The sequence below is a fragment of the Herbaspirillum sp. GCM10030257 genome (assembly GCF_042666555.1).
Classification (GTDB): domain Bacteria; phylum Pseudomonadota; class Gammaproteobacteria; order Burkholderiales; family Burkholderiaceae_D; genus Noviherbaspirillum.
In genome coordinates this window covers 1-55161 of record NZ_JBHTDH010000028.1, presented here as the reverse complement: position 1 = coordinate 55161, position 55161 = coordinate 1, and the positions used below count along the sequence as shown (strand labels likewise).

Genomic DNA, 55161 nt, shown 5'->3' with positions numbered 1-55161 from the left:
GCACGTGGGTGGCGAAGTACAGCATCGGGGTGGCGACCACGCCGAGGTCAATCACATTGATGCCGGCGCGTTGCAGGCCCGAGGCCAGTGCGGCCGACAGTTCAGGGCCGGACAGGCGGCCGTCGCGACCGATGACTACGGTCTGTTCACCTTTGACACGGGCGGCCGTACCGAATGACTGACCGATTTGCCGGGCTACGCCTATGTCGAGAGTTTTGCCTACAATTCCGCGGATATCGTAAGCCTTGAAAATGCCTGGAGAGAGATTGACCACTTTTCGCTAAGCCAAAAGAGAAGTTAAGGGGATCGGGATGCCGTAAGACAGGTACCAGGAACTGGTGATGATGAGCTATGACTTATGACTGGCGGAGAACATGGTTGTCACCATGGTCTCCGCTTGCACAGGTCCAGCCTGTGCGGATGGATTACGACGCTTCGATCAGCGGCGTATTGCCTGCAGGTCGCTGGTTGTAGCCGTTGCGGCCGTAAGAGTAACCATATCCGTAGCGACCTGGACGGACCTTGAGGTCGTTGAACAATACGCCTTTCGCTTCCAGACCAGCCTGTGCCAGGCGCTTCATTGACTCGTTGATCTCGCCCGGTGTCGTGACACCGGCACGGGTCATGATGTAGATCGCACCGGCATGCGCACCGATGATCATGGTATCGGCGACAGCCAGGATAGGCGGAGCGTCAATCAGCACGAGGTCATAACGCGACGACAATTCCTGCAGGAAGGCGCCGAAGTTCGGGCGCAACAGCAGTTCGGACGGATGCTGCGGCAAGGTGCCTGTCGTGATGAAGTCCATGTTGTCGATGACGCTGTGATGGATCACCTGGTCGAGGCGGCGTGCGCCGGCAATCGCATCGGACAGGCCATCGTGACGGCCGAAGCCGAAGTACAGATGCAACAGGCCATTGCGAAGGTCGGCGTCAATCAGCAGAACCTTCTTGCCAGTGGCTGCCATGATGGCGGCCAGGTTGGCAGAGACGAAGGATTTGCCCATGCCAGGCGTTGCGCCACTGATCAGAACAATATTGTTCTTGAACTTGGGCAGCGCGAACTGCAGGGCGGTGCGGAAGTTGCGCAAGCTCTCCACCGCTACGTCGGTCGAAGAAACATTTGCCAGCAGTGGAACCTTCTGATGCTTGGCACTGACTTGCTGGTACAGCTCCTTCTGCTTCTTGCTGTGCGGGATGGTGGCAAAGACAGGCACACCAGCGATTGCTTCCAGCTTCTCCGGCGAATCGATACCACCAGCCAGGGTCTTACGCAGGAAGGCCGCGATGACACCCAGGAACAGGCCTGCCATCACACCGAGTGCAATGAGGACCGGACGGTTTGGCTTGACTGGCTTTTCGGGCAACATTGGTGTGTCGACGAGGCGCACATTGCTGACCTTGCCTACGGTGACCAGGCGCAGTTGTTGTGCTGTGTTCAGCAGCTGGGTGTAGAGATCGGTATTAACCTTAACTTCACGTGACAGGCGCAACAGGTTTTGTTCAATCTGCGGCAGCTGCTTGATATGATCGTTCATGGCGTTGATCTGGCCATTGATTTCCTTCAGCTGCATGTCGATGCCCTGCACTGCCGGATGGTCTTCGGTATAACGTCCCAGCAGTTCGATCTTCTTCTGCTGCAGTTCCATCTTCTTGAGCTTTGCAGCGGACGACTGTTGCAGGCTCAGCTTGGATTCTTCACCCAGATCAATCGTGCCGTTGGCGTTACGGAAAGCGTTGTACTTCGCTTCGGCCTGCTCCAGTGTCTGCTTGATTTCAGGCAGTTGCTTGTTCAGGTAAGCCAGGGATTTTTCCGCTTCCTCGGTTTTGCGTGCGGCATTTTGCCTGATGTATTCCTTGCCGATCTCGCCCAGCACACCGTTGATCAGGCGCGGGTCGGAGCCTTGCAGGCTGACGCCAATGATGCCGGACTGTTTGCCGCCGAGCTCTTCCACTTTCATGGAATTCTGGATACCTTCAATTGTGGCCAGTCGGGAATAACGCGACAACTGGAACTGCGCGCCCGGCTTGCCATCGAGTTGATCGATACGGATCTCGATGGTGCCCTTCGGCATTTCAAAAATCGAAGTTTCGCCGACCTTGGCGCGGAGATCAATACCCTGATCCTTTTGCGTCAGGCGATAAGCGCCATTGCCTTCGGCAGTGACGGTAAACTCCCGGTTGAGCAAGTTCTCCGGAACATTGAAGATATCGACATTGATTTTCTCCGCGCCCCATACATAGCCGCCGTAGCCAAGCACGCCCGGATTGGATAACTGCTTGTTCTTGCCGGCGAGCCAGGAGCCAATGCCCGGGAAGTATTTCGGCGATGCGCTGATGTACAGGCGCAGGTTGTCGATGGCGCGGGATACTACCAGTCGCGACTGCAGCAACTCGATCTCAGCCATTGCCGACGTCTTGACATCGAACATGGCCGACAAGTCGCCGACAATGTTCCGGGATTCTTTCGGGCCCTCTTCTTCCACATGGATGAGCATGTTGGATTGATACATGGGCGTGGACATGAAGGCATAGGCGGCAGCCAGCAATGTCGCGACCAGGGCGATCGTGGTGATCAGCCAGCGGCTTTCCCACAGGATGTCCAGATAGCTCGCCAGCTCGGCTTGCGGTTCTTCAATCCGGACGGGACCGGTTAGCTGCGGAGGTATGTTATGAGTCATCATAAGGTTATCTGCTTATAGTGAGTGCGTTCATGTTCGGTGTCGGAAAACTGCTCTGGAGGACATGCTGATCTGGCTCGGCGTGGCGAAACATCGACACAGCGCGGGATGCCTGTTGGTAGTCCATCAGGGCATCCTCTGCTGGAGATTGCCGCGCGCCTGGGCAGTCAACACGGCGTCATCATCTGGCTGGCTGCGCCGCGCCCACTGCGGAGGACAATGCGCCTGGCAGCAGAAGACTGATGGAGCGGTGCCAGTTCGCCAAGGGCGTTGCCGCGACATAGACAACGTCTTTTGGAGCGAGCTCGAATCCTTCCGCCATCGCCAGCGCACCGGGCGCACGACCGTCGAGCTGGTAGACGACCTGATCCGCACCGTTCTTGCGCACCACATAAATCTGGCTGCCATCGCCGCTGAGCGGGTTGACACCACCGGATTCGCCAAGGGCCTCATTGAGTGTCAGGCGTCCGTTATACATCGGAAGCGCGCGTGGGCTGACCACCTCGCCAGAAACAAACACCTTGCTCTCGTCGCGCGAACGCACGCGCACTACATCGCCGTTGGTCAGCATGATGCTGCCGGGATTCACACCACGCTGCACCAGTTGAGGAAGGTTGACGTGATAGTTGACGCCGTTACGGTTGACGACAACCTGGCTCTGGTCACCGGTGGGTAGCACACCTCCCGCACGGTTAAGCGCCTCGACCAAGGTCATCGGGATATCATTGATTGCTTGCAGGCCGGGGTTCTTCACCTCTCCATCAACATAGACACGCTTGCTGCGGAATGACTGTACCCGCAGTGTGACCCTCGGTTGCTTGAGAAACTTGGAAAGCTTGGTCGCCAGCATATTGCGCGCCTGGTCCTGCGTCATTCCGGCCACCTTCAAGGGACCGGCATACGGGAACTGGATCATTCCTTCGTGGTCGACAATAAAGCCGGCCGGCGGTGCTGTAGCGGCGGAAGTCGATGCATCGGCACCTATGCCCACCGGGCCGCCGGCAGCGACTGTCGCAGAGTTGGAAAGTTCAGGATGGTCCCAGACTACGATGGACAACACGTCTCCGCTGTCGATGGTGTAAGGAGCTGGCTTATCGAGCAGTTTGCTGATGTCCTGGGAGACCTGCTTCTCGCGCAATTCACGTTCGGCCTTTACCAGCTGAGGAGTAATCGGTTTGAGAACCGCGTCAACGGCTTCATTTCCTGCCGCGCCGGCCTGGTTCGATGCGCTGTAGCCGGATGTTTGTTGTTTCGTATTGAAGTGCAAACCGGGAGCGACGGATGCGCAACCTGCCGCGAACCATGGCATTACTAGAACCACACTCCATCTTTTTAAGGATGCCTTGGATTTGAACTGCATATGATTACTCCACGTGATTAGTACAAAACTGCCATGGCGAAAGATGGCATTTGCAATGTTTAGGGAAGCCTGGGTCGGATACGTCTTCGCACTGGCTCTACCGGTTTCAACAACGTCGACGCACATGGGCTTGTGCAGGGATGTTCTTCGCTACGGTGACAGAGCAAAACGGCTGCGCAAAACGTTTCGTTCCCCCATCTTTTTCGTTGCCTTAGACCATCGGCGACTTATCTGATATACAACTCTACGTTTCCTCCTACTCGCTGTTTTGACGAGCATCAACGCAAAATAAGATATGAAACCGTGCTGTCTTAAAGCGTTGCGCGCCTTGTAAACACCGCTTCCGGCCCGCGAACTCAGTCTTTTGAGAGAATGAATTGCGTTGTTGTCAAGATAGGAGAGAGTCAGGTCGGAAACCTTGCGCAAAAGCACGCGCGCACCCGACCACCTTTAATATGGATTAAAGAGTTGTGCTTCACGGTTACAAAAAGACACGTTTACGGGCTTTAACCGAGAGAATGGATTCCGACCGGAATGATCAGGCTGGGTACAGCAAATATAGGACGCAGCACACTGAGCGCCCTCTTTGAATACCGGAAATTGGAATAAGAAGAGGTACTGATAGAGGTGTATTGATCATTCCTGCTGGCTGAGCAACCGCGAATGCAGCTCAGCCAGCAGGAGTGTCCGGTGCAACGAGCACCGAAAAAGCGAGTAGTCTTTTAACCAACGGTAATCGTGTGTGAATTCAAGCTCAGGACTCCAGAACGCACCCGATGCACCCAAATGTTGAATTCGTACATCTTTTCAGCTGCCACGCAGTGTTTGCAACGGTGGATGCTTCAATACGTTGCGCAGGCCGGCCCAGCCGCCGACAAATGCACAAACCGATCCGGTCAGCAGACCAACCAGCCAGACAATCGGACTGAACGACCAGTCGAAATTGAATACGTAACTCGCCAGTACCCAGCCGATTATGGCGGCGCCAGTAGCCGCCAGCACACCGCCCAAGCCACCGACCAGTGCAAACTCGATCCATTGCGCCTGCGACAACTGCGAGCGCGTTGCACCGAGTGCACGCAGCAGGCCCGACTCGCGTATGCGTTCATCCTGAGACCCGACCAGTGCCGCATACAGCACGAGCACCCCGGACGCCAGCGTGAACAAGAACAGGAATTCCACCGCGGTAATGACCTGATCCACAACGGCCTGCACTTGCCGGACAATACTGCCAATGTCGACAATGGTCAGGTTAGGATAGTCACGGGTCAATTCATTCGCCAAAGCGGACCTTTCCTCAGGTAAATGAAATGCGGTAATCCAGGTTTGCGGCATGTCCTTTACGAGTGACGGGTTCAGGATCACAAAGAAGTTAACCCGCATGGAGCCCCACTCCAGTTTGCGCAAGCTGGTGACTTTCGCTTCCACTTGCTGGCCGCCGATATCAAACCGCAGGCGATCGCCCAGCTTGACGTTAAGCGTCTTGGCCAACCCCTCTTCGACCGACGCTTCCGGTTGGCTATCATCTAGCCAGCGACCGGCGACGATCTTGTTCTGTGCGGGAATGGTCCGCATGGTGGACAGGTTGAATTCACGATCGACAAGCCGGCGTGCCCGGTCATCCACATAGGTATCGCCGGTAATGACGGTGTCATTGATCTTGATGAGGCGTCCGCGAATCATCGGATACAGTGCGGGCGTGCCCTCTCCCGTTCCTGTCAGCCGTTGTTCTATGGCAGCTTTCTGATCGGGCTGGATATTCAGGACGAAACGGTTTGGTGCATCCGGCGGCGTGGAGTCTTTCCAGGCATTGACCAGATCGCCGCGTATAACAGTCAGCAACAGTAAGGCCATCAGGCCAAGCGATAACGCGACAATCTGCACGACGGTGGCACCGGTACGTCGCTGTAACGCGGTCACTGCAAATCTCCAGCCGGGATGATTGATACCGCCGCGCAGGTACCGCAGCGACCGCACCGCAGCCCACCCTATAACCGCGAAAAGGGCGAAACCGCCGAGAAAACCAGCGGCCGTCAGCAGCCCTAACTTTGGGTTTCCCGACTGCCACAACAATAGCGAGACGAACACAAACAATCCCAAGCCATAGGTGGCCAAGGTAGCCGGCTTTGGTGGGTCTTGCTCACGACGGATGACACGATTATGCGGAACATTGCGCAATTGCAGGATCGGGGGGATTGCAAAACCGACCAGTAACAGTAAACCAGTCGCGATTCCCTGCAACGCTGGCAGCCAGCTTGCCGCAGGCAACTCGTTGGCCACCAGTTTGCCAAGCCATTCCAGAAGCACAAAATGCGAGGCAAAACCCAGCGCCGCACCCAGAGCGCTGCCAGCCAGTCCGACCAGGAAAAATTCGATCAGGTACATCGACGTCACCTGGTTCTGCGTCAGGCCGAGAAATCGCAGCATCGCGCAGGCGTCCAGGTGTCGCAGCATGAAGCGGCGCGCCGCCATCGCTACTGCAATGGCGGCCAGCATGGCGGACAGCAAGCCGACCAGTGACAGAAATTGCTCGGCGCGGGCCAGTGTCGCCTGCATTTCAGGCCGCCCGGATTCCAGCGACTCGATGCGCACACCCTTGGCGTTATCGCGTTCTATGACCTGCTGCAGCCATTTTTGATAGCTTTTTACAGTAATCGGCGGCCCGGCCAGCAGCATCCGATAAGTCACGCGGGAGCCGGTCTGGATCAGGTTGGTCGCGGCCAGGTCCTGCATCGACAGCATGACGCGCGGCGCAAAATTGATGAACCCCGCACCACGGTCCGGTTCGATGGAAATGATTTTGTCGACACGAAAGGAAATGTCTCCCAGCCTTAACTGTTCTCCTACCCGTATACCCAAGGCCGGCAACACGGTTTTGTCCACCCAGACCGTGCCCGAAACAGGAATATCGCGCGTTTCGATGTCGCTACCTTCGGCGGTGCCGGCGAGTTTCACATTTCCACGCAAAGGATAGCCTTCGGAGACCGCCTTGATCGAAGCAAGCTGAGACTGGGTCTTGTCGCCCTCTCCCGCCAGCGCCATGCTGGGAAAGGTGACGGTATCGGCGACCGTCAGGCCGCGGCGTTGTGCCTCCGCGCGCCAGGCCGCGTTAATCGGCTGGTCGGCATTCACGACCAGGTCGCCGCCCAGCAACTGGTGGGCATCCCGCGTCAGGCCTGCCCGCATGCGATCGATGAAAAAACCGACCGATGAAAGCGACGCCACGGCCACCACGAGCGCAATGAGCAGAAAACGCAGCTCTCCCGCCCGCCAGTCCCGGCGGGTCATCTGTACTGCCTGCATGAACATCAGGTACTCAGCTTTCTGAAAAGCCATTGCAAGCCGCGCCAGAGTTTGGGCAGCAGCCACAAGGCTACGAGGAAGAAAATGGCGAGGAATCCGAACAGGACCCACGGATAAAAGAAGGCGGCCCACAGGCCACCCATGACGGCGACTTCCTCGGAAAAGGATGCCGCCCAGTTACTGAAAGGCTCTGGGGAGGTATTGATCAGGGCACGGCTACCAGCCTTGGTCATGTGTGCGCCAGCTGCAAATGTTCCCCCCAGCAAGGCAGCAATGGTTGACCATTCCGTCCCCATTTCTCCAAGTGCCGCCGCGCCGAGCACTGCACCAGCCGGCACACGTATGAAGGTCTGGATGGCATCCCATGCCGAGTCAATACCGGGTACTTTATCGGCAAGGAATTCAACGATCAGCAGGATACCGGTGACACCGATTACCCATGGCGACTCCAGCACTTCGAGTGCGGGCGGCAAGTCAATCCAGCCGGACCGGCCGAACAGTCCGGCGATGAACAGGGTCATGTAAAGACGGATGCCGCTCGCCCAGGACAGTCCTCCTGCCAGCGCGGCGGCCGACAACGGATCGGTCACGATGCCCTCCCCGCCGGTGCGCAAGGACAAAGCACGGCCTGCCCGAACCCAGGCATGGGTGCTTCTACCGGCATTACGCTATCGCCTGTCATAAAATTCGTGCTGTCCTTTCGTCCGACGGCTGCAGGCTCACCGATGCCCGCAACCACTGAATTTTCACTGTGCCGGACTTGCCTGATCGATCATATCCCGTTGCAGTCGCCTCCAGCATTCATTTCCCAAAGAAGGCATCTACCTCTCCAAGGTACTTCCGCCTGGATTCGGCATCAATAAACGAAGCTTCGAAACTGTTGCGCGCCAATTGGTAGGCATGCTCCTTATTTAACGGCAAGGCGTCGAACATCTGGAGGAAGTTTTCGTTAACATAACCGCCGAAGTAAGCCGGGTCGTCGGAGTTGACGGTTACGACCAGCCCCGCGTCCAGGAGCCTGACCAAGTTATGGTCGACAGCTTTGTCGAACACACGCAGCTTGATGTTCGACAGCGGACACACGGTCAGCGGCACCCTGTCACGTGCCAGCCGTTTAGTCAGTTCCGGATCCTCCAGGCAACGCACGCCATGGTCAATGCGCTCTACCTGCAAGAGATCCAGCGCGGTTTCGATGTACTCGGGTGGACCTTCTTCACCGGCATGTGCCACCAGATGCAAGCCTAACTCTTTACACTCGGCAAAAACCCGCGCAAACTTTTCGGGCGGATGTCCTTTTTCGGAGGAGTCGAGTCCGACGCCAATAAACTTGTCTCTGTGAGGCAAGGACATTTCCAGCGTGGAAAACGCATCTTCCTCACTCAGGTGGCGAAGAAAACACATGATCAGCGAAGCGCTAAGATCCCATTTCTTTCGGGCATCCTGTGTGGCGCGGTAGATCCCATTGACAACCGTTTCGAAGCTGACGCCTCGTTCAGTATGAGTCTGCGGGTCAAAGAAGAGCTCGGCATGACGGACATTATCGTCGTGGGCACGCTGCAGGTAGGCCCAGGTCATGTCATAGAAATCCTGCTCGGTAAGGAGCACGCTTGCTCCGGCGTAGTAAATATCCAGGAAGGATTGCAAATCCTTGAAAGCGTAAGCGCGGCGCAATTCCTCCACTGAAGCGTAGTTCAGCTTGACGCCATTGCGTTCAGCAAGCGCAAAAATCAGCTCCGGCTCCAGCGAGCCTTCAATGTGCATGTGCAGTTCCGCCTTCGGCATGCGCTGGAGGACATTTCGCAGTTCAGCGTCCATCAGTTTTCCTTGTTTGAATTCAATTGCCGATAATTTTACGGCTAACAAGGTTCACGTGCGCGCCGCTCTTGCCCGCTTTCCAAACTTTTTAAATCGGGGCGCACAAATACTATGGTTATCCGGGACCGCGACGCCGCACTTCGCATTTCATTTTACCCTTCAGATTGTTGCGCCCCGACCTGCACTGACATGGGTTTTTTCATATATCTCCTGGCACGGTGTGCAGCGTTCAGCGGTGGGCTGCACCTTCAGTCTTTCAAAGGGGATGTCCGTTTCACAGTCGACGCAGTTGCCATACCTGTCCTCGGCCATTCGGGTGCGTGCCGCTTCGATCGCCCGCAGTTCGCCAAGGTCACGATTGGCGGCTGCGTTGTCAAGATCGACGGCAAGGTTGGCGAATGAGGAGTCGCCCGGGTCTGGCACCTCGGTCGCGACGTCAAGATAGTCGTCCCGGCTATTTACTTCTGTGTGCAATTCGTCTCGCAGTTCGCTGTATCGCTTGTCGAGCATATGTTTGATTTCGCTCAATTGCTGTTGGGTCAGGTTTGCCATTTCTTTCTTTCAAAAGGAGAAGCCGGACACGTTGCGACGCGGGGCATAATGATCGTGCAGGCGGATGTCGCTGCCCCGCCCGCGCAAGCTCCACCATGCGGCGAAGGCTAGTCCGGCGGCCAATAGCGTCATCATGGTTTTCGGATGGGTAACCGCCTGGGTGTACACGCTGGATTCAAAAACATGACCTTCATACCCCTGCCTCTCCTGCAGGTCGGTACCGGGACTGTAGAGACTGTGCTGGTTCTTGTCGCGCGGAGGCCGGTTGGTTTTCTGCTGTGAAAACCCGAAGCGTTTCATCAGACTGTCCATGACACGCGGGGCGTGATAAGCACTTGCCGACACAAATCGCGCAGCACCGCCGACAAAGATGTCGCGCTTAAAATTCTCAGCTGCGTACAGGATGGCATTGGCAGCGACTTCGGGGGCGTAGATAGGAGGCGGTAATTTCGGTTCCACCTCCATGTAGTTCTTTGCATGCTCGACGAACATCGTATCGATGGCTGCAGGCTTGATCAGGGTAACGGCAACCGGAGCACCCTCTTCTTCAAGTTCGAGACGAAGCGAGTCGGTAAACCCCTTGACCGCATGCTTGGAAGCGGAATACATCCCCTGTAAGGGCACCGCACGGTCAGATACTTCACTGCCGAGATTGATGATCGCCCCACCGTTTTTTTTAAGATGCTCAACCGCAACCAGCGAGCCGTGCACGGTACCCCAGAAGTTTGTCTGGAAGAGCTTTCTCTGATCTTCCAGCGATACGTCTTCGGTACGGCCAAAGATGGATACCCCGGCATTATTGACCCAGGTATCGAATCCGCCGAAGCGATCAATGGCAGCCTGGGCGATGCGGCGCACATCTTCTTCAATCCCGACGTCGGCAACGACATGAATGACTTCGTTGCCCTTCTTCGATAATTCGAAATTCAGTTGCCTGAGCGCGTCTTCGTTGCGGGCCGCCAGCACCAGCTTCGCACCCCGCTGCGCCGCACGTCTTGCCGTTGTCAGGCCGATGCCACTCGTTGCGCCGGTAATGACCACGACCTGTTCCGATACTTTTTTCAGTCGATATTTCATCTGGACGCTCCTTTCCGGAAAAGGCTTCAGCGAAATCCATGCCTGCGGCAAATCTGCTTGCCAAAGCGACAATCGAGTCATGTGGGCATCAACTTGCTGCAATTTTTACCCTATGCATGCGCGTTTTTGCATTTTCCCGGACAAGACCGAGATTAGAATCATGGGGCAAGCTCGACTTGTTTCTTCCTGCGCGCACGTACCGGGAACTGATCGCTGCCAGCGATGCCGATATACTGCGGCACCAAAGTCATCATCAGCGAAGGTGTATCAGCAAAATGCGCTCCATTACCATTACGCTCAACGACGAGGAGCAAGCGCTCCTTACCGAAGAATACAAAAAAATGTCCATCGACTGGCTTCGTTGCCGTCCGGGCACGCTGCCGCCAGCGTTCGAACAATGGTTGACCGACCGAACGATGGCCAGCGTCCGGGAAAGCGCCTTGCGCGGTACCGAAACCGAGGAAATCAGGGCCATTGATGCCATCGAGAAGCTGATCACTGGCCTGCGTCCAAACGGCTTTGGGCTGGTGCATTTCGGCAAGGCAGGTATCGAGCCTGCCGACTCGGCCGAAGAACTGGCGGACAAGATGGCATCCGAACTTGGCCTGTCGCGCACGCGCGCGCACCGGATTCGAGAATTGCTCGTGAATTATGCAAAGCATCCGAAGGAAATTGCTGACGCAGGCCATGTCGTCGTCACGCGGCGAACCTACGGTGCATTGCATGAAGCCTACCGTGAACTGGTGTTGCGTACGGAAAAGGCACGTAAGCGGTTGGGGGAAGACAAGGCATTGGGAAGAGTCGAAGGCGGAGTCGCTATCCTGGTGAGTCTCAATGTCATGACGCGTGAAGCCGCACAAGCAAAAACCGACGCATTCAAGTTGCAGCAAGACAGCATTGGCTGACGAAGCCGGTGCCGTTTACGTTCCGCGAATCAAGCCACAGCGACAATCACTGATGATCAGCATCCATACACGAGGTGTCCGATGAGCTATCCGAAGAATCAGTTTGGCGTCCCGCAATTTCCGGATCATGACGCGCGCAGGCTATTCGTCCTGCTATCGGCAATCGACCTTCTCGAGCGCCCTACCGTCTCGGCGATCGCCGACCTGACCAGCCAGGACCGCGACCGTATTGACGACGACATCATGCGTCTAAGGGAAGAATTCGGTGTCGTGCTGCACAAGGTCGGCGAGATCTATCACATCGAATCCTGGGGCGACGTGCTGCAAAAAAACGGGGTCACTCGATTTCTTAAGGCGCAGTGAAGGGATGGCCGCTGCCATACGCTTACGATCGCTCTTTGTCATTCATTAGGGCAGCCAGCATCTCAAATGAGCGAACCCCTGGAGCGTGCCGGACTCTAAACGTACAAGTCATGAAAGGAGCCGGAAATGTCAGAGAAAACTCCCCCTTCTTCGGATACGGCTGATCAGCCATCCGGGAAAGCCAATGTCACCGAGGCAAGCAAGGTCCCGCCTAGCCCTTATGTAGGCAGGCCGCTCGACGGTAGCCAGTACATCGATGTTGTGGAGGAACAGGAATATGCCGACCGGCCCCCTACACGCGAGGAACAGCAACCGCGTTATTCTTACCTCAAGCAAGGCCAGTCGAAAGACAAGGCTTGATCGCGGCAACCACGGGGGTTCCAGCGCTGTTGCATGAACTTCAGGCAAAGCGACGCGACTTCCGTGTTGACTTATTCGTTCGTCTAGGCGCCCGGCACTACAAGCGCGGAGGTATGTATTTGCCCGCCAGGCACCTGATGCGGAATAGGATCCTGTAGCGGCGTCGGATCTGGTTGCGGCACTTCCAGCGGAGGCTCCTGGCCGGGCTGCGGGTTGGTTTGAGAACGGCAGATCGGCGCCACGAAAGTCTCTTCCAGGAAGTCGATCAGGCTATCAATGGCAGAAGCCAGTCCAGGCGGATTCCAGGTAATGTCCATATCACTCCTTGTGGCGATGCAGTCGAAAACCCATCGTACTACCGCAAGGAGTCGCGGCCTTGATGATTGTCAGCGTGAAGACAGCACGATACCTGACACAATCAAGCCAAACGCAATAATGTGATAAACATGCGGCATCTCACCGAGAAAGGCCGACGACATCACTGCGGCAAACAAGGGCGTGAGGTTGCTGAAGAACCCGGCGATATTCGGCCCCACGCGCTGAACGCCTATGCCCCAGCAACGAAATGCCAGCACTGCGGGCCCGATAGCGACATACAGCAATGCGATCAATAGTTGCCAGCTCCATGTGATTTCACGTCCGCTAACGGCCCATTCTCCACCCGCAAATGCGCCCGACCAGGCGACGCCATAAACAACCTGAGCCATCAGGAAAGACGCCCAGTTACTCCGCAAGACAGTCGACACATGGGATCGCGTGAGCAACCAGCTATAGAGCGACCACGCAATCGTGGCAAGGATCATGAACATATCGCCGGCGACCAAGCGCAGCGAAAGCAACTGGTTCAGTTCACCCCGGCTCAGCACAAACAGCACCCCTGCAATGGAACAAGCCGCTCCTAAGATTTGTTTACGGTTCACCGGCGCATTGAAGAACAGGTAGCCGATCAGCAGCATCCACACGGGCATGCTCGCGGCAACCAGCGTGACGTTGATCGGCGTCGATGTCTGCAAGGCGAGATATTGCAAGGCGTTATACATACCAACACCCAGCAGACCCAGGACGGCCAGGCTGCGACGATGCGCCCACAACCCGCTACCCGGTCGGAAGACAGTAGCGGCAAGCGGCAACAGGATGACGAATGCGATGGTCCAGCGCAGGAAGTTGAGCATCAACGGCGGAACCATGTCATGGACGAGGCGTCCGACGATGGCGTTACCCGCCCACAGCAGTGGTGGCACGACCAGCAATAACGCCGTGGCGGGTGTCAATTGGCGATTCATGGATGAGTTAGGAAAATCAATGCGGCGAACGGTTATGCGTCGTTATATTTCCCGGCTGGCCGCCAAAGAAACGTGCTGAAGCATACGTGATTTTCGCGACTCGCGTGTCCCGGTGTGCCGCACCACCTGGCAGCTATCAGGGCAGGCCTCAATTCACATCAGCCAGCAAGACGCTTGCAAAGCGGAGCATGTCCTACGTAGCCGCAGAGCGCTTTGATTATATTTAGGGAGCACGCTGTCAAAACGAGCGTAGAGGAACCGGATAACTCTCTGGATTTATCGTGACCAGGACTCTGGCATGTTCTGACGAGATGTCTCTTTCCGCAGTCCTTGCCCGCGCTTGAAAGCGTTGTGGTTTTTTTATAAGCCCGCACGCCCATGAACTGATAAGGCCGGCGTGACGACTGCTGGCACATGGCAGCCAATGGCTGCTGCGAAAGCGCCATCATGGTCAATGTAAAGCGTTGGTCCCCTGAATTGAGGCGCCTGGACCAGCGATTGGCTTGGCAGTCTCATCAGACTGCGACTGCGAGGCGGGACGAAGGAGCGCTCGAATGCTTTCCCGGATCAAGTCACGCAAGATCAATAGCGCCGCGCCCAGGTAGACAGCAAGGAGTATGGCGATTGCGCAGATGGAGTTAGAGATGACTGATAGGTTCTCTTCCATTTCATGCATGGCTTTCCCCTTGGATGCCTCTGTTTGTACCAATGTAATGACTTATTTCAGAAGGAACTTGAGATGCAGCAAGGAAGCAATGTGTCCCTTGGACTCCCTGTCAAGCCTTGGGCTTGCAGGTAAAGAAGAACGCATGACGCCAGGAAGACGAATCAGTTTACCGTCCAAACAACCGGTGGGAAAAACCTGATTTTGGACACGCCGGTGCGAAGAACAAAATAAAAAAGCTTCCTATCGGAAGCTTTTTATCACCACAACGTAGGTGGTAATCGTCACGTTGAAAATCAACTAACTTACTGACTTCAAAGTGAAAATGTACGTGGCGGAGGCTGTGAGATTCGAACTCACGGACGGGTCACCCCGTCGGCAGTTTTCAAGACTGCTGGTTTAAACCACTCACCCAAACCTCCTTGCCCTTGACGCTGCTCGACACTCGATGGCTAGAGCCGATCATATGTCCGCGACGTTTCGGGAATGCGAATTATACCTAACTCGCCGTCAATTGCCGATTCCTCAGCACGATTTAGTTGAGAAAGATTTGCTGCAAATCATTTAAAAACCGGCGTCCCAGCTCTGTAGGCCGGATGATACGGTGATCGCGATATAACAGGCCCTTTGCCTCGGCAAGGTTAAGCTGCTTCTCGATCGCGTTCAAGGTGAGACCGGTACGTTCGGTAAACAGGTTGACCTCGAAGCCCTCATTCAGGCGCAAAGCATTAAGCATGAATTCAAAGCCCAGGTCATCCCGGCCCAGTTCGAATTCTTCCTGAATCGGCCTACCGGCATTGACCTGCTCAAGATACGCCTTGGGTTGCTTGTAACGCATCTGCCGGACGATGCGATGAGGAAATGAAATCTTGGAATGTGCTCCAGCGCCAATTCCAAGGTAATCGCCGAATTGCCAATAGTTCAAGTTATGTCGAGCCTGACGGCCAGGCTGCGCATACGCCGACACTTCGTAGTGCTGATACCCGGCAGCAGCGGTCTGCGCAAACAGCATGTCCTGCATTTCCGCGCTGCTATCGTCATCTGGCACGACCGGAGGATGCTTTGCAAAATAGGTATTCGGCTCGAGGGTCAAGTGGTAAAGCGACAGATGCGGAGGGGCGAAGGCAATTGCAGTCGAGACATCTTCTTTTGCTTCGGCCAGCGTTTGCGAAGGCAGTGCAAACATCAGGTCGAGATTGAAGTTATCAAAATTAGCATGCGCGATGTCGACTGCCTTTCGTGCTTCGCCGGCATCATGGATACGTCCAAGCGCTTCCAGATGCCGCGCATTGAAGCTCTGTATCCCGATCGATAAGCGGTTGATACCGCTGGCGCGATAGGAGCGGAATTTGTCCGCTTCAAAGGTGCCAGGATTGGCCTCCATCGTGACTTCGATCGCCCCGTCGAGCGGTAGCAAGGTGCGGATATCAGACATCAGACGGTCCAGCCCGGCCGCCGACATCAGGCTCGGGGTGCCGCCGCCGATGAAGATCGTGTAGATCTTGCGGCCCCAGATCAGCGGCAGCGCCATTTCAAGGTCCCTGCGCATTGCAGCAAGATATTCCTCTTCCGGAAAACCGCCGCGCACCTCATGCGAGTTGAAATCGCAGTACGGGCACTTGCGTACACACCATGGAAAATGCACATACAAGGACAAGGGCGGGAGCGTAGGCAGCTGCAGAGCGCCTGGTCGCAGGAATGCATTGGCGACGTCCACCGGAGAGGACGGTGCGGCACCTGCAGTGCTTGCTACGCTGCCGGCGTGGGAGCCGACAGGCTTAATCGGAATCATCTTAATTTCTCTATCAGAACTCGTAATGCCTGCCCTCGATGGGACAAACGGTTTTTTTCATCTGCGTTTAACTCCGCAGCAGTCTTGCCCAACGCCGGCAACCAGAAATGCGGGTCATACCCGAAACCACCCTCACCGCGGGCCGTTGCGATAACTTCCCCATCCCAGCGGCCTTCGGCAATGACTGGTTGCGGATCGTCAGCATGACGAACGAAGACGAGTACGCAGTAATAGTAGGCCGATTTGTCCTCCCCTGCTGCGAGATCGGCAATCAGTTTCTGATTATTGCGCGTGTCGGATTTCGGTTCGCCTGCATAACGTGCGGAATACACGCCCGGCGCGCCGCCGAGGGCATTCGCACAGACGCCGGAGTCATCAGCCAATGCAGGCAAGCCAGTCAGACGCGCGGCATGCCGTGCCTTTGCGAGAGCATTCTCGACGAAAGTCGGATGGGGCTCTTCCGCTTCCGGCACATTGAATTCGCCTTGAGGTCGTACATCGAACCCGAGCGGCGCGAGCATCTGGCCGAATTCCTTCAGCTTACCGGCATTATTGGAAGCCAGAACAATGGTTTTTGTCATAAATGAAACAACCATGGCGCGCCGGATGGACTGGCCATGGTTGGAGAAGAAAAACGTGTAGTGTAAATGACTGACGAGGTCTCTTGCTGATTCCGACCGCCGGGCAGCAGGAGCGTCCTCGTTGCTCTGCCCGGGCCGTCGCTTAAGCAGCCAGTGCAGCCTTCTGCAAAGTGATCAGTTCGCCAATGCCCTTGTCCGCAAGGTCGAGCAAACGGTTCATGGTTGCCCGATCGAAGGCCGCGCCTTCGGCCGTGCCTTGCACCTCGACGAAATGGCCGGCGTCGGTCATCACCACATTCATATCTGTGTCGCAGTCTGAATCTTCAAGGTAATCGAGATCCAGCACCGGCATGCCGCGATAGACGCCGACAGATACCGCAGCCACGAAATGCTTGATCGGGATGGTGATGATCAGCCCATTTTGTACAAGCTTGCTGAACGCATCATGCGCGGCAACCATTGCCCCTGTAATCGCCGCAGTACGTGTACCGCCGTCGGCCTGGATAACGTCGCAATCTAGGTGCAGGGTGCGCTCACCAAACGCCTGCAAATCAAAGGCCGCACGTAAGGAGCGGCCGATCAGACGCTGGATTTCCTGGGTGCGACCTGATTGCTTGCCTTTCGCCGCTTCACGATCCATACGTGAATGCGTGGAGCGTGGCAGCATGCCGTACTCGGCGGTCATCCATCCCTGCCCTTTCCCCTTGAGGAAGCCAGGCACCTTTTCTTCGATACTTGCGGTGCAGATCACCTTGGTATCGCCGAACTCGATCAGCACCGAGCCTTCAGCGTGCCGCGTGTAGTGGCGGGTAATGCGAATGGCACGCAAGGAATCTGCTGCACGCCCACCGGGACGGTTTTCAAACGTCATGGATCAAGCCTTAACTTTTGGAAGTGACGCGTGACGATTTTTCAATCGCGCCACGGATTTCTTCAATTGCCTTCTCGATTTCGGAATCATCGAAGATATCGGCGTTCTCGAGATCGGCATGGCGCGGGGCCTGGATGGTCGTGGTGACGCTACCGATAGGCAGGGTATGTGTCGCAATCGTGTTTGGCGAATCCTGCAGTACGCTGGCTCCCTCCCACATCATCGCCAATGCCGTGACATTGTCGCTGGTTTTGCCTGCGATACCGACAGCCGTCGCCAGCAGATCGGGTACGGCACGTACGATGGTATTCTGGTGCAGGCTTTGTGCAAGCACATGGTCCGGCAACACCGACCACAGCCCGTCCGAGCAAAGCAGAATCACATCGCCCGCCTGCAAGCCGGCACGGCGCGACAGTTCCACGATCGGCATGTTCGGCGCACCGAGGCAGTTAAAGAGCTTGTTGCGTTCGGGATGCGTGTCACGCTCTGAGGGATCGACCTTTCCCTGCGCGATCAGCGTCTCGATACGCGAGTGATCCCGGGTGCGCGACAGGATCTGTCCCTGGCGCATCCAGTACAGACGCGAGTCGCCACAGTGCGCCCAATAGGCGCTATTGTGCTGGATCAGGCAGGCAACGATGGTCGTCCGGGGCGTCTCCGGCAAGTTATTGATCGCACGGTAGCGATGAATTTCACGGTGTGCCGCAAAAAAGCTCTCTTCGAGGAATTTTTCCGGCTTCTTGACGTAAGGCTTCGCGTTTTGCTGGAACAGGGAGCCGATCGTCTGCAGGGAGATGGTCGCCGCCATTTCACCCTGTATATGTCCACCCATGCCATCGGCCAGCAACAGCAGCAACGCATCGCGCGTGAAGCTGTAACCCATGCGGTCCTGGTTGTTACGCCGGCCACCGATATGGCTTTCCTGATAAACGGAGAATCGCATGATGGCCGCCTATTGCGTAGTGTTGTGGATGGTCGTATTGCTGGCCCGGTTGGACTTGCCGAAGCCGCTAAAGAAGCCACGCAATCTGGTCGACATCTTTTCCATGAAGTCAGCTTCCTTGGGTTCCGGGATCGGTTCGCGCAAGGCTTTCTGCAGCGCGAACACGCTTTGCGGTCGCTCCAGCGGGTCGATACGCAGGCTCCAGCGGATTACCTGGATCAGCTCCCGGGAGTAGATGCTTTCCAGCTTGCGAAAATGGTCTTCCATCTTGTCGTTGACCTTGCGCTGGTCAGCTGGCTGCGGGGGCGCACCGACCATGCAGGCAAACATGGAAGCACCAATGCTGTAGATGTCGGTCCACGGTCCGAGAGTGCCGTTCTTGGCATACAGCTCGGGCGGCGCAAAACCGGGGGTGTACATCGGATACAGCTTCGGCAAGTCGGACTTGAGAGTTTGCCGCGCGGCGCCGAAGTCGAGCAGGATGGGCGTACCGTCCATGCGTAAATAAATATTGGCGGGCTTAAGGTCGAGGTGCAGCAGTTTGTTCGCGTGCACCTCACGCAAGCCGTTCATCACCTGGTTGAACATCTTACGGATGAAGCGTTCAGACACGAGCGGCCGTTCCCCCTTCTCGCGCCGACGCAGGATATGGTCCTGCAGCGACCGTCCTGACTCATAAGCCATCACCATGTACACCGTATCGTTCGCGCGAAAAAAATTCACGACGCTGACGACATTGGGATGGGCAATGCGGGCCAGCGCTCGACCCTCCTCGAAGAAACACTTGAGCCCGATACGGAACACTGGCAGGTTGTCCGCGGAAATTGCTGGCACCAGTTCACCGGGCTGGCGCAGCGCCAGAGAGCTCGGCAGGTATTCCTTGATGGCGACAGCATTGCCGTCTTCGTCGTAGGCCAGGTAAACGATACTGAACCCGCCGGACGCAATCTTCTTTACAATGCGATATCCAGCGATTTCAAGCCCATCTGGCAACGGAGCGTTGTTTTGCGAAGCCATGTCGTCCTTACAGAATGTACTTGGGATTGTCTTGATAAATCACTGTTTTGTAAAGCATAAGGGTTCAACCTTGACTATTTCGAGCATGACCGGATACGCGGTCGCCACACGCGAAAGCAGCGCCGGCACGTTGACCGTCGAACTGAAAAGCGTCAATTCGCGTTTTCTTGACCTGCAATTTCGCATCAATGACGATCTGCGCGCGGTTGAGCCCGCGTTGCGTGAAGCCATCATGGGACGCATCACGCGTGGCAAAGTCGAATGCCGGGTGAGCTTCGGACGCAAAACCACCGCTGGCGCCTCGCAGGCGCTCAATGCAAGCGTGCTCGACTCATTGGCGAAAATGCAACAGCAGGTGTGCGCACAGTTTGCCGAGGCTGCTCCACTGTCGGTCAGCGAAATTCTGCGCTGGCCCGGTGTTATCGAAGACGCGGAAATCGCACAGGATGCATTGCAGGCCGATGTGCAGGCAACGGTATCCGAAGCCCTCGACGCCTTTGTCGACAGTCGCGCAAGAGAAGGCGCGGCGCTGCAAACCATGCTGCTGTCGCGTGTCGATGACCTGGAAGCGATCGTCGTCCGTCTGACACCGATGATTCCGCAGGCTATTGCACAATTCCAGCAAAAAGCCACTGACCGGATGAAGGAAGCGCTGGGCATCGCGAGCCAGAACGGGTCGGCAACGCCAGCCACCCTGTCGCGCGAGGAAGCACTGGAGCGCATCCGTCAGGAAGTCACGCTTTACGGTATTCGAATCGATGTGGCCGAAGAGTTGTCGCGCTTGTCCACTCACCTGACCGAGACCCGCCACATCCTCAAAAAAGGCGGTCAGGTCGGCAAGCGCCTGGATTTCATGATGCAGGAACTCAATCGTGAAGCCAATACCGTTGGTTCGAAAGCGGCGCTCAAGGAGTTGTCGGATGGATCGATGGCCATGAAACTGCTTATTGAACAAATGCGTGAGCAAGTCCAGAATCTTGAATAAACGGCAATATCAGGCTGATATTGAGCAATATTTCAGTACCATTGCCGCGTTTTGCATCCTTTACCGAGAATTTCATGATTGAACCAAAATCATCCTCCGGCAGCGTTTTCATGGTGGTTGCCCCGTCCGGCGCGGGCAAATCCACCCTGGTCAATGCCTTGCTGGCACAGGAGCCGGCGCTCAAACTGTCGATTTCCTTTACTACACGCCAACCGCGCCCAGCCGAGCAGAATGGTCGCGAATATTACTTCACCAGTGTTGAAGATTTCCTGAAAAGACGCGAAGCCGGGGAATTTTTGGAATCCGCCGAAGTCCACGGTAATTACTACGGGACATCAAGATTGCTGATCGAGGACCAGATCAAGGCGGGAACCGACGTCCTGCTGGAAATCGACTGGCAAGGTGCGCAGCAGGTCAAGAAGCAGTTTCCGGAAGCAGTCGGCATCTTTATCCTGCCGCCGTCGATTGCGGCGCTGGAAGAGCGGCTGACCAAGCGGGGACAGGACGATTCGCATGTGATTACGCGACGGATACTGGCGGCGGGCGGCGAAATCGCGCACGCCCCGGAGTTCGAATATGTTATTATTAATCAAGAGTTTGCAACTGCTTTGTCGGAACTGACAGCGATCGTCAAAGCAACCCGTTGCCGGTTTGCGCAACAAGCCGCCCGTAACATTCCCCTGTTCGCCCAACTGGGCATTCACGCCAATCCAATCTGATACCGCGTTTTTAGGAGCAAGCATGGCCCGTATTACTATCGAAGATTGCCTCAAGCAGATCCCCAACCGCTTCCAGCTGACTCTGTCGGCGACCTACCGTGCACGCCAGTTGTTGCAAGGTCATACACCGAAGGTCGACGCCAAGGACAAGCCGACTGTCGTCGCACTTCGCGAAATCGCCGCTGGCAAGGTTGGCATCGAAATGCTGAAAAAAGTCCCGAGCTGAGGTTTTACCTGGCCCCCAATTCGTCGGATACCGCGTGAATCGAGAGATTTTTGCTACAAAGTCCAGGTTTGGGGGTGCACCAACGCGATGCGACTGATATCCTTTACGTATGAACCTGATACCTGCAGATTCAACACTGTCAGTTGCTCCAAATAGCCGAGCGACATCCGATCGTCCGGCCGCAAAGAATTCCGACCCCGCTCTGAAGCACGATCCATCCAACCCCGCGGGACCTCATCCGACCGGCGTCGCCTCAGTCACTCTGCTCAATAACAAGCTGACCGAATATCTCACGCCTTCCGAAATGAGGAAGGTGAAGGAAGCCTATCGCTTTTCCGATGAAATGCATCTTGGCCAGATCCGGAAATCGGGTGAGCCTTACATTTCCCATCCGATTGCGGTTGCCGAGATTTGCGCCGACTGGAAGCTCGACGCACAGGCAATTATGGCCGCGCTGCTGCACGACGTGATGGAAGACCAGGACGTCAAGAAAGAGGAGTTGATCGAGCGCTTCGGCGCACCGGTGGCCACGCTGGTAGACGGACTGTCCAAACTCGACAAGATCGAATTCCAAAGCCAAATCGAGGCCCAGGCCGAAAATTTCCGCAAGATGTTGCTGGCCATGGCCCGCGATGTCCGTGTCATACTCGTCAAGCTGGCCGACCGCTTGCACAATATGCGCACGCTTGGCTTCATGTCGCCGGAAAAGAAACGGCGTATCGCGCGCGAGACGATGGAAGTCTATGTGCCGATCGCCCATCGTCTTGGCCTCAATAATATCTATCGCGAACTCCAGGATCTGGCCTTTTCGCACCTTTATCCGGTTCGTTACAAAACACTATCCAAAGCCGTCAAGGCCGCCCGCGGCAACCGACGCGAAGTTGTCAGCAAGATTCTCGATTCGGTCAAGAATACCCTAGCGGCAACCGGCATTCAGGCGCAGGTCTATGGCCGTGAAAAGACGCTGTATGGCATTTATCGCAAGATGCGAAACAAGCACCTGTCCTTCTCGCAGGTGCTCGACGTCTACGGTTTTCGTATCGTCGTTGACAGCTTTGCCAACTGTTATGTCGCCCTTGGCACGCTGCATGCGCTGTACAAGCCAATGCCGGGCAAGTTCAAAGATTACATTGCCATTCCCAAGCTGAACGGCTACCAGTCTCTGCACACCACGCTGATCGGCCCTTACGGCACACCGGTCGAATTCCAGATTCGCACGACCGAGATGCACCGTGTCGCCGAAGCAGGCGTTGCAGCGCACTGGCTGTACAAGGATGACGACGCCAGCCTGACCGACCTGCAGCAGCGCACTCACGCCTGGTTGCAATCCCTGCTCGACATCCAGAAGCAGACCGGCGATTCGGCGGAATTCCTCGAACACGTCAAGGTCGACCTCTTCCCGGATTCGGTCTATGTATTCACGCCGAAGTCAAAAATTATCGCCCTGCCGCGCGGCGCGACGGTTCTCGACTTTGCCTATACGATCCACACCGATATTGGCGATCAGGCGATTGCCGCACGGGTCAACCACGAACATGCCGCGCTGCGCGCCGAGTTGCGCAATGGCGACATTGTCGAAATTGTCACTGCGCCGGCCTCACGTCCCAGCCCGAACTGGCTGACCTTCGTTCGTACTGGCAAAGCGCGCTCCGCAATTCGCCATCATCTGAGAACCATCAACCTGGCCGAGTCGACAGAGCTTGGCCGCCGCCTTTTGGCCCAGGCGTTGAGTGCCATCGACATCGATCCGCTGTTGCCTGAAGGCCTGGTTGACAAGCTGTTGAATGAATCCAGCGCCAAGTCGCTCGATGAACTGTACGCCGACATTGGTGTGGGTAAACGCATGGCCACGCTGGTGGCCCGCCATATCCGCGGCATGATGGAAAGCGACGTCAATTCTCCGCTGCCTCCGCTGGTCACCGAGAATGGCAATAGCAAACTTGATCCGGTCACCATCTATGGAAACGAAGGCTCCGCTGTGCAACTGGCTCAATGCTGTCTGCCGATTCCGGGCGACGGCATCCTAGGCCAGCTCAAGCGAGATCAGGGCATCACCGTGCACAGCACCGATTGCGAGACTGCCAAGCGACAGCAGACGAAGGAACCGGATCGCTGGATAGAGCTGGCCTGGGGAGCGGAGCTGAGCCGTCGCTTCGACTGCCGTATCAAAATCCTGGTGGACAACGAAAAAGGCGTCCTGGCCCGCGTCGCGGCCGAAATCGGGGAGTCTGATGCCAATATCACCTACGTTGGCATGGACGACGACCGCGACCACCTGATGAAGCAGTTGCGCTTTACGATTCAGGTTGAGGACCGCATTCACCTCGCCCGCCTGATGCGCAACGTCCGGCGCATTCCCGGTGTAGCACGGATTCTTCGCGAACGCGCTTGAGTTACCCTGTCGCAGGACAACTCAAGCAACCCGGGAACTGATCACTGATTCCTTCCGCTCAACCTGTATGTATGCTCTTATGCATACGCCTTAACGCAAGCCACACACCCGCTGCAACAAGCGGCACCAATATGCCGGTTGCCACGTCAGGATTCACTGGCAGCCCGGCAGCCTTGGCCGCCTTGCCGGCATAACTCAGCAGGCCAACCGTGTAGTAAGAAATAGCGACTACAGACAGGCCTTCGACCGCTTGCTGCAAACGAAGCTGTTGAGCGGCCCGCGTATTCATTGACTGCAGTATCTGGCGGTTCTGGCGTTCCTGTACGATACCGACGCGTGTGCGCAGCAGGTCATTGGTATGGGCGATGCGCTCTGCAAGCGCCTCTTGCCGGCGCGCGATTGCCTGGCAGGTATTCATCGCCGGCGTCAGGCGCCGGTCCATGAATTCACCGATTGTAGGAATGCCTTCGATGCGGATCTCCCTTAATTCTTCAATGCGCGCATTAACCAGACTAAAGTAGGCCTGCGACGCGGAAAAACGATAGCTGTTATCGAGCGAAAGCTTCTCGATGCGCGCCGCCAGTCCCGTGATGTGGCTCAGCAGTTCCTGTTCGTTATCCGTATCCGACAGTCGACTGCCGTTACTGCGTTCGGTTTCGACCATGGCGGCCGTCAAACTCGCCAGTTCGCCTTCGATGGCATTGAGGACCGGTGTCGCCTGATGGGCATGCGGCAGCCCGAGAAGCGCCATCATCCGGTATGTTTCAATTTCGAGTAGACGTTGCACAAGCCTGCCGGCCTGCTGTTCATGCAAGCCGACGTCCCGAACCACGAAACGGCTGAAGCCGTCCGCCTGGATCAGGAAATCCGTCCAGATCTCCCCCCCTTGAAGCACGTGGCTACCAACCAGCATGTTCCCTTCAAAGACCTGCCGCAAACTGGCGGCAAAGGCATCGGAAGGTCCACGCGTTTTGTCGAGCACCACATGGGCCGCTACCATCACCTTACCCTGCAAAGCAGCCAGCCATTGTTGTGGCACATGCCTGAGCGGCACCCGCTGAAACACCTCTGCTGGCGATGACGCATCATCGTGGCGCTCGGCGAAGGTATAGGTTGCAAATTCGGTGTGGCACTCCCATTTCACACGGAAGCGGCCAAAGTCATGAAAGAAATACTTCGCCTCCGTAGTCGGGGCGCTGACACCGAAGTGACCGCATAGCGCTGTCAGCATCCCGTGCTGCGTCAAGCCATCGAGAGAACCGGAATTCGTCGAGCCGCGCTCATAGACGGCGATATGCGTCAGGACTTCCGGCGCTTCAAGACGCAGAAACGGCCGGGAGTGAATTTCGGCTGCCAAAGGAACTCGCGCTGCATGGTTCAGGCTTGAAAACAAAATGGTCATCGGTTAGCGAAGTTTTTATTGAGAATTATTGTTACAACGTAAATTTTGTACCGGGAATGTGACGCGGGTTTTATCGGGTTACGGAAATACAGCATCTTTCCGGACAATGCCTGATTGGCATCGCTGACGCGCTCCTGGCTTGTGGCCTGAAACGGAATGGAAAAGTGAATATCAGGGACCGGGTGGCGGGTAACTGACCGACAAGATAGTCAACTCGTCTGCGCCGGCCGGGGTCATCAGTGTGACCGAATCGCCTTCCCTGGCCTTTGTCAGTGCGCGCGCGACGGGAGATATCCAGCTGATCTTGCCGTTAAGAGGGTCCAGTTCGTCGATGCCGACGATGGTCACCGCGTGTTCGACGCCCGCCTGATTTTCGTAGGTAACGGTCGCGCCGAAGAAGATCTGATCGCTGCCATGATGCACAGTAGGATCGACAACCTCGGCCAGGTCCAGACGCTTGGTAAGAAAACGGATACGCCGGTCTATTTCGCGCAAGCGCCGCTTTCCATAGATGTAATCGCCGTTCTCCGAGCGATCGCCATTGGATGCGGCCCAGGAAACGATACGTACGACCTCCGGCCGGTCCACGTCGATCAAGCGAAGCAGTTCTTCCTTCATGCGCCGGTGTCCATCCGGGGTCATGTAGTTCTTGGTACCCGCCGGTATGGCGGGCGTGGCCGCATCGAGGTCTTCCTCGTCGTCCGATTCTTTAACGAATGCCTTGTTCATACGGCCATATTGTAGCCTTGTCGCTGACTAGTTTTCTAATTCCACGCTTGTATTGACGTGTTCGCTCCATTCGAAAGACTGAAGTTGCAGCTGGTACAGGTCGTCAGCCGACAAGTGAAGGGCTTCCAGAAGTCGAGCGGGCACCGGGCCGGTTTCCTGAACCCGTTCGAGGCTTTCTGTCAGCCTCAGCATGTCACCGAGCCGACCGGTACGCGACAGTAAGGCGTCACGGACAGGCCCTGATAACGCGACCTGTTCCACCAGTTTTTCCATCGGCACGGCAAACAGTGCATCCATCAGGGAAAGGACTCCCACCGTATACGCGGCACCGGCAAAAACGCGATCCTCGGGACTCATCTTTGCCGCCATCAATTCCATCAGTTTTCCGCGCGTCGAAGCGAGCGACAACACGAAAGTCGCTCGTGCCGGAGGCTGACCACTTTCCGCACAGAAAAGTATCTGCAACCACCGGTAGAACTGTCTGCGGCCGAAAACCGATAAAGCGTCGGTCAGTGTATTGACAGGCTGCTCCACGCCAGACAGGCGAGCGTTGACCATGCGCATCAGGCTCAATGCGAGAGAGGGATCCTGTCGGATCGATGCTTCAAGGTCTGCATCGTTCATATCGGAGGTGAATTTAGCCAGCAATTGCATGACAGCAATCTGCGACGGACTAAGCTTCTTCCCTGTAAGCACGGTGGGGCGTGCGAAATAGTAGCCCTGAAAATAGTGAAAACCCAGTTCCATGCAAAGTGTAAATTGTTCTTGGGTTTCGACTTTTTCGGCAAGCAAGGTCTTCCCCTTCATCTTGAAGTGACTGGCGAGTTCGGTCAGCCTTTCCGTGCTCATGCCGGTAATCTCGACCTTGATTACTTCAACCAGGGGCAACAGCTTTTGTACCGCATCGGAACAGGCAACGACGTCATCCAGCGCAAAACGGAAACCCGCTTGCGCAAGGTCTGTCACCCGAGCGATCAGGTTTTCAGTTGGTTCTACAGTTTCCAGTATTTCGAGCACTACCTTTTGTTTCGGCAGGAAATTTACCACGTCACTCGCCAGGAGTTCGGCATCGACGTTAATGAAACCGAGGTAGTTGCCGATGACATTAGCCAGACCTAACTGAACGGCGTGCGCGATTACGGACGCCGTCGCCGCGACGTCATCGGTAATATTTGCCGATTCCGTGTCGGCGTCACGAAACAGGAGTTCGTAAGCAACTAGCTGATGGTCGCGATTCAGGATCGGCTGACGACCGAGAAAAAAGTCGCGGATTGGCAGGGATTGAAGGGAAATATCATGGGAAACAGCGCGCGCCACATTTGACATACAGGCCCATCCATTGTCAGATTTTATGGCGACCAAGCAGCCGCCGGTATCGGAACGAGCCTAAGCAAACATCAGGCCTGCGAATTCTTTTCGCCGGTCCTGCGTGTCCCGGTATGTACCGCCGTCGGCATACCGCTTTCCAGCGTAAACGTCGCCCCCTCATCACGGGCCAATGCCTTTACCAGGAAAGGCATCAGTTCGCGCAGCATGGGCTCGAGGGTCCATGGCGGATTGAGTACGAACATGCCGCTACTGTGCAGGCCAAAACCATCCGGCGTAGGCGCGCTGACCGACAAGGTTACATTGAGCCAGCCATTGCTGGGAAGTCGCTTCAGCTTGTCCGGCATCTGCCGTGACTCCATCCTTTGGAGCACTGGATACCAGACTGCATAGGTCCCGGTTGCAAAGCGCACCAGCGCATCGTTCAGCGTATCCTTCACCCGACGGTAGTCGTCCTTGTTTTCGTAGGGTGGGTCGATCAGGACGAGGCCGCGGCGCGATGGCGGCGGTAAGAGGGATTTGAGCCCAAGGAAGCCATCGCTCTTTTGAATCATAACCCGCTTGCCGCGCACTGTAGAGCGCTGTCCCTGCGCTGCGGCATGCGCCTCAAGCTTGCGAAAATTCTCTTCGAGAATCTTGGCATCGCTTGGATGCAACTCGAACAGACGCAAACGATCCTGTTCGCGCGCAATCTGTTCAGCACAGTAAGGCGACCCGGGGTAATAGCGCATTTTGCCGCTGGGATTCATACCCTTGATCAGCTTCACGTACTCGGCAAGTGGCTCTGGCAAATCCTTGCGCTCCCACAGACGGCTGATGCCCGTTTCGTATTCGACATTTTTTGCCGCATATCCGGTATCCAGCGCGTACACCCCTGCCCCTGCATGGGTATCGATGTACATATAGGGGGTATCTTTCTGGCCGAGATAGCGCAGCAATTGGATGAGCACAACGTGCTTAAGCACATCGGCATGATTGCCCGCATGAAAGGCATGGCGGTAACTCAGCATGGGAAAGTCCGGCAGTGAGGATTGGAAAGGGTGCACATTCTATCAGTACCCTGTTGTCAGGCTTCAGAATCTTCGTGATGACAAATGCAGTCGCTGCTTGCGGCGGCGCTTTGCAGGTTCTGCAGAATCCCGCATTGCCGTGCGCTCATGTGGGTATGGCAGGCGTTGCGCAAGGTTTGGAGCTGCTTTTGCAAGCGTTCCAGTGAAGCAATCTGCAGTGCCGTTTGCTGAATATGCCGGTCAAGCAATGCGTCAATTTCATCACAAGCCTGTTCCGGTTTAGCTTGAAAATGCTGCAAGGCACGTACATCGTCCAGCGACATGCCCAGTGAACGGCAATGTCGGATAAACAATAAACGTTCGGCGTCCTGTTCACTGTATTGGCGGTAATTGCTTCCACTGCGCGGTGGCGTAGGTAGTAATCCTTCCCTTTCGTAATACCGAATCGTTTCCACTTCGCAATCTGAACGTTTCGCCAATTCACCGATTTTCATGCTTTTCTCCAGATCAGGCCTTGACCCTATAGTAGCTACAGGGTCTTTAATAGGCAAATCTAGTTAAAGGAGTTAACCCATGTCAGACCATTGCTGTGCGCATGCGTGCGAACCTACCGCTGCGGCCAATCCGCAATATCGCCGATCGCTATGGATAGCGCTTATCGTGAATGCGGGCATGTTCGTCGTCGAGCTTGTTGGCGGAGCTCGTTCCGGCTCAACCTCGCTGCTCGCCGATGCAGTGGACTTCTTCGGCGATGCCGCAAACTATGGCATCTCCCTGCTGGTCCTAGGTATGGCGATGCACTGGCGCTCCCGAGCTGCCCTATTTAAAGCGTCATGCATGGGCGCATTCGGTGTATTCGTGCTCGGCAAGACCGCTTGGAGCATATCAACCGGTACAGTGCCTGAACCGGCGACCATGGGCATCATCGGCGCCATGGCGCTTCTTGCGAATCTCTCGGTAGCGGGGTTGCTGTATGCGTATCGTTCAGGCGATGCCAATATGCGCTCCGTCTGGCTCTGCACGCGCAACGACGCAATTGGCAATCTGGCGGTGATGCTTGCGGCGGCAGGTGTGTTTGGCACGCAAAGCGGCTGGCCTGATTGGATTGTTGCGGCCTTGATGGGCGCGCTGGCATTGAGTGCCGCGATTTCCGTACTGCGTCACGCACGCGACGAGCTGGGCGGCAAAGCCGCTAAAGTGCACCAGCATCATCATGGTCATTCACACTGATACGGCTGTTGGAGTCGTGTGCATCGATTGCAATCGCAATTGAAAGCATATAAGACAAAAAGCCACACCCTAAGGTGTGGCTTTTTTATGTGCCTGCAAACGTGATGCTGAGGCTTCAGCGTTCACAGATTACCGAGCGAAGCCTCAGTCCGATCAGTGGAACTGCTCTTCTTCGGTCGAACCGGTGAGTGCCTTGACGGAAGACGAACCGCCCTGGATCACAGTGGTCACTTCATCGAAGTAACCGGCGCCGACTTCCTGCTGGTGCGACACGAAGGTGTAGCCCTTTTCACGCGCTGCGAATTCCGGCTCCTGCACCATGTTGACGTAGTGCTTCATGCCTTCGCCGCGAGCGTATGCGTGTGCGAACTGGAAGGTGTTGAACCAGTTGATATGGATGCCAGCCAGTGTGATGAACTGGTACTTGTAGCCCAGTGCCGACAGCTTGTCCTGGAATTCGGCGATCGACTTGTCGTCGAGGTTCTTCTTCCAGTTGAAGGATGGCGAGCAGTTGTACGACAACAGTTTGCCCGGGCACTTGGCATGCACAGCCTGAGCGAATTCACGTGCAAAGCCCAGGTCCGGCGTACCGGTTTCGCACCATACGAGGTCAGCGAAAGGAGCGTAAGCAACACCGCGGCTGATCGCCTGCTCGAGACCGTTCTTGACACGGTAGAAGCCTTCGTTTGTGCGCTCGCCAGTCAGGAAAGGCTTGTCGTTCGCATCGTGATCCGAAGTGATCAGGTTGGCAGCTTCTGCATCGGTACGTGCCAGAACGATGGTCGGCACACCCATCACGTCGGCAGCGAAACGTGCCGCGGTCAGCTTCTCGACGGCTTCTTGCGTTGGCACCAGAACCTTGCCGCCCATGTGGCCGCACTTCTTCACAGCTGCCAGCTGGTCTTCGAAGTGAACGCCTGCAGCGCCTGCGGAGATCATGTTCTTCATCAGTTCGAAGGCGTTCAGCACGCCGCCGAAGCCGGCTTCAGCGTCAGCAACGATAGGCAGGAAGAAGTCGACGAAGTTTTCATCGCCCGGATTGATACCGCGGGACCACTGGATCTCGTCAGCGCGTTTGAATGTGTTGTTGATGCGGCGAACCATGGTTGGGACCGAGTCGTATGCGTACAGCGACTGGTCGGGGTACATGGTTTCGGAGGTGTTACCGTCAGCAGCAACCTGCCAGCCGGACAGATACACGGCTTCGAGGCCGGCCTTTGCCTGCTGCATTGCCTGGCCTGCAGTGATCGCGCCGAACGCATTCACATAGCCCTTCTTTGCACCGCCGTTGATTTTCGCCCACAGCTTTTCAGCACCGGCTTTTGCCAGGGTATGCTCAATGTGCTGCGAACCACGGAGGCGGACGACGTCTTCAGCGGTGTAGTTACGCGTGACGCCTTTCCAGCGCGGGTTTTCAGCCCAGTCTTTTTCCAATGCTTGAATTTGCTGTTCGCGAGTTGCCATGGTTGTTCTCCTGAGGTGGTGCGGGGTAAATAAAAAAGAAAACTCGATGGGTGAATAATAGGCTCTTTTTTGCGAGGCAACAAGGTCTTATATAAGACATATAACTAAATATTTTTAGATATAAATCAAATACTTGTAGTTTTGATTTCGCGATATGAAACAATTTTTCTCAAAATGAAAAGATGGAATGATGCTGCGCGGCGTACCTTTTCACAATACAAAACGCAGATTTCGAATCATGAAAAGCTCGGACAATGGCATGCATTTCGCCTCTTCCGGCACTAGGACCCAAGTTCCTCCAACTCCACAACAACTTCTGTCAGTTATTCAAGACCATCAACTATAGAATTATCTTTGCGTTACGCATGAGGAAATGGTGGATGACCATGCAGATGTCCATGATGCACATCGTCAGCATGAGGATGACTTCCCTAGGATGCAAGGAGCCGCGTACCCATACCGCTTAGGCCGCTCCTTGACGCATACACATCCGTATTTTCTCGATATACATCACCGGCACTCACATTGAGGGCGGTGGTCGAGTCTCAAATCATGTTTTGGTCCGCGTCTCAATCAAGCTTTTGCCTTGCAACCAGTACGCCATCTGCATCGGCATAAATCCAGTCTCCCGGTTCGATCGCGACGCCGGCAATCATAACGCGAAGGTCACGGTCGCCGACGCCCTTACGGACGCTGCGCTGAGGATGGGTCGCCAGTGCGCGTACGCCGATATCGCAGGCATTGATTTCCTCTGAATCGCGGATGCAACCGTTGACGATGATGCCGGCCCAGCCATTTTTCTCGGCGAGTACACCCAGGTTTCCACCAACCAGTGCGCAACGCAAGCTGCCACCGCCATCGACCACGAGCACATTCCCGTTGCCCGGCATTTCAAGCGTTGAACGAACCAGTACGTTGTCTTCAAATACTTTCAGCGTGGTTGCCTGTCCCGAAAATGTCAGTTGCATGCCGAATTTCTGGAACACGGGCGGCAATACCGTCAGCGTGCCGTTGGCCAGTTTGTCCTCGTTGGCATCGCAGATATCACATGTTGCAAAAGTCATCGTCTCTCCTTCGGTTAGTAGTAAATCGAGCACCCGGATTGTAAGCGAGGATCGCAAACAAAAAGGCCGGCACTTGGGCCGACCTTTGCAAACATCAAATGCAGCACATTTACGTTCGTATTTTCAGACGGTGCTCGCCTGAGCGGCCGCCCTCTTGCTTTCCGTGTTATTCCCGACCCTGAACGCAGTCAGCAATGCGAGCCATTGGAACAAACCGATCCCAACGAATACCCATGCAGGATGTGAACCGTCCATCACGGCACCGAACATCAGCGGTGCGAGCGCAAGCCCGATATCGATACCTGAATAGACGACACCGTACACACGGCCCGTCGCATTCTTTGGTGCGGCAGCACGAATCAGCAGGTCGCGCGATGGACCTGCGATGCCCGCCCCCAATCCTACTCCGCCCATCAGCAACACCGCCATGAGCGGCGGTATTGCGCCGCTGGCAATGGTCATTGCAAAGATCCCGGAAGCTGTAAAGCCCATCGCGATGGTGCGCTCATGACGGGTGGTCTTCGCCGCGAGAAAGCCACCCCATAGCATGCCGGCAGCGGAGGCCAGCATGTACGCAGTGAAGCCGACAGTTGCAGTGGCCAGCGACATGCCATACAGTTCGTGCAAACCCGTGGAAGAAAAACTCTGCACACCACCAATCGCCATCGCGGTAATGAAGAAAAAGAGAAAGCACATCCACACCGCAGGTAAGCGCATAAAATCAAGCGCATGGCCTGTTTTGATAGCCTCAGTGTTATGCGTGGTTGTTATCGCATCACCGTCATCATCAGTGTCGAGAATCTTGCGATACACAAGGAGCAAGGCGAGCATGGCCAGCGGAATGCAAGCCGCTGCAGCAAGAGCGAAGCGCCATCCGAACCCCGCCGCCAGTGGCGCCAGGAACACCGGCGCCGCTGCCCATCCCAGGTTGCCGCTAATGCCATGCACCGAGAACGCATGTCCAAGGCGTGCCGGGGAGACGCGTTTGTTCAACAAGGTGAAACATGCCGGATGAAACACGCTGTTGCCAAGACCTGCCAGCATGGAGCCAAGCAACAGAAAGACGTAGTTGGGGGCGACTGCCAACACCAGCGCTGAGACTCCGAGACAGGCGAGACCGAAAAACAAGACATTGCGAGCCCCGATCCGATCCACCACAAAGCCTGACGCCGCCTGCCCTACTCCGGATACGATAAAGAACACCGTCATCAAAAACCCGAGTTCGGCATATGACAGGCCGAACGCCTCCTTCAACCAAGGGAATAAGGGCGCAAGGATCAGGTGAAAGAAATGTGACACACCATGCGCAAGCCCTTCCAGACTGATAACTTGCGCATCCTGGCGCAAGGTGGGTGTGGCGGTGGAAGCATTCATATGGTTTTCTCAAATTGAAATCGGATATCGGAATCGCGGCGCTGCCGGATCGAAATTGGTGTTGCTACTCAACACTCCTGAAAATAGTTTATGCAGGATTGCATCGTCTGTTTTAAGATAAATGGACAAGATTTGTCGCAGTTCCGACAGTTTATAGTTTGCTTCTCTTATCCTCATGGGTATCCAGGCGATCAAGCATACAAGGCTGCATCTATCCGGCGTGTCACCGACAGCCAGCCGACCGGTGCGCATGGTCGCACGCGATCTCAATGCATCGGAACTGTTGGCGGCGCATTCCCATGCCTGGGGACAACTTACCTATGCGCTCGACGGGGTCGTACGGGTGACGGTCCCCAATAGCACCTGGATCGTGCCGCCGCAACGAGCGATCTGGATACCACCGAAACTGGTGCATGAGGTCGCAACGCTGGAGAAGGCTCGCCTACGGGCCTTGTATGTATTTGCGGACGCCGCGCCATTCCGTAGTGAGGAATGCGAGGTCCTTGAAGTCTCCACATTGCTGCGCGAACTGGTCGTGGCTCTTGCGCAGGCCGATGCCGAAAGCCCGCGCGAAGCGATGTTATCGGCATTGATGCTGGACGAAATGCCGCGCCTGGCAACGCAACCGATACGGGTCGCACTCCCGGAAGATAAACGACTGAAAGCCCTGTGTGAAGCACTCATAGCGGAACCAGCATCGCCATTGTCCCTGGAGGACTGGGCCGGAAAAGTGGGTGCATCGAGCCGTACGCTGGCACGTTTATTTGAACGCGAACTTGGCATGGGTTTCACCCAGTGGCGCCAGCAAGTCAGGCTCGCCCATGCAGCGCCCTTAATCGCACGTGGCATGCCGCTGTCTCAGGTCGCTGACGAACTTGGCTACGCAAGTCAGTCGGCATTCTCGGCAATGTTCAGGAAGACTTTCGGACAGTCGCCAAGCGTGTTTTTTGCCCGCAATGGCGTGTAGCATGGCAGTGACGACGCCTTGAAGCGTCAACTGAACAAAATAAGAGCACCTATCAAAATGACGATGGCAAGGCGCGCCGACGAAGACAGTACAGGCGTAAGCTAGGAGGCCTCGGCAGCCCCAAACAACGCGGCAAGCGGCATTTTGATAGGTGCGCAAAAAAGCCCGGCAACAGAATACCTGCTACCGGGCTTTTGCTTCCACTAGCCGTGAAGCCAGTTAATTTCCCTATACAGCGACCGCTTCTTCCTTTTTCTCGAAAGCGAGTTCGCTGCCTTTTACCGAGACGGTGACCGTATCCTTCGGGCCGAAGCGTCCCTGGAGGATCAGCTTCGATAAAGGATTCTCGATTTCCTGCTGGATCGCGCGCTTCAACGGGCGAGCGCCATACACGGGATCGAAACCCGCCTCGGCAATCTTTTGTAGTGCCGCGTCGGAGATCTCCATATGGATATCCATCTTCGCCAGACGCTGCTCCAGCACCTTGAGCTGGATGCGTGCGATCGAGCCGATGTTCTTCGCATCGAGTGCATGAAACACGACCAGTTCATCGATACGATTCACAAACTCCGGACGGAAATGATTCTTCACTTCCGCCATCACCGCCAGCTTCACCACGGCCGGATCGCTGTCCTCCATCGCCTGGATTTTGTGCGAGCCCAGGTTCGATGTCATCACGATGACCGTGTTCTTGAAGTCAACCGTACGGCCTTGGCCATCCGTCATGCGCCCATCGTCGAGCACTTGCAGCAGGACGTTGAACACATCCGAATGCGCCTTCTCGATTTCGTCGAGCAGGATCACGCTATAAGGCTTGCGACGTACGGCTTCAGTCAGATAACCGCCTTCTTCATAGCCGACATAACCCGGGGGTGCACCGATCAGTCGCGCCACCGAATGCTTCTCCATGAACTCACTCATGTCGATGCGTATCATGGCATCTTCAGTATCGAAGAGGAACGCAGCCAGCGCCTTGCACAGTTCGGTTTTGCCGACCCCTGTCGGGCCAAGGAACATGAACGAACCATACGGGCGGTCAGGATCCGACAGGCCGGCGCGCGAACGGCGGATCGCATCGGACACAGCCACAATGGCTTCATGCTGGCCGACCACGCGCTTATGCAGCTCATCTTCCATATGCAGCAGCTTGTCGCGCTCGCCCTGCATCATCTTCGAGACCGGGATACCGGTTGCCCGCGAGACGACTTCGGCGATTTCTTCCGCACCGACCTGGGTGCGCAGCAACTTGCGCTCGGTCTTTTCCTGCTCCCCGGTGTCAGCTTGTTTAAGCTGGGCTTCCAGTTGCGGGAGCTTGCCGTACTGCAGCTCGGACATCTTCTGCCAGTCGCCCTTGCGCTTGGCTTCTTCCATCTGCAGGCGAACCTTTTCGATTTCTTCCTTGATCTGCTGGCTACCCTGGACGGCGGATTTTTCAGCCTTCCAGATTTCATCGAGGTCAGCGTATTCACGCTCCAGCTTCTGGATCTCTTCCTCGATCAGGCCGAGACGCTTCTGCGAAGCTTCATCCATTTCCTTGCGTACGGCTTCACGCTCGATCTTCAGCTGGATCAAGCGACGGTCGAGCTTGTCCATGACTTCCGGCTTGGAGTCGATTTCGATCTTAATCTTCGAAGCAGCTTCGTCGATCAGGTCGATTGCCTTGTCAGGCAGGAAGCGATCGGTGATATAGCGATGCGACAGCTCAGCCGCAGCCACGATGGCCGGGTCGGTGATGTCGACGCCATGATGCACTTCATACTTTTCCTGCAGACCGCGCAGGATCGCAATGGTCGCTTCGACGCTCGGTTCGTCGACCATGATTTTCTGGAAACGGCGTTCGAGCGCCGCATCCTTTTCGATGTACTTGCGGTACTCGTCCAGGGTTGTGGCACCGACGCAATGCAGTTCACCGCGCGCCAGCGCAGGCTTGAGCATGTTGCCGGCATCCATCGCACCTTCGGCCTTGCCCGCGCCGACCATGGTGTGGATCTCGTCGATGAAGACGATGGTCTGGCCTTCATCCTGGGCGATTTCCTTCAGAACGGCTTTCAGCCTTTCCTCGAATTCACCACGGTATTTAGCACCGGCCAGCAGTGCTGCCATATCGAGCGACAACACACGTTTGGACTTCAGGCTGTCAGGCACTTCGCCATTGACGATACGCTGCGCAAGACCTTCGACGATGGCGGTCTTACCGACACCGGGCTCACCGATCAGCACGGGATTGTTCTTCGTACGGCGTTGCAGGACCTGAATCGCGCGACGGATCTCATCGTCACGTCCGATCACCGGGTCGAGCCTGCCCGCACGTGCACGTTCGGTCAGGTCTAGAGTATATTTTTTCAGCGCTTCACGCTGGCCTTCGGCATCGGCGGAATTCACGTTACCGCCGCCGCGCACAGCAGTGATGGCGGCTTCGAGCGACTTGCGGGTCAGTCCGCTTTCGCGCGCCAGCCTTCCGGCATCGGATTTGTCTTCCGTAAGCGCCAGCAGAACCATTTCGCTGGCAATGAACTGGTCGCCACGCTTTTGCGCTTCCTTGTCAGCGAGGTTCAGCAATGCAACGGATTCGCGGCCGATCTGCACTTCGCCGCCGTGGCCGGAAACCTTTGGCAGGCGTTCCAACGCAGTCTTGAGGGACGTGGACAAGCCGCTGACGTTCACCCCGGAGCGCTGCAGCAGGGAGCGTGCGCCACCATCGTCCTGGTTGATCAGGGCATTCAGGATATGCACCGGCTCAATGTATTGGTTATCATTCCCGACCGCCTGGCTTTGGGCATCGGAAAGAGCCTCCTGCAATTTTGTTGTCAGTTTATCGAGACGCATAAGAATGTTCTCCAGAAAAAATCAATCTGCTAACAACATAAGGGCGAGTAACCACATTTCAAGAAAGGATGCTTGATCCTCGCTCAGGCAGGGTCGGGTTGCAATGGATCTACATCAAATTCAGGTAAGTTATCAGGCCGAAGAAGACCGGCTTCTGTTTCGGGCCTCGTTCAAGTCGGATGGCGGCCTGCATGAATTGCGCGCCTGGCTGACACGCAGACTGCTCAAGGTCTTGTGGCCGGCCATCCTTCAGGCGCTTGAAACGCAGGTCAAACTGGACAAACCGCAAGCCGCTCATGCGAGTGCCGACATTATCGGCATGGAGCACCAGGCATCGGTCGACCAGATTCGTGACAGCGGCAGTTTCAACAATCCCTATGAAGCCGAAATCCAGGACTTCCCGCTGGGCGAACACCCATTGCTGATTACGTCAGTCAACTTTGCCCAGCTTCCGGATCAGCCCATCAGAATCAATATGACCCCAGCGGATGGCCACGGGTTCGAACTCGCGTTCACGTTGGTCGTACTGCACGGATTTTGCTCCTTGCTGAAGGATGCCGTTCGACTAGCCGAATGGGACCTGGAACTGGAAATGCCAGGAGGGATGCTTGAAAACCCCGGCATCAGGGTGTTTAACTAGCAACTAGCGAACGCAGTGCTTGCCTGGAGAACAGTCGGAGTAACAATACGAAGCGTGTATGCAGCCTGCAAGACTACTGGCGGAAGGTTTGACGACTGGAAGAAGACCGCTTTCCTCCGAAAGTAAGAAGCGTTCCAGGAGGCAAATTATGCCGGGCGCTCCGGTTCGGTGGCATTACCGGACTCAATACCCCACTTTGCCAGGGCGCGATCATCGGTGACGCGGGCATCAACCCATCGTGCCCCATCCGGCGTCTGCTCCTTTTTCCAGAACGGAGCCTCGGTTTTGAGGTAATCCATGATGAACTCGCAGGCAGAAAACGCTTCACCGCGATGAGCGGAAGTTACCGCAACCAACACGATTTGGTCCAGTGGCTTCAGTGGTCCGACTCGGTGTATTACGAGCGCATCGATAATATTCCAGCGCGTTCTGGCCTGATCGACGATATCTTCCAGGGCCTTTTCGGTCATCCCCGGATAGTGTTCGAGTTCCATTTCGCTGACACCGGCACCGTCATTGATGTCACGCACGGTGCCAACGAAAGAGACGACAGCCCCGACCTGTGCCTGCCCGTCGCGTAAAGCTGCCACTTCGCGGGAAAGGTCGAAATCCTCGGTCTGGACGCGCACTGTCATCTTTTCAGCCCCCTGTGACCGGCGGGAAAAATGCGACTTCGCCACCCTCGCTGATGGGCGTATCGGCACCGGTCATCTGCTGGTTGAAGGCCATCCGCAATGCACGTCCATCCGCCAGCGCCTCCGCCCATGCACCGCCGCGTCGCTTCAGGAAGGCACGTACCTGACCGACGGTCTGCACCTCATCCGGCACACTTAGTGTTTCCTTGCCTGTGCCGACGGCTTCACGCACGCTGGCGAAAAAACGAAGTTCGATCTGCATGGTCGTCAATAAAGCAATTCGCTGAATGGAATGAACCGCACTGTATCACCGCTGGCGATGGTTTGCCCTGACGGATTGTCGATCAGTCCATCCCCCCACACCGTCGAGGTTAGCACGGCGGAGCTTTGATTCGGAAACAGTTCGAGACCGCCATTGGCATTCAGGCGTGCACGAAGAAATTCATTGCGACGATCCGCCTTGGGCCAGGAAAAATCGGCGCGCATGGGAACAGCCCGCGGACTTACATTGGTCACGCCTTGCAGGCGAAGAATGAACGGCCGGACAAACAACAGGAAGGTGACGAAGCTGGATACGGGATTGCCTGGCAGGCCCAGAAAGAACGCGGTCGAACCGCCACTGCGGTTGACCTCGCCAAAAGCCAGGGGCTTTCCAGGCTTGATCGCGATCTGCCACATATTGAGCCGTCCTTCGGCTTCCACCGCAGGCTTGATATGGTCTTCCTCTCCCACCGAGACGCCACCGGACGTGATGATCAGGTCGTGGTCTGCCGCCGCTGTCCGCAGGGTCTGACGCGTCGCTTCCAGTGAGTCCGGAACGATGCCATAGTCGGTAATTTCGCAGCCCAGGTTTTCCAGCAGTCCACGCAAGGTGAAGCGGTTGGAGTTATAGATTGCGCCTGGCTTGAGCGGTTCACCGGGCATCGCCAGTTCATCGCCTGTGAAGAACACGGCAACGCGTGGTTTGCGGATGACCGGCAAGCTGGCAAGACCCACGGAAGCCGCCAGTCCCAACTCCTGTCCGCGCAAACGAGTACCGACAGCAAGAATGACGCTACCAGCCTTGATGTCTTCACCGGTACGCCGTATCCATTCGCCGGGCTGCGGTGTGTGGTTGACTCTCACCATGTCGCTGCCAGGGATGGCGTCGCATTGCTCCTGCATCACGACCGCATCGGCTCCTTCCGGAATCATTGCGCCAGTAAAGATACGGGCGATGGTGCCGGGCTGCAAAGCCTGGCCTACCTGTCCTGCGGGAATGCGTTGCGACACTTTCAGTGTGGCGCTGCCGCTTGCACAATCCGCGGCGCGGACGGCATAGCCATCCATCTGCGTATTGTCCATCGGAGGGACATTCAACTGCGAGCTTTGCGCGGCAGCAAGTATGCGCCCGTTGGCGTCAATCGTTGGCAAGGTCTCGATGTCCGAAATCGGACGTGCTGCTGCGAGGAGAGTTGCGAGCGCTTCATTGGCACTCAGCATCGGTTTCTTTTCGGTCATGCGCGCACTTGCAGTCTGGATGGTGTGATGGGCCACGCGCGAAGCCGGCCCGTATGCCGATCACAATGGCGGCGGCTTTACATAGCCGCCACTACGGTTTGCCCTTTTTCTGAATCGTTCAGCCTGTACAAATAAAACCCACGAACGGATTGGAATCAAAGGCCGGTTCGTTCTGCAATGTAGGCTTTCATCTTTTCGACGTTTGCCGGCATTACATCAAAACGCTGCGGCAAGGCTTCGATATTTTCAAAGCCCACCGGACGCTCGGCATCGCGCCCCAGGGCCTCACGAATTGTCTCATTGAACTTTGCCGGCAATGCTGTTTCAAGCACAATCATCGGTATACCGGGCGAGAGATATTCACGCGCCACCTTGATACCGTCCGCTGTATGCGTGTCGATGGTAACGCCGTATTTCTCCTGTACATCACGAATGGTCGCAACGCGGTCGCTGTGTACCGATTTGCCGGACAGAAAGCCGTAGCGCGAAATTTTTTCGAACTCGCTGCCGTCGCTACCCGGTTTGCCTGAAAGATCAAAACCACCTTCGGTCTCCACTTTCTTGAACAAGGCTCTGACACGGTCCGCGTCGCGGTCCAGCAGATCATAGACGAAACGCTCGAAATTCGACGCCTTGCTGATGTCCATGCTCGGGCTGGTGGTGTGATAGGTCTCCGATGACTTGCGCACGCGATATACGCCGGTGCGGAAAAACTCGTCCAGCACGTCGTTTTCATTGGTTGCCGCCACCAGCTTGTCGATCGGCACGCCCATCATCCGCGCGATATGGCCGGCGCAGATATTACCGAAGTTGCCCGATGGGACAGTAAAGGAAACCTTCTGGTCATTGCTGGTGGTCGCACTGAGATAACCACGGATGTAGTAGACCACTTGCGCTACAACACGTGCCCAGTTGATCGAATTGACGGTGCCGATCTTCTGGCGAGCCTTGAAAGTCAGGTCGTTCGAGACTGCTTTCACCATATCCTGGCAGTCGTCGAATACACCTTCAACCGCGATATTGAAGATATTCGGATCTTGCAGGCTGAACATCTGCGCGGTCTGGAATGCGCTCATCTTTTTATGCGGCGACAGCATGAAGACACGAATGCCTTTCTTGCCGCGCATCGCGTATTCGGCAGCGCTACCGGTGTCGCCCGAAGTCGCACCGAAGATGTTGAGTTCCGCATCCTGCCTGGCCAGCGTGTATTCGAACAGATTGCCGAGCAACTGCATGGCCATGTCCTTGAACGCCAGTGTCGGTCCATTCGACAAGGCTTGCAGGACGAGTTTGGTGCCGTTCTTTTCTTCGAGCGTGCACAGCGGCGTGATTTGCGCCGGGTCTTCGCCCTTGCGCACATTACGGTAGATATCCGCCGTATAGGTCTTGTGCGCCAATGCCTTCAGGTCCGCTTCCGGGATATCGGTGGCAAACTTTTTCAGCACCTCGAAAGCGAGGTCTGCATAGGACAGTTTGCGCCACGCATCCAGCTCCGCGCCACTGATTTTGGGATATTCGGCCGGCAGGTAAAGACCGCCATCGGGTGCAAGACCGCCAAGAAGGATTTGTGAAAAAGATTGCGCCGGAGACTGACCTCGGGTGGAGACGTATTGCATAAGCTCTTGATAGTTTGGTAAGTGGGTGGCCCGCTGCGCCCTGGCGCAGCGTCCTTCACTCCCCATTATAACTGGCAGCCGGCTCCAGACAGCATTTCAGGCAGCGTGATGCAGCTTTTCCGGTGCGGCGGCAACGTGCTCCAGCATGTCGCGCACAAGCGCTCGCAGGCCGATACTGGCTTTCCAGCCCCAGTCGGCGCGCGCATAGGTGTCATCCAGGCTATGCGGCCATGTGTCCGCGATCGCCTGGCGGTGGTCAGGCTGGTACTGGATTCGGAAGCCTGGCAACTGCCGGGCTATTTCTTCAGCCAGTTCGCGCGGATTAAAGCTCAGTCCGGCAACGTTGTAGGCCGACCGGATACGGACCAGCTCGCCCGGCGCATCCATCAACTGAATTGTTGCCCGGATGGCATCGGGCATGTATATCATCGGCAAGGTGGTTTCCGGCCCGAGGAAGCAGGTATACCGCTCCCCCCGCTTGGCCGCATGAAAGATGGCAATCGCGTAGTCCGTGGTACCGCCGCCGGGCGGTGACTTGTGGCTGATGATGCCTGGATACCGGATGCTGCGGACATCGACCCCGAACTTGGTGAAATAGTATTCGCATAGCCGTTCGCCGGCCTGCTTGCTGATGCCATAGATCGTCGTTGGATCCATTACCGCCAACTGCGGCGTGTCGACGGCCGGTGTATGCGGACCGAAAGCGGCGATCGATGACGGCCAGAAGATTTTCAGGGGCTTGCCCGCTGCCCCACGCTCGCGCGAAAGTTCAAGTACATTGAGCAGACCGTTCATGTTCAGTGTCCATGCCTTGAGAGGCGCCTGTTCTCCCGTCACTGAAAGCAATGCCGCGAGCTGGTAGAGCTGGGTAATGCCGTAGGTGTCGACGATGGATGCTACCCGGCCGGCGTCCAGCACATCGATTGTTTCATAACAGGTCGCGCCGAACAGGCTGCGCGGCCCGATATCGGCGGCAATGACATTCTCAGCGCCATGCTGAAGAGACAACGCATCGACGAGTTCGCTGCCGATTTGGCCGTTGGCGCCGATGACGAGAATACGTTCCATTGTCTTGCTCCTTCAGTTCTTCAAAATGCCGAGTTCGCGCCCCGCCTGCCCGAAGGCCGACAGTGCACGGTCGAGTTGTTCGCGTGTATGAGCGGCGGAAAGCTGCACCCGGACGCGGGCCTGCCCCATTGGCACAACCGGATAAAAGAACCCGGTAACCAGGACGCCGAGGTCATACAAGCGCTGGGCGAATTTTTGTGCCAGCGGCGCGTCGAACAGCATGACCGGCACCACGGGATGCGTTCCCGGTTTGATCGTGAATCCGAGTTCGGTAATGGCGGCGCGGAAGTAAGCAGTGTTTTCATGCAGCCGATCGCGCAGTTCGGTGGAGCACGACAGCCGCTCAAGGACTGCAAGTGACGCACCGGCAATCGATGGAGCCAGCGTATTGGAGAACAAATAAGGGCGCGATTTCTGGCGCAAGGTCTGGACGACTTCCTTGCGCCCCGCGGTAAAGCCGCCCATTGCGCCGCCCAGGGCCTTGCCAAGCGTGCCGGTAATGATGTCCACGCGTCCCATGACGCCATGGTGCTCATGCGTACCGCGACCGGTTTTACCCATGAAGCCTGAGGCATGGCATTCATCGATCATGACCAGTGCACCGTAGCGGTCGGCAAGATCGCAAATCTTGTCGAGTTGGGCAATGGTGCCATCCATGGAAAACACGCCGTCGGTCACAATGATCTTATGCCGCTTGTCCGCCGCTGCCACCAGTTGCTTTTCCAGGTCCGCCATGTCGTTATGTTGATAACGATACCGTGCAGCCTTGCATAACCGTATGCCGTCGATGATGGACGCGTGGTTCAGTGCATCCGAAATAATTGCGTCATTTTCGTCGAAGAGGGGTTCGAATACGCCACCGTTGGCATCGAAGGCCGCTGCGTACAAAATGGTGTCTTCGGTGCCGAGAAAGCGGGAAATAGCCTGCTCAAGCTGCTTGTGCACGGTTTGGGTGCCGCAAATGAAACGCACCGAAGACAAGCCGTAACCGTATTTTTCGGTTGCCTCAACAGAGGCGCGGACCATTGCTTCGTCACCCGATAAGCCCAGGTAGTTGTTGGCACACAGGTTAATCAACTGCCGGCCGTCATCGCAGACTACTTCGGCACCTTGCCGGGACGCAATCACGCGTTCCGGCTTAAACAGACCTTGCTCGCGCAGATTCTCTAGGCCAGCCGCCAACCCTGTATAAAAATTCTCTTTTGCACCGCTAGTGGACATGCCAGCCTCCGCCTTTTGCCGTTTAAAGTTGCAGGAAACATTTTGCTATCTATGCGTCCCACCGTCTGCTACGATTGAGTTCACTGAAATTCATTAAATCCATTATTTCGAACTAAAGTTCAATATAACGGATATTAGCCAAGCCACTTCAACAATGCAAGAGTGTTAATGAAAAATATTGTTGCCCCTGGTGCGCCTCCTGAAGTTGGCGCGACCCTGCAAAGGATTCGACTTAAGCGCGGATTGACGCTGGATGACTTGTCACGCGCCGCCGGCGTGTCGAAATCCATGCTGTCGCAGATTGAACGCGAAAAGGCCAATCCGACGATTGCTGTAGCATGGCGGCTCGCCAATGCTCTTGGGATCGGCATTGAGGAATTACTCGCCACAAACTCCCGGGAATCGGAAGCGATCCATATTCTCGAACCGCACGAAACGCCTACGCTTCCCGGCCATCATTCCGGTTACGTGTTGCGCATCCTGGGGCCCATGGACCTGGCTGGGAAATTTGAATGGTATGAGCTGACGCTGGCGAGCAAGGGTGCGCTGAAGTCGAATCCCCATGACCCGGGTACCGTCGAGCACCTGACATTGTTGAATGGAACACTGGAGCTTGAGGTCGATGGCGTCGTCAAGAGCCTGAAATCCGGGGGTACCGCACGTTACGTGGCAGACAAGCCGCATGCCATTCGCAATACGGGGGCAGAGGAAGTGAAGGCCTTGCTGATCGTGATTCATCGCTGAGCGGAGGGCAATGCGATACCGTAATCGCTCGACTACATTTAATTCGCAATGCCCATATCGCTAGAAAGTAAAAAAGGCGCCTGTGTGGCGCCTTTTTTATGCAGAACTGAAACGACTTCTCGCTATTATTAGCTCAACTGTTCCAGACGAATCTTCGTTACCTCGCCCACCACTGTCGACAAGGTTTCAATCTTTGCAATTGCCGCGACGACGTTCTTCTCCTGCGTCTGATGGGTCAGGATGATGATATCGGCCTTGGTTTCGCCTTCTGCCGGCTCCTTCTGCAACATCGCATCAATGGAAATCGTCAAGTCCGCGAGAATGCGGGTGACATCGGCGAGTACACCCGGCTGATCCGCAACTTGCATGCGCAGGTAATAACTTGTCGTGACTTCCGACATTGGCAGGATCGGCGTGTCGTTCATCGCGTCAGGCTGGAACGCCAAATGCGGCACGCGATGTTCAGGGTCGGCTGTGGCAAGGCGAGTGATGTCGACCAAGTCCGCAATGACCGCAGACGCGGTCGGCTCCGAACCGGCGCCTTTTCCGTAATAGAGTGTTGCCCCAACCGCGTCGCCGTGTACCAGTACGGCGTTCATCGCCCCTTCCACGTTTGCGATCAGGCGTTTGGCCGGAATCAGTGTCGGATGCACACGCAGCTCGATACCCTTGGAGGTACGCTTTGCAATGCCGAGCAACTTGATGCGATAGCCGAGTTGCTCGGCATACTGGATATCGGTTGCCTGCAGCTTGGTGATGCCTTCGACGTGCGCCTTGTCGAACTGCACCGGAATACCGAACGCTATGGCGGACATGATGGTCGCCTTGTGTGCGGCATCTACGCCTTCAATGTCGAAGGTCGGATCGGCTTCGGCATAACCGAGACGCTGCGCCTCTTTCAACACCACATCAAAATCCAGGCCCTTGTCGCGCATCTCGGACAGGATGAAGTTTGTCGTGCCATTGATGATACCGGCCAGCCATTGGATACGGTTTGCGGTCAGGCCTTCACGCAGTGCCTTGATGATGGGGATACCACCGGCAACTGCTGCTTCAAAGGCGACCATGACGCCCTTCTCTTGGGCGGCCTTGAAAATTTCATTGCCATGAGTCGCGAGCAGCGCCTTGTTGGCAGTCACGACGTGCTTGCCGTTGGCGATGGCTTTCATCACCAGGTCTTTGGCAATGCCATAACCGCCGATCAGTTCAATGACGATATCGATTTCGGGATGATTGACGACCAGGTTGGCGTCGTTGACGACTTCGCACTCACCGTTCGTCAGTTCCCTTGCACGCTCGGTATTGAGATCGGCCACCATCGTAATCTGAATGCTGCGTCCTGCGCGGCGCGTAATCTCTTCCTGATTGCGCTTCAAAACATTAAATGTCCCGGAACCGACGGTTCCGATGCCTAGCAAGCCTACTTTGATGGGTTTCATAGCGAGTGTTGTCTGTGTTAAAAGCGGTGAATGTTGGGCGGTTCGTCCAGTGGCCAATGCCAAGGACCATCGCCGCACGAGAGCCTTCGGAAAACCACCCTGCCGTCCCTCATTGCTGAAGACATGTGGTTCGGCAGGCCCGGCATACCCGCCTTGGCGGGCGACGCCGGACTGACAGCGTCACGGACCGGCAGCCTCAGGCCGTGCCGTGGCGTTTTCGGTAGCCTTCAAGGAAGCGCGCAATGCGCCCCATGGCATCGGTCAGGTCGTCGGAGTTCGGCAGGAAAACGACCCGGAAATGATCGGGTGCGAACCAGTTGAAGCCGGTACCCTGAACGATCAGGACCTTTTCCTCGGCCAGGAGTTCATAGGCAAACTTCTGGTCGTCTTCGATCGGATAAATCTTCCGATCGAGTTTTGGGAACATGTAGAGCGCGGACTTCGGCTTGACGCAGGTGACGCCGGGGATTTCAGTGAGCAGCTTGTGCGCGAGATCGCGCTGCTTGAGCAAGCGCCCACCGGGTCCTACCAGATCATTAATGCTTTGATACCCGCCCAGCGCGGTCTGGATCGCGAACTGCCCCGGCGCGTTGGCGCACAGGCGCATCGACGCCAGCATGTTCAGGCCCTCGATGTAGTCCTTGGCCGGCTTCTTCTCGCCGGATACGACCATCCAGCCAGCGCGATAGCCGCAGGATCGATAATTCTTGGACAGACCGTTAAGCGTAAGGAAGAGCACATCATCAGCCAGCGATGCAATCGATGTGTGTTGTTCGCCGTCGTACAGGGTCTTGTCGTAAATTTCGTCGGCAAACACGATCAACTGGTGCTGGCGCGCCACGTCGACAATCTGCTGCAGCACTTCGACCGGATAGAGGGCACCGGTCGGATTGTTCGGATTGATGACAACGATGGCCTTGGTATTGGAGGTGATCTTTTTCTTGATGTCCTCGATATCGGGAAGCCAGCCGGACTGCTCGTCGCAGACATAATGCACGGGCTTGCCACCGGACAGGCTGACCGCCGCAGTCCAGAGCGGATAATCGGGCGCTGGGACCAGAACTTCGTCACCGCTGTTGAGCAAGGCATTCATGCCCATGACAATCAGCTCGGATGCGCCGTTGCCGATATAGATATCGTCAATCGTGACGCCTTCGATCTTCTTTTCCTGCGTGTAGTGCATGATCGCCTTGCGCGGTGCGAACATGCCCTTGGAATCGGTATAGCCGGCGGCATTACCCATGTTGATGATCATGTCATGCACGATCTCGTCGGGTGCGTCGAAGCCGAACACGGCGAGATTGCCGATGTTCAGCTTGATAATCTTGTGGCCCTCTTCTTCCATCTGCTTGGCTTTTTCCAAGACAGGGCCACGGATGTCGTAACAGACGTCTGCCAGTTTCCTGGACTTTTGAATCGGTCGCACTCGGTATATTCCCCGTGGTTTACGCATAACGGCGTGCAATGCTGCACCGCCAAAAGAACCATTTTGCCGAAAGCAACCCGTTTTATCAATGCGTACGGCCGCCTTTTAATCCGAGAAGGGCTACAATGCCCCTTCTTTTTCTTCTTGTTGTCGGAAATTTATGTCTTTTCGCGGGTCTATTACGCCATGAAGCTCCATTCAACTCCCACCCAACATTATCAGACCGTTACCGCTTATGACGAGCAAGGCGTTGAAATCAATGCCCGGCGCTTCAGCTACAGTCTAATCGTCATGCCGGAGACTCCGCCACAGGAATGGCAAGTCGTATCCTTCGACGCCCTGAGGGCAGAAGATTTTTCGCGGCTGGACGAAGTCTCGCCCGATGTTGTCATTCTTGGCACTGGCAGGCGTCAGCGCTTCATTCACCCTCGCCTGATTGCGGCATTGACTTCGCGTCGCATTGGCGTCGAGTGCATGGATAACCCGGCCGCATGCCGCACTTACAACATCTTGATGGGCGAAGGACGCAAGGTTGCTCTTGCGCTGATCTTCGACGAAACCTGATCCTGAAACCCGTACATTTCAAGCGGTATCCTGTGCGGCACCGTACCTGCCCCTATCAGGGGTGATGGCATCAGCACGATTGCCTTCTTGAAACTCTGCAAAGCACCTCCATATGGAGGCATATGGCAAACACCGCCGGAACAAAGGCGTCAATTTCGCGTCATGTTCGGAGAACAGACAGCGTGTTCCTCGATCAATATGATTATGCATACTTGATTTGTTACTGCACCCTATCCGGCAATTCGGGTTTTCGTGACATGTGGCATTTCAAATTGAATGAACATTCGATAACATCAGGGGTGTGGTCTTCATTACCAGTTGACCGCAGACGCACTAATCGTCGTCACAAACGACAAAACATTTGTACCAGGAGACCATTGTGGCTGAAAGCCCGTCCGCACTTAATATGACCGTACCCGATTTCTCGGCTGAAATGACCGGCGACCAGATGTTTCGCCTTTCCGATTACAGAGGAAAGAAACTCGTACTGTACTTTTACCCGAAGGACAATACGCCCGGCTGCACCACCGAAAGCATGCAATTCCGGGATCTCTATCCGCAGTTTCAAGAGGCCAACACCGAGATATTCGGTATAAGCCGGGACAGCATCCGTTCGCACGAAGGCTTCAAGGCCAAGCTTGACATGCCGTTCGAGCTGATTTCGGACCCTGACGAGACAGTCTGCAATTTGTTTGATGTCATGAAAATGAAAACCATGTACGGCAAACAGGCACGCGGCGTAGAGCGGTCGACATTTATCATTGACGGCAACGGGACATTGGTGAAAGAATGGCGTGGAGTGAAAGTGCCTGGGCACGTTGATGAAGTACTGGAGTTCGTGAAGGCTCTTGCGTAACCGCTGAACCCATTGAATCTAAAAGAATTTTCTCTTCGAAAGCCGTTTGTGGAAGAGGCATCAAGCCTCCCCCTCAAACGGCTTTTTTACTTCGCGTTTCTGCATTCCGGAACGCATCATCGCTCTGCCCGATCGCTTCCCTATCCTTTACCATTCTTTTCTCAGGTTGTATTGCACTCGTTTTTCCCAACCCGCTGTTTCAATCAACCCGCAACCCGCCGTGCAACCGTTTGGCCCCGACGAGTCGTCTATTCAATACATTTTTAGATTGAGGTCCTGATGCCACTGCCCAAATTACCGACAAAACCCGCAACAATGCTCTCCCCGCAGGATTACCCCAAGGCAGAGAAAGGCAAATCGGTAAAACCTGTGATGACGCTGGTTGAATCCGCTCCGCAAGTAATCGAAATTCCTCCTGAAGCACGCGCCAAAACAACTGAAAAGGCGCCCGCCGTAAAAAGTCGTACCGCCAAGCCGAAGGCCGCCGATAGCCTCGTTAAATCCAGTTCCAGCCGATTGGCCGGCAAGCTTGGTCTAACCAAGCTCTTTGTACTCGACACGAATGTGCTGATGCATGACCCGACGTCACTGTTCCGCTTTGAGGAACACGATGTCTATTTGCCGATGATGACGCTGGAAGAACTCGACAATCACAAAAAAGGAATGTCGGAAGTCGCACGCAATGCGCGACAGGTGTCGCGTTCCCTCGATGCACTTGTCGCGGGTGTTGCTGAACACGAGATCGAAGACGGGATTCCACTCGCCAAGCTGGGCAATAAGGATGCAAAAGGCCGCCTTTTTTTCCAGACCAGGCTGCAGAACGTGGAATTGCCGGAAGGACTACCGATCGGCAAGGCCGACAACCAGATTCTCGGCGTGGTTCGTGCCCTCGAGGGTCAGTACCCCGGTCGTCCAGTGGTGCTGGTGTCGAAGGACATCAACATGCGAATCAAGGCCCGAGCCATGGGTCTGCCGGCGGAAGAGTACCTTAACGACCATGTCCTCGAAGACACGGACCTGCTGTATTCCGGCATCGTGCAGTTGCCAGATGACTTCTGGAACAAGCACGCCAAGGGCATGGAATCCTGGCAGGAAAACAAGCATGGTACCGGCTATACGTTCTATCGTGTGACTGGACCGGTCGTCCCTTCCCTGCTGGTCAACCAGTTTGTTTTCCTGGAACCCAACAATGGCGAGGCGTCTTTCTATGGACAGGTCAAGCAGATCAACGGCAAAACCGCCGTGCTGCAAACTCTGCGTGACTACACCCATGGAAAGAACAGTGTCTGGGGCGTTACTTCTCGCAATCGCGAACAGAATTTCGCCCTCAATCTGCTGATGAACCCCGAGTGCGACTTCGTTACCTTGCTTGGTCAGGCTGGTACCGGCAAGACTTTGCTTGCATTGGCAGCGGGATTGGCGCAGGTACTGGAAACCAAACTCTACAATGAAATTATCGTGACCCGTGTCACCGTGCCGGTCGGTGAGGACATCGGCTTCCTGCCGGGCACAGAGGAAGAAAAGATGTCGCCGTGGATGGGCGCGTTTGACGATAACCTCGAAGTTTTGAACAAGTCGGATAATGACGCCGGCGAATGGGGTCGCGCGGCAACGCAGGATCTGATCCGCTCACGCATCAAGATCAAATCCATGAACTTCATGCGCGGCCGTACCTTTGTCAACAAGTTCCTGATCATCGACGAGGCACAGAACCTGACGCCGAAGCAAATGAAGACGCTTGTGACGCGGGCAGGTCCGGGCACAAAGATCATCTGCCTTGGCAATATTGCGCAGATCGACACACCTTACCTGACCGAAGGTTCAAGCGGCCTGACCTATGTGGTTGACCGCTTCAAAGGTTGGTCGCACAGTGGGCACGTCACATTGGCTCGGGGCGAACGTTCGCGACTGGCAGATCATGCGAGCGACGTGTTGTAACTGGCACGATTGGCACACCCAACAAAAAAGCCTGCACATGTGCAGGCTTTTTCATTTATAGCGTCGATTCGATTAAAGAATTTTTGTACCGATCCACCATGCAATTGCGGCTACGAAGGCAGATGCAGGAATGGTAAAGATCCAAGCCCAGACGATATTGCCGGCAACACCCCAACGCACTGCAGACATCTTGCGCGACGAGCCGACACCGACAATAGCGCCAGTGATGGTATGCGTAGTCGAGACAGGAATGCCGAGCGCGGTGGCGAGGAACAAGGTAATCGCGCCACCAGTCTCAGCGCAGAATCCACCGACCGGCTTGAGCTTGGTAATCTTTTGGCCCATGGTTTTCACGATGCGCCATCCACCAAACAAGGTGCCCAAGCCAATCGCCGCATAGCAGCTTAATACGACCCACATCGGGAGTGCATCCGTTGACGTTGAATAACCAGCGGCGATCAGCAGCATCCAGATAATGCCCATCGTCTTCTGCGCATCGTTACCGCCGTGGCCAAGGCTGTACATCGATGCGGATACCAACTGGGCGCGCCGGAACCACTTGTCCACACGACGTGGTGTAGAACGCACAAAGAGCCATGACACGACCACCATCATAATCGAGCCGAAAACGAATCCAAGCAGCGGCGACAGGACGATAAAGGCGATCGTCTTGATCAGGCCAGATGAAACAAGAGCGCCGGTTCCAGCCTTGGCGACTGCAGCCCCGACCAGACCACCGATCAAGGCGTGGGAAGAAGATGATGGAATGCCGTAGTACCAGGTAAGGATATTCCAGAAAATGGCGCCGACGAGCGCGCCAAAGACGACATAATGATCGACGACGGAAGGTTCGATGGTTCCTTTTCCAACAGTCGTTGCAACCTTCAATTGAAAGAAGAAAATTGCGACGACATTGAAAAACGCTGCCATTGCCACTGCGTGTTGCGGCTTGAGAACACCGGTCGAAACGACCGTAGCAATTGCATTTGCCGCGTCATGAAAGCCGTTCATGAAGTCGAACAGCAAGGCAAGCGCAATCAGAAACGCAAGTGTGTAAATGCTGATTTGTAGGGTTTGCATGAGATTTTTGTTGTGTTTAGATCCGTGCGCATAACGCGCCCGCACATCGACGTTTCCGAGCCAAGGCCGGCGGCGTAAGGTCGCCGTGCGGTTCCTGCGGACAATTACATCAGGCGTTTTCGACGATGATGCCTTCAATGATGTTGGCAACGTCTTCGCAACGGTCAGTCACGGTTTCAAGAATCTCGTAAATCGCTTTCAGCTTGATCAGATTGCGCACGTCCGGTTCGTCGCGAAACAGCTTGGACATTGCTGCCCGCATCACGTGGTCAGCGTCGGATTCGAGACGATCGATTTCCTCACAGATCCCAAGAATCTGCGTTGAATTGTCCATGTTGTGCAGCAAACCCACCGCAGCCTTTACCTTTTCCGTGCAGGCATGGCAAAGCTCGGCAAGCCGCTTTGCCTCGGGTGTAATAGCCTTGATGTCATACAGGGAAATTGTCTGGCCTGCATCTTCCAGCAAGTCCAGGATATCGTCCATGCGGGTGATCAGTTTGTGAATGTCATCGCGGTCGAGCGGTGTAATGAACGTCTTGTGCAAGAGGTCCAAAGTCTGGTGGGTTACCTTGTCCGCCTGTTTTTCGATGCCTTCAATGGCATGCACGCGGTTTTCGAGGTCGTCGAAATTAGTCATCAGGGCAACCATTTCCTTCGCCCCTTTTACGCACAGTTCCCCGTGCTGGACAAACAACTCGAAGAACTTGCCCTCATTGGGCATCAATCGTCCAAACATAATTGCACTCTCAAAAAGTCAAATTGTTAATGTTCTGGCGGCGGCAGACTCAAGTCGGCCGCCGAATGCCTATGTCTTTATTCGTTGTCGAATACCGCGTTGCCACCGGTATAGTTATCGAATTTGGTGTACTCACCCAGGAAAGTCAGCCGAACAGTGCCGATCGGGCCGTTACGCTGCTTACCAATAATAATTTCGGCAGTGCCCTTGTCCGGCGAATCGGGGTTGTAGACCTGATCACGGTAAATAAACAGAATAACGTCGGCATCCTGTTCGATAGCGCCGGATTCGCGCAAGTCAGACATCACGGGCCGCTTGTTCGGACGCTGTTCCAATGAACGGTTCAGCTGTGACAACGCAATCACGGGGCAGTTAAGTTCTTTTGCGAGCCCCTTCAAGTTTCGGGAAATTTCCGAAATTTCGGTTGCACGGTTTTCACCCGCGGAATTTGCGGACATCAACTGCAGGTAGTCGATGATGATGAGTCCGAGCTTGCCACATTGCCGAGCCAGCCGGCGTGATCGGGCGCGCAATTCAATTGAACTCAGTGCAGGAGTCTCATCAATGTAGATCTGGACTTCGTTCATCTTCTGAATCGCATGCGTGAGCCGGGGCCAGTCCTCGTCATTGAGGCGCCCGGTACGCAAGCGATGCTGATCCAGACGTCCGACCGATCCCAACATACGCATCGCGAGCTGGGCGCCACCCATTTCCATCGAAAAGATAGCAACCGGCAGACCGCTGTCGATCGCCACGTTCTCGCCGATGTTAATCGAGAATGCCGTCTTACCCATGGATGGACGACCCGCCACGATAACCAGATCGCCTGGCTGCAGACCCGAAGTCATTCGATCCAGATCGACGAAGCCGGTGGGTACGCCCGTGATGTCGTTCTGATTATCGCGGTTGTAGAGTTCATCGATACGTTCGACGACCTGCGTCAGCAGCGGCTGGATTTCCAGGAAACCCTGTGCACCCCGCGCACCCTCTTCTGCAATCGCGAAGATCTTGGATTCGGCTTCATCGAGAAGTTGTTTAACTTCTTTGCCCTGAGGATTAAAGGCCTGTCCCGAAATTTCGTCGGAAACCGTAATCAGCTTACGCAAAACGCCGCGGTCGCGGACGATTTCTGCATAGCGGCGAATGTTCGCCGCCGATGGAGTGTTCTGCGCAAGCGCATTCAGATAGGTAAGTCCGCCGACTTCGTCGGCCTTGCCGCTACCAGTGAGCGCTTCATAGACCGTGATGACATCCGCCGGCCTGGTGGCATTGATCAGCTTGACGATGTGCTGAAAGATGATGCGATGGTCATACCGATAAAAATCGTCTTCATGCACGAAATCCGCAATGCGGTCCCACGCGGCATTATCGAGCAATAGACCGCCCAAAACGGACTGTTCTGCTTCAATGGAATGTGGAGGAACGCGGAGCGCATCCAGCTGAGGATCGGTGCGTGTATTCATGGCGCGAATTATACCTTCTCGCCTGAAAGCAAGGCACGGCAGCTAGGGGAATATTCCGCGCAAGTGTGGCATATATATCCATATTACAATTCTTTGCCCAAGCATTTACTGCCTTGACGCTAACTGCCTAGGCATCTACATTGAGCACTTCCTATCCTCTTGCCAACTGCACGTGCCATGTCTCACCCATATAACCTGAAAACCTATACCTCGGCCGAAAGCATTGGCTATCTTTTAAAACGCGCTGGCGGTCAGCTCTCCGTTACACTCGATCGGCGTCTTGCCGAGTTTGATATGACGCATGCCCAGTTAGGTATTTTTATGAAGCTGCTTTCTAGCAACTTGAATACTGCTGCAGATCTTGCCCGGGAATTTGCCACGGACACCGGAGCCATGACGCGCCTCCTTGACCGGCTCGAAGAAAAAGGTTTTGTTCAGCGCTGCAGAAGTATTGCTGACCGCCGTGTCGTGGAAGTTACGTTATCTGAAAAAGGCCATGAAATGGCAGAACAGATGATTCAGGTTGCCGTCGATGCGCTGAATCATCATTTGCGCGGCTTTACACAAGAAGAAGTCGGTCAGTTTAAAGAATTCCTACGACGCATGATTGCTAATGCCTGAGCATCGTACGTCTTTTCTGTAACGCAACGAATCGTTCATATATCTAACAATACTCGTTGCCATGACGAGATTGATTAAGCAATTTTCCGGATACGCCAACCCGGGACATTATCCATGAGCATGCGGCTGGTCTCCTGCGCCGATTTTGCCCAAGTCGTTCCCAAAATACATTGGGTGCCACGATCTGCATAAATTAGCGCGGGTTCCATATTGGTGTGCGGAGAAGCGGGTCGATTTGGCGTGCAGGGCAAGGCGCGCGGAGCGCCGTGTGGCGGGCCACACAAGCGACAAGCAACGCCGCCCGGCGCGTCAAGGCGGCCCGAGGCGACAGTA

At 55.7% G+C, this 55161-nt stretch carries 49 protein-coding genes, 1 tRNA gene and 1 pseudogene; 15 read left to right on the top strand and 36 right to left on the bottom strand.

Annotated elements, in window-relative coordinates; genetic code table 11:
* The 8 genes and pseudogenes from ACFQUU_RS24850 to ACFQUU_RS24815 form a co-directional block, all read right to left on the bottom strand.
* A pseudogene (locus tag ACFQUU_RS24850) lies at window positions 1-274 on the bottom strand (phosphomannomutase/phosphoglucomutase); the annotation flags it as partial.
* Window positions 275-425: 151 nt separating this feature from the next.
* The gene (locus ACFQUU_RS24845) at window positions 426-2684 is read right to left on the bottom strand and encodes a polysaccharide biosynthesis tyrosine autokinase (protein WP_382250805.1); all 2259 of its coding nucleotides are present in this window, start codon (window positions 2682-2684) and stop codon (window positions 426-428) included.
* A gap of 178 nt (window positions 2685-2862) precedes the next feature.
* Complete coding sequence (locus tag ACFQUU_RS24840) at window positions 2863-4041, bottom strand: polysaccharide biosynthesis/export family protein (RefSeq protein WP_382250804.1); 1179 nt, start codon at window positions 4039-4041, stop codon at window positions 2863-2865.
* 807 nt (window positions 4042-4848) lie between these two features.
* A complete protein-coding gene (locus tag ACFQUU_RS24835; protein ID WP_382250811.1) occupies window positions 4849-7350 on the bottom strand; it encodes an ABC transporter permease in 2502 nt (833 codons plus the stop codon).
* Window positions 7350-7865: a DUF4126 domain-containing protein gene (locus ACFQUU_RS24830; RefSeq protein ID WP_382250810.1), complete on the bottom strand. Its 516-nt coding sequence runs from the start codon at window positions 7863-7865 to the stop codon at window positions 7350-7352. The genes ACFQUU_RS24835 and ACFQUU_RS24830 overlap by 1 nt, the downstream gene beginning before the upstream one ends.
* Before the next feature lie 280 nt (window positions 7866-8145).
* Window positions 8146-9159 carry an adenosine deaminase gene (locus tag ACFQUU_RS24825; RefSeq protein ID WP_382250803.1) on the bottom strand — a complete coding sequence of 338 codons (1014 nt, stop codon included), beginning with the start codon at window positions 9157-9159 and terminating at the stop codon, window positions 8146-8148.
* 159 nt (window positions 9160-9318) lie between these two features.
* Window positions 9319-9711, bottom strand: coding sequence for a TraR/DksA family transcriptional regulator (locus ACFQUU_RS24820; protein ID WP_382250802.1), 393 nt, complete (start codon window positions 9709-9711; stop codon window positions 9319-9321).
* A gap of 9 nt (window positions 9712-9720) precedes the next feature.
* On the bottom strand, window positions 9721-10788 hold the full coding sequence (locus ACFQUU_RS24815) for an SDR family oxidoreductase (RefSeq protein ID WP_382250801.1): 1068 nt from the start codon (window positions 10786-10788) through the stop codon (window positions 9721-9723).
* A 275-nt stretch (window positions 10789-11063) separates the two neighbouring features.
* On the opposite strand from ACFQUU_RS24815, the gene ACFQUU_RS24810 reads away from it, so the two are divergent.
* From ACFQUU_RS24810 to ACFQUU_RS24800, 3 genes are all read left to right on the top strand, one after another.
* On the top strand, window positions 11064-11693 hold the full coding sequence (locus ACFQUU_RS24810; protein ID WP_382250800.1) for a hypothetical protein: 630 nt from the start codon (window positions 11064-11066) through the stop codon (window positions 11691-11693).
* Window positions 11694-11774: 81 nt separating this feature from the next.
* Entirely contained in the window at window positions 11775-12056 is a 282-nt protein-coding gene (locus tag ACFQUU_RS24805; protein ID WP_382250799.1) for a hypothetical protein, read from the top strand.
* A gap of 126 nt (window positions 12057-12182) precedes the next feature.
* The gene (locus ACFQUU_RS24800) at window positions 12183-12416 is read left to right on the top strand and encodes a hypothetical protein (RefSeq protein WP_382250798.1); all 234 of its coding nucleotides are present in this window, start codon (window positions 12183-12185) and stop codon (window positions 12414-12416) included.
* A gap of 83 nt (window positions 12417-12499) precedes the next feature.
* On the opposite strand, the gene ACFQUU_RS24795 is transcribed toward ACFQUU_RS24800, so the two are convergent.
* The 8 genes from ACFQUU_RS24795 to ACFQUU_RS24760 all read right to left on the bottom strand — a co-directional run bounded on the left by ACFQUU_RS24795 (window position 12500) and on the right by ACFQUU_RS24760 (window position 19567).
* Entirely contained in the window at window positions 12500-12733 is a 234-nt protein-coding gene (locus tag ACFQUU_RS24795) for a hypothetical protein (protein ID WP_382250797.1), read from the bottom strand.
* A 69-nt stretch (window positions 12734-12802) separates the two neighbouring features.
* Complete coding sequence (locus tag ACFQUU_RS24790) at window positions 12803-13699, bottom strand: DMT family transporter (RefSeq protein ID WP_382250796.1); 897 nt, start codon at window positions 13697-13699, stop codon at window positions 12803-12805.
* Between the two features lie 996 nt (window positions 13700-14695).
* Window positions 14696-14785 (bottom strand) — tRNA-Ser (locus tag ACFQUU_RS24785).
* 113 nt (window positions 14786-14898) lie between these two features.
* The gene (hemW, locus tag ACFQUU_RS24780; protein WP_382250795.1) at window positions 14899-16155 is read right to left on the bottom strand and encodes a radical SAM family heme chaperone HemW; all 1257 of its coding nucleotides are present in this window, start codon (window positions 16153-16155) and stop codon (window positions 14899-14901) included.
* Entirely contained in the window at window positions 16152-16736 is a 585-nt protein-coding gene (gene rdgB, locus ACFQUU_RS24775; RefSeq protein WP_382250794.1) for an RdgB/HAM1 family non-canonical purine NTP pyrophosphatase, read from the bottom strand. Before rdgB ends, hemW begins: the two co-directional genes overlap by 4 nt.
* 142 nt (window positions 16737-16878) lie before the next feature.
* The gene (rph, locus tag ACFQUU_RS24770; RefSeq protein WP_382250793.1) at window positions 16879-17607 is read right to left on the bottom strand and encodes a ribonuclease PH; all 729 of its coding nucleotides are present in this window, start codon (window positions 17605-17607) and stop codon (window positions 16879-16881) included.
* Between the two features lie 10 nt (window positions 17608-17617).
* A complete protein-coding gene (locus ACFQUU_RS24765; protein ID WP_382250792.1) occupies window positions 17618-18550 on the bottom strand; it encodes a PP2C family protein-serine/threonine phosphatase in 933 nt (310 codons plus the stop codon).
* A gap of 9 nt (window positions 18551-18559) precedes the next feature.
* Entirely contained in the window at window positions 18560-19567 is a 1008-nt protein-coding gene (locus tag ACFQUU_RS24760; RefSeq protein ID WP_382250791.1) for a serine/threonine protein kinase, read from the bottom strand.
* An 85-nt stretch (window positions 19568-19652) separates the two neighbouring features.
* Here ACFQUU_RS24760 and ACFQUU_RS24755 point away from each other — a divergent pair, with 85 nt between their 5' ends.
* The 4 genes from ACFQUU_RS24755 (at window position 19653) to ACFQUU_RS24740 (ending at window position 23889) form a co-directional block, all read left to right on the top strand.
* Window positions 19653-20552: a YicC/YloC family endoribonuclease gene (locus tag ACFQUU_RS24755; RefSeq protein WP_382250809.1), complete on the top strand. Its 900-nt coding sequence runs from the start codon at window positions 19653-19655 to the stop codon at window positions 20550-20552.
* A gap of 74 nt (window positions 20553-20626) precedes the next feature.
* A complete protein-coding gene (gene gmk, locus ACFQUU_RS24750) occupies window positions 20627-21271 on the top strand; it encodes a guanylate kinase (RefSeq protein ID WP_382250790.1) in 645 nt (214 codons plus the stop codon).
* 22 nt (window positions 21272-21293) lie between these two features.
* Window positions 21294-21497 (top strand): DNA-directed RNA polymerase subunit omega, encoded by a 204-nt coding sequence (gene rpoZ, locus ACFQUU_RS24745; protein ID WP_057290930.1) that lies wholly within the window; start codon window positions 21294-21296, stop codon window positions 21495-21497.
* 109 nt (window positions 21498-21606) lie between these two features.
* Window positions 21607-23889 (top strand): RelA/SpoT family protein, encoded by a 2283-nt coding sequence (locus ACFQUU_RS24740; protein WP_382250789.1) that lies wholly within the window; start codon window positions 21607-21609, stop codon window positions 23887-23889.
* A gap of 58 nt (window positions 23890-23947) precedes the next feature.
* On the opposite strand, the gene ACFQUU_RS24735 is transcribed toward ACFQUU_RS24740, so the two are convergent.
* From ACFQUU_RS24735 to cadR, 5 genes are all read right to left on the bottom strand, one after another.
* Window positions 23948-25291 carry a DUF3422 family protein gene (locus tag ACFQUU_RS24735; RefSeq protein WP_382250788.1) on the bottom strand — a complete coding sequence of 448 codons (1344 nt, stop codon included), beginning with the start codon at window positions 25289-25291 and terminating at the stop codon, window positions 23948-23950.
* 171 nt (window positions 25292-25462) lie between these two features.
* A complete protein-coding gene (gene greB, locus ACFQUU_RS24730) occupies window positions 25463-26020 on the bottom strand; it encodes a transcription elongation factor GreB (RefSeq protein WP_382250787.1) in 558 nt (185 codons plus the stop codon).
* A gap of 27 nt (window positions 26021-26047) precedes the next feature.
* The gene (locus ACFQUU_RS24725) at window positions 26048-27346 is read right to left on the bottom strand and encodes an EAL and HDOD domain-containing protein (protein WP_382250786.1); all 1299 of its coding nucleotides are present in this window, start codon (window positions 27344-27346) and stop codon (window positions 26048-26050) included.
* Between the two features lie 71 nt (window positions 27347-27417).
* Window positions 27418-28356: a 23S rRNA (adenine(2030)-N(6))-methyltransferase RlmJ gene (locus ACFQUU_RS24720; RefSeq protein WP_382250785.1), complete on the bottom strand. Its 939-nt coding sequence runs from the start codon at window positions 28354-28356 to the stop codon at window positions 27418-27420.
* Window positions 28357-28412: 56 nt separating this feature from the next.
* Window positions 28413-28850, bottom strand: a complete 438-nt coding sequence (gene cadR / locus ACFQUU_RS24715) for a Cd(II)/Pb(II)-responsive transcriptional regulator (RefSeq protein WP_382250808.1) — start codon at window positions 28848-28850, stop codon at window positions 28413-28415.
* Window positions 28851-28929: 79 nt separating this feature from the next.
* Between cadR and ACFQUU_RS24710 the strand changes: the two genes are divergently transcribed.
* The gene (locus ACFQUU_RS24710) at window positions 28930-29586 is read left to right on the top strand and encodes a cation transporter (RefSeq protein WP_382250784.1); all 657 of its coding nucleotides are present in this window, start codon (window positions 28930-28932) and stop codon (window positions 29584-29586) included.
* Window positions 29587-29739: 153 nt separating this feature from the next.
* Here the strand turns inward: ACFQUU_RS24710 and aceA are convergent, their stop codons facing one another.
* The 3 genes from aceA to ACFQUU_RS24695 form a co-directional block, all read right to left on the bottom strand.
* Window positions 29740-31050 (bottom strand): isocitrate lyase, encoded by a 1311-nt coding sequence (aceA, locus tag ACFQUU_RS24705; protein WP_382250783.1) that lies wholly within the window; start codon window positions 31048-31050, stop codon window positions 29740-29742.
* A 569-nt stretch (window positions 31051-31619) separates the two neighbouring features.
* On the bottom strand, window positions 31620-32114 hold the full coding sequence (gene rraA / locus ACFQUU_RS24700; RefSeq protein ID WP_382250782.1) for a ribonuclease E activity regulator RraA: 495 nt from the start codon (window positions 32112-32114) through the stop codon (window positions 31620-31622).
* Window positions 32115-32237: 123 nt separating this feature from the next.
* Window positions 32238-33488 carry an MFS transporter gene (locus ACFQUU_RS24695; RefSeq protein ID WP_382250781.1) on the bottom strand — a complete coding sequence of 417 codons (1251 nt, stop codon included), beginning with the start codon at window positions 33486-33488 and terminating at the stop codon, window positions 32238-32240.
* Between the two features lie 220 nt (window positions 33489-33708).
* Between ACFQUU_RS24695 and ACFQUU_RS24690 the strand changes: the two genes are divergently transcribed.
* Window positions 33709-34455 carry an AraC family transcriptional regulator gene (locus ACFQUU_RS24690; protein ID WP_382250780.1) on the top strand — a complete coding sequence of 249 codons (747 nt, stop codon included), beginning with the start codon at window positions 33709-33711 and terminating at the stop codon, window positions 34453-34455.
* Between the two features lie 228 nt (window positions 34456-34683).
* Here ACFQUU_RS24690 and clpB read toward each other — a convergent pair whose 3' ends face one another.
* Window positions 34684-37281 carry an ATP-dependent chaperone ClpB gene (clpB, locus tag ACFQUU_RS24685; protein ID WP_382250779.1) on the bottom strand — a complete coding sequence of 866 codons (2598 nt, stop codon included), beginning with the start codon at window positions 37279-37281 and terminating at the stop codon, window positions 34684-34686.
* 103 nt (window positions 37282-37384) lie between these two features.
* On the opposite strand from clpB, the gene ACFQUU_RS24680 reads away from it, so the two are divergent.
* On the top strand, window positions 37385-37921 hold the full coding sequence (locus ACFQUU_RS24680) for a hypothetical protein (protein ID WP_382250778.1): 537 nt from the start codon (window positions 37385-37387) through the stop codon (window positions 37919-37921).
* A 146-nt stretch (window positions 37922-38067) separates the two neighbouring features.
* On the opposite strand, the gene moaE is transcribed toward ACFQUU_RS24680, so the two are convergent.
* The 6 genes from moaE to kbl all read right to left on the bottom strand — a co-directional run bounded on the left by moaE (window position 38068) and on the right by kbl (window position 43961).
* Window positions 38068-38556 (bottom strand): molybdopterin synthase catalytic subunit MoaE, encoded by a 489-nt coding sequence (gene moaE, locus ACFQUU_RS24675; RefSeq protein ID WP_382250777.1) that lies wholly within the window; start codon window positions 38554-38556, stop codon window positions 38068-38070.
* 4 nt (window positions 38557-38560) lie between these two features.
* A complete protein-coding gene (moaD, locus tag ACFQUU_RS24670) occupies window positions 38561-38818 on the bottom strand; it encodes a molybdopterin converting factor subunit 1 (protein ID WP_382250776.1) in 258 nt (85 codons plus the stop codon).
* A 5-nt stretch (window positions 38819-38823) separates the two neighbouring features.
* A complete protein-coding gene (glp, locus tag ACFQUU_RS24665) occupies window positions 38824-40056 on the bottom strand; it encodes a gephyrin-like molybdotransferase Glp (protein WP_382250775.1) in 1233 nt (410 codons plus the stop codon).
* Window positions 40057-40211: 155 nt separating this feature from the next.
* A complete protein-coding gene (gene thrC, locus ACFQUU_RS24660; protein ID WP_382250774.1) occupies window positions 40212-41672 on the bottom strand; it encodes a threonine synthase in 1461 nt (486 codons plus the stop codon).
* A gap of 96 nt (window positions 41673-41768) precedes the next feature.
* Window positions 41769-42740 (bottom strand): NAD-dependent epimerase/dehydratase family protein, encoded by a 972-nt coding sequence (locus ACFQUU_RS24655; protein WP_382250773.1) that lies wholly within the window; start codon window positions 42738-42740, stop codon window positions 41769-41771.
* 12 nt (window positions 42741-42752) lie between these two features.
* Complete coding sequence (kbl, locus tag ACFQUU_RS24650) at window positions 42753-43961, bottom strand: glycine C-acetyltransferase (RefSeq protein ID WP_382250772.1); 1209 nt, start codon at window positions 43959-43961, stop codon at window positions 42753-42755.
* A gap of 168 nt (window positions 43962-44129) precedes the next feature.
* Between kbl and ACFQUU_RS24645 the strand changes: the two genes are divergently transcribed.
* Window positions 44130-44705, top strand: coding sequence for a helix-turn-helix domain-containing protein (locus tag ACFQUU_RS24645; RefSeq protein ID WP_382250771.1), 576 nt, complete (start codon window positions 44130-44132; stop codon window positions 44703-44705).
* Between the two features lie 128 nt (window positions 44706-44833).
* On the opposite strand, the gene ACFQUU_RS24640 is transcribed toward ACFQUU_RS24645, so the two are convergent.
* Complete coding sequence (locus ACFQUU_RS24640) at window positions 44834-46144, bottom strand: homoserine dehydrogenase (RefSeq protein WP_382250770.1); 1311 nt, start codon at window positions 46142-46144, stop codon at window positions 44834-44836.
* Between the two features lie 196 nt (window positions 46145-46340).
* Window positions 46341-47570: a pyridoxal phosphate-dependent aminotransferase gene (locus ACFQUU_RS24635; protein WP_382250769.1), complete on the bottom strand. Its 1230-nt coding sequence runs from the start codon at window positions 47568-47570 to the stop codon at window positions 46341-46343.
* Between the two features lie 186 nt (window positions 47571-47756).
* Between ACFQUU_RS24635 and ACFQUU_RS24630 the strand changes: the two genes are divergently transcribed.
* The 3 genes from ACFQUU_RS24630 to ACFQUU_RS24620 all read left to right on the top strand — a co-directional run bounded on the left by ACFQUU_RS24630 (window position 47757) and on the right by ACFQUU_RS24620 (window position 50928).
* Window positions 47757-48134 carry an Mth938-like domain-containing protein gene (locus tag ACFQUU_RS24630; RefSeq protein ID WP_382250807.1) on the top strand — a complete coding sequence of 126 codons (378 nt, stop codon included), beginning with the start codon at window positions 47757-47759 and terminating at the stop codon, window positions 48132-48134.
* A 406-nt stretch (window positions 48135-48540) separates the two neighbouring features.
* The gene (locus ACFQUU_RS24625) at window positions 48541-48990 is read left to right on the top strand and encodes a peroxiredoxin (RefSeq protein ID WP_382250806.1); all 450 of its coding nucleotides are present in this window, start codon (window positions 48541-48543) and stop codon (window positions 48988-48990) included.
* 279 nt (window positions 48991-49269) lie between these two features.
* Window positions 49270-50928, top strand: coding sequence for a PhoH family protein (locus ACFQUU_RS24620; protein ID WP_382250768.1), 1659 nt, complete (start codon window positions 49270-49272; stop codon window positions 50926-50928).
* 72 nt (window positions 50929-51000) lie between these two features.
* Here ACFQUU_RS24620 and ACFQUU_RS24615 read toward each other — a convergent pair whose 3' ends face one another.
* From ACFQUU_RS24615 to ACFQUU_RS24605, 3 genes are all read right to left on the bottom strand, one after another.
* Entirely contained in the window at window positions 51001-52008 is a 1008-nt protein-coding gene (locus tag ACFQUU_RS24615) for an anion permease (protein WP_382250767.1), read from the bottom strand.
* 109 nt (window positions 52009-52117) lie between these two features.
* Window positions 52118-52744, bottom strand: coding sequence for a DUF47 domain-containing protein (locus ACFQUU_RS24610; protein WP_382250766.1), 627 nt, complete (start codon window positions 52742-52744; stop codon window positions 52118-52120).
* Between the two features lie 77 nt (window positions 52745-52821).
* Window positions 52822-54207 carry a replicative DNA helicase gene (locus ACFQUU_RS24605; RefSeq protein ID WP_382250765.1) on the bottom strand — a complete coding sequence of 462 codons (1386 nt, stop codon included), beginning with the start codon at window positions 54205-54207 and terminating at the stop codon, window positions 52822-52824.
* Between the two features lie 177 nt (window positions 54208-54384).
* Here ACFQUU_RS24605 and ACFQUU_RS24600 point away from each other — a divergent pair, with 177 nt between their 5' ends.
* The gene (locus ACFQUU_RS24600; protein ID WP_382250764.1) at window positions 54385-54828 is read left to right on the top strand and encodes a MarR family winged helix-turn-helix transcriptional regulator; all 444 of its coding nucleotides are present in this window, start codon (window positions 54385-54387) and stop codon (window positions 54826-54828) included.
* The last annotated feature ends 333 nt before the right edge of the window (window positions 54829-55161 follow it).

Bases quoted from the DNA above. Each gene is read 5' to 3' on its own strand.
- ACFQUU_RS24845 (WP_382250805.1), bottom strand. From the start codon at position 2,684: ATGATGACTCATAACATACCTCCGCAGCTAACCGGTCCCGTCCGGATT.
- ACFQUU_RS24840 (WP_382250804.1), bottom strand. From the start codon at position 4,041: ATGCAGTTCAAATCCAAGGCATCCTTAAAAAGATGGAGTGTGGTTCTA.
- ACFQUU_RS24835 (WP_382250811.1), bottom strand. From the start codon at position 7,350: ATGTTCATGCAGGCAGTACAGATGACCCGCCGGGACTGGCGGGCGGGA.
- ACFQUU_RS24830 (WP_382250810.1), bottom strand. From the start codon at position 7,865: ATGACCCTGTTCATCGCCGGACTGTTCGGCCGGTCCGGCTGGATTGAC.
- ACFQUU_RS24825 (WP_382250803.1), bottom strand. From the start codon at position 9,159: ATGGACGCTGAACTGCGAAATGTCCTCCAGCGCATGCCGAAGGCGGAA.
- ACFQUU_RS24820 (WP_382250802.1), bottom strand. From the start codon at position 9,711: ATGGCAAACCTGACCCAACAGCAATTGAGCGAAATCAAACATATGCTC.
- ACFQUU_RS24815 (WP_382250801.1), bottom strand. From the start codon at position 10,788: ATGAAATATCGACTGAAAAAAGTATCGGAACAGGTCGTGGTCATTACC.
- ACFQUU_RS24810 (WP_382250800.1), top strand. From the start codon at position 11,064: ATGCGCTCCATTACCATTACGCTCAACGACGAGGAGCAAGCGCTCCTT.
- ACFQUU_RS24805 (WP_382250799.1), top strand. From the start codon at position 11,775: ATGAGCTATCCGAAGAATCAGTTTGGCGTCCCGCAATTTCCGGATCAT.
- ACFQUU_RS24800 (WP_382250798.1), top strand. From the start codon at position 12,183: ATGTCAGAGAAAACTCCCCCTTCTTCGGATACGGCTGATCAGCCATCC.
- ACFQUU_RS24795 (WP_382250797.1), bottom strand. From the start codon at position 12,733: ATGGACATTACCTGGAATCCGCCTGGACTGGCTTCTGCCATTGATAGC.
- ACFQUU_RS24790 (WP_382250796.1), bottom strand. From the start codon at position 13,699: ATGAATCGCCAATTGACACCCGCCACGGCGTTATTGCTGGTCGTGCCA.
- hemW (WP_382250795.1), bottom strand. From the start codon at position 16,155: ATGATTCCGATTAAGCCTGTCGGCTCCCACGCCGGCAGCGTAGCAAGC.
- rdgB (WP_382250794.1), bottom strand. From the start codon at position 16,736: ATGACAAAAACCATTGTTCTGGCTTCCAATAATGCCGGTAAGCTGAAG.
- rph (WP_382250793.1), bottom strand. From the start codon at position 17,607: ATGACGTTTGAAAACCGTCCCGGTGGGCGTGCAGCAGATTCCTTGCGT.
- ACFQUU_RS24765 (WP_382250792.1), bottom strand. From the start codon at position 18,550: ATGCGATTCTCCGTTTATCAGGAAAGCCATATCGGTGGCCGGCGTAAC.
- ACFQUU_RS24760 (WP_382250791.1), bottom strand. From the start codon at position 19,567: ATGGCTTCGCAAAACAACGCTCCGTTGCCAGATGGGCTTGAAATCGCT.
- ACFQUU_RS24755 (WP_382250809.1), top strand. From the start codon at position 19,653: ATGACCGGATACGCGGTCGCCACACGCGAAAGCAGCGCCGGCACGTTG.
- gmk (WP_382250790.1), top strand. From the start codon at position 20,627: ATGATTGAACCAAAATCATCCTCCGGCAGCGTTTTCATGGTGGTTGCC.
- rpoZ (WP_057290930.1), top strand. From the start codon at position 21,294: ATGGCCCGTATTACTATCGAAGATTGCCTCAAGCAGATCCCCAACCGC.
- ACFQUU_RS24740 (WP_382250789.1), top strand. From the start codon at position 21,607: ATGAACCTGATACCTGCAGATTCAACACTGTCAGTTGCTCCAAATAGC.
- ACFQUU_RS24735 (WP_382250788.1), bottom strand. From the start codon at position 25,291: ATGACCATTTTGTTTTCAAGCCTGAACCATGCAGCGCGAGTTCCTTTG.
- greB (WP_382250787.1), bottom strand. From the start codon at position 26,020: ATGAACAAGGCATTCGTTAAAGAATCGGACGACGAGGAAGACCTCGAT.
- ACFQUU_RS24725 (WP_382250786.1), bottom strand. From the start codon at position 27,346: ATGTCAAATGTGGCGCGCGCTGTTTCCCATGATATTTCCCTTCAATCC.
- ACFQUU_RS24720 (WP_382250785.1), bottom strand. From the start codon at position 28,356: ATGCTGAGTTACCGCCATGCCTTTCATGCGGGCAATCATGCCGATGTG.
- cadR (WP_382250808.1), bottom strand. From the start codon at position 28,850: ATGAAAATCGGTGAATTGGCGAAACGTTCAGATTGCGAAGTGGAAACG.
- ACFQUU_RS24710 (WP_382250784.1), top strand. From the start codon at position 28,930: ATGTCAGACCATTGCTGTGCGCATGCGTGCGAACCTACCGCTGCGGCC.
- aceA (WP_382250783.1), bottom strand. From the start codon at position 31,050: ATGGCAACTCGCGAACAGCAAATTCAAGCATTGGAAAAAGACTGGGCT.
- rraA (WP_382250782.1), bottom strand. From the start codon at position 32,114: ATGACTTTTGCAACATGTGATATCTGCGATGCCAACGAGGACAAACTG.
- ACFQUU_RS24695 (WP_382250781.1), bottom strand. From the start codon at position 33,488: ATGAATGCTTCCACCGCCACACCCACCTTGCGCCAGGATGCGCAAGTT.
- clpB (WP_382250779.1), bottom strand. From the start codon at position 37,281: ATGCGTCTCGATAAACTGACAACAAAATTGCAGGAGGCTCTTTCCGAT.
- ACFQUU_RS24680 (WP_382250778.1), top strand. From the start codon at position 37,385: ATGGATCTACATCAAATTCAGGTAAGTTATCAGGCCGAAGAAGACCGG.
- moaE (WP_382250777.1), bottom strand. From the start codon at position 38,556: ATGACAGTGCGCGTCCAGACCGAGGATTTCGACCTTTCCCGCGAAGTG.
- moaD (WP_382250776.1), bottom strand. From the start codon at position 38,818: ATGCAGATCGAACTTCGTTTTTTCGCCAGCGTGCGTGAAGCCGTCGGC.
- glp (WP_382250775.1), bottom strand. From the start codon at position 40,056: ATGACCGAAAAGAAACCGATGCTGAGTGCCAATGAAGCGCTCGCAACT.
- thrC (WP_382250774.1), bottom strand. From the start codon at position 41,672: ATGCAATACGTCTCCACCCGAGGTCAGTCTCCGGCGCAATCTTTTTCA.
- ACFQUU_RS24655 (WP_382250773.1), bottom strand. From the start codon at position 42,740: ATGGAACGTATTCTCGTCATCGGCGCCAACGGCCAAATCGGCAGCGAA.
- kbl (WP_382250772.1), bottom strand. From the start codon at position 43,961: ATGTCCACTAGCGGTGCAAAAGAGAATTTTTATACAGGGTTGGCGGCT.
- ACFQUU_RS24645 (WP_382250771.1), top strand. From the start codon at position 44,130: ATGAAAAATATTGTTGCCCCTGGTGCGCCTCCTGAAGTTGGCGCGACC.
- ACFQUU_RS24640 (WP_382250770.1), bottom strand. From the start codon at position 46,144: ATGAAACCCATCAAAGTAGGCTTGCTAGGCATCGGAACCGTCGGTTCC.
- ACFQUU_RS24630 (WP_382250807.1), top strand. From the start codon at position 47,757: ATGAAGCTCCATTCAACTCCCACCCAACATTATCAGACCGTTACCGCT.
- ACFQUU_RS24625 (WP_382250806.1), top strand. From the start codon at position 48,541: ATGACCGTACCCGATTTCTCGGCTGAAATGACCGGCGACCAGATGTTT.
- ACFQUU_RS24620 (WP_382250768.1), top strand. From the start codon at position 49,270: ATGCCACTGCCCAAATTACCGACAAAACCCGCAACAATGCTCTCCCCG.
- ACFQUU_RS24615 (WP_382250767.1), bottom strand. From the start codon at position 52,008: ATGCAAACCCTACAAATCAGCATTTACACACTTGCGTTTCTGATTGCG.
- ACFQUU_RS24610 (WP_382250766.1), bottom strand. From the start codon at position 52,744: ATGTTTGGACGATTGATGCCCAATGAGGGCAAGTTCTTCGAGTTGTTT.
- ACFQUU_RS24605 (WP_382250765.1), bottom strand. From the start codon at position 54,207: ATGAATACACGCACCGATCCTCAGCTGGATGCGCTCCGCGTTCCTCCA.
- ACFQUU_RS24600 (WP_382250764.1), top strand. From the start codon at position 54,385: ATGTCTCACCCATATAACCTGAAAACCTATACCTCGGCCGAAAGCATT.